The sequence below is a fragment of the Microbispora rosea genome, assembly GCF_900156315.1.
GTDB lineage: Bacteria > Actinomycetota > Actinomycetes > Streptosporangiales > Streptosporangiaceae > Microbispora > Microbispora rosea.
In genome coordinates this window covers 108,535-162,679 of the sequence record NZ_FTNI01000010.1, presented here as the reverse complement: position 1 = coordinate 162,679, position 54,145 = coordinate 108,535, and the positions used below count along the sequence as shown (strand labels likewise).

Annotated in this window: 54 protein-coding genes and 1 tRNA gene (1 of these 55 cut by a window edge); 23 read left to right on the top strand and 32 right to left on the bottom strand. The window is 70.1% G+C overall.

Annotated elements, in window-relative coordinates; genetic code table 11:
- Positions 1–1,355: tetratricopeptide repeat protein (locus BXA11_RS43160; RefSeq protein WP_159454793.1), on the bottom strand; the 1,355-nt coding region annotated here is incomplete at its 3' end.
- Between the two features lie 135 nt (positions 1,356–1,490).
- Here BXA11_RS43160 and cutA point away from each other — a divergent pair.
- Complete coding sequence (gene cutA / locus BXA11_RS16750; RefSeq protein ID WP_342202084.1) at positions 1,491–1,844, top strand: divalent-cation tolerance protein CutA; 354 nt, start codon at positions 1,491–1,493, stop codon at positions 1,842–1,844.
- Here the strand turns inward: cutA and BXA11_RS45935 are convergent.
- The gene (locus tag BXA11_RS45935) at positions 1,810–2,505 is read right to left on the bottom strand and encodes an NsdA family TPR-like regulatory protein (protein ID WP_483237918.1); all 696 of its coding nucleotides are present in this window, start codon (positions 2,503–2,505) and stop codon (positions 1,810–1,812) included. The genes cutA and BXA11_RS45935 overlap by 35 nt on opposite strands.
- Before the next feature lie 957 nt (positions 2,506–3,462).
- A tRNA-Tyr gene (locus tag BXA11_RS16740) sits at positions 3,463–3,547 on the bottom strand.
- A gap of 148 nt (positions 3,548–3,695) precedes the next feature.
- On the opposite strand from BXA11_RS16740, the gene BXA11_RS16735 reads away from it, so the two are divergent.
- The 8 genes from BXA11_RS16735 (at position 3,696) to BXA11_RS16700 (ending at position 11,368) form a co-directional block, all read left to right on the top strand.
- Positions 3,696–4,178 carry a GNAT family N-acetyltransferase gene (locus BXA11_RS16735; protein ID WP_076435502.1) on the top strand — a complete coding sequence of 161 codons (483 nt, stop codon included), beginning with the start codon at positions 3,696–3,698 and terminating at the stop codon, positions 4,176–4,178.
- A 54-nt stretch (positions 4,179–4,232) separates the two neighbouring features.
- Positions 4,233–4,724: a YajQ family cyclic di-GMP-binding protein gene (locus tag BXA11_RS16730; protein WP_030510067.1), complete on the top strand. Its 492-nt coding sequence runs from the start codon at positions 4,233–4,235 to the stop codon at positions 4,722–4,724.
- Between the two features lie 163 nt (positions 4,725–4,887).
- Entirely contained in the window at positions 4,888–7,455 is a 2,568-nt protein-coding gene (locus BXA11_RS16725; protein WP_204053507.1) for an MFS transporter, read from the top strand.
- Positions 7,452–8,273, top strand: a complete 822-nt coding sequence (locus tag BXA11_RS16720) for a YceI family protein (protein ID WP_239104841.1) — start codon at positions 7,452–7,454, stop codon at positions 8,271–8,273. Before BXA11_RS16725 ends, BXA11_RS16720 begins: the two co-directional genes overlap by 4 nt.
- Positions 8,274–8,308: 35 nt before the next feature.
- Complete coding sequence (locus BXA11_RS16715) at positions 8,309–8,791, top strand: MarR family winged helix-turn-helix transcriptional regulator (protein ID WP_076435500.1); 483 nt, start codon at positions 8,309–8,311, stop codon at positions 8,789–8,791.
- A gap of 110 nt (positions 8,792–8,901) precedes the next feature.
- Positions 8,902–9,795, top strand: a complete 894-nt coding sequence (locus tag BXA11_RS16710) for an ABC transporter substrate-binding protein (RefSeq protein ID WP_051762086.1) — start codon at positions 8,902–8,904, stop codon at positions 9,793–9,795.
- Positions 9,792–10,631 (top strand): amino acid ABC transporter permease, encoded by an 840-nt coding sequence (locus BXA11_RS16705; protein ID WP_030510072.1) that lies wholly within the window; start codon positions 9,792–9,794, stop codon positions 10,629–10,631. The genes BXA11_RS16710 and BXA11_RS16705 overlap by 4 nt, the downstream gene beginning before the upstream one ends.
- The gene (locus BXA11_RS16700) at positions 10,628–11,368 is read left to right on the top strand and encodes an amino acid ABC transporter ATP-binding protein (protein WP_076435498.1); all 741 of its coding nucleotides are present in this window, start codon (positions 10,628–10,630) and stop codon (positions 11,366–11,368) included. Before BXA11_RS16705 ends, BXA11_RS16700 begins: the two co-directional genes overlap by 4 nt.
- 88 nt (positions 11,369–11,456) lie before the next feature.
- Here the strand turns inward: BXA11_RS16700 and BXA11_RS16695 are convergent, their stop codons facing one another.
- From BXA11_RS16695 to BXA11_RS16665, 7 genes are all read right to left on the bottom strand, one after another.
- Positions 11,457–12,305, bottom strand: coding sequence for a M48 family metalloprotease (locus tag BXA11_RS16695; RefSeq protein ID WP_076435496.1), 849 nt, complete (start codon positions 12,303–12,305; stop codon positions 11,457–11,459).
- Between the two features lie 155 nt (positions 12,306–12,460).
- Positions 12,461–14,020, bottom strand: a complete 1,560-nt coding sequence (locus BXA11_RS16690; RefSeq protein WP_076435494.1) for an NADH-quinone oxidoreductase subunit N — start codon at positions 14,018–14,020, stop codon at positions 12,461–12,463.
- A complete protein-coding gene (locus BXA11_RS16685; protein WP_076435492.1) occupies positions 14,017–15,789 on the bottom strand; it encodes a complex I subunit 4 family protein in 1,773 nt (590 codons plus the stop codon). Before BXA11_RS16685 ends, BXA11_RS16690 begins: the two co-directional genes overlap by 4 nt.
- A 58-nt stretch (positions 15,790–15,847) precedes the next feature.
- A complete protein-coding gene (locus BXA11_RS16680; protein ID WP_076435490.1) occupies positions 15,848–17,749 on the bottom strand; it encodes an NADH-quinone oxidoreductase subunit 5 family protein in 1,902 nt (633 codons plus the stop codon).
- Positions 17,746–18,099, bottom strand: a complete 354-nt coding sequence (gene nuoK, locus BXA11_RS16675; RefSeq protein ID WP_030510078.1) for an NADH-quinone oxidoreductase subunit NuoK — start codon at positions 18,097–18,099, stop codon at positions 17,746–17,748. The genes BXA11_RS16680 and nuoK overlap by 4 nt, the downstream gene beginning before the upstream one ends.
- 70 nt (positions 18,100–18,169) lie before the next feature.
- Entirely contained in the window at positions 18,170–18,709 is a 540-nt protein-coding gene (locus BXA11_RS16670; protein WP_030510079.1) for an NADH-quinone oxidoreductase subunit J family protein, read from the bottom strand.
- A complete protein-coding gene (locus tag BXA11_RS16665; RefSeq protein WP_239104842.1) occupies positions 18,706–19,515 on the bottom strand; it encodes a NuoI/complex I 23 kDa subunit family protein in 810 nt (269 codons plus the stop codon). Before BXA11_RS16665 ends, BXA11_RS16670 begins: the two co-directional genes overlap by 4 nt.
- Positions 19,516–19,968: 453 nt before the next feature.
- On the opposite strand from BXA11_RS16665, the gene BXA11_RS16660 reads away from it, so the two are divergent.
- From BXA11_RS16660 to BXA11_RS16645, 4 genes are all read left to right on the top strand, one after another.
- The gene (locus BXA11_RS16660) at positions 19,969–20,646 is read left to right on the top strand and encodes a ComEA family DNA-binding protein (protein ID WP_204053508.1); all 678 of its coding nucleotides are present in this window, start codon (positions 19,969–19,971) and stop codon (positions 20,644–20,646) included.
- Between the two features lie 98 nt (positions 20,647–20,744).
- Positions 20,745–21,005: a hypothetical protein gene (locus BXA11_RS16655; protein ID WP_076435484.1), complete on the top strand. Its 261-nt coding sequence runs from the start codon at positions 20,745–20,747 to the stop codon at positions 21,003–21,005.
- A gap of 132 nt (positions 21,006–21,137) precedes the next feature.
- On the top strand, positions 21,138–23,012 hold the full coding sequence (locus tag BXA11_RS16650; protein WP_143734330.1) for a hypothetical protein: 1,875 nt from the start codon (positions 21,138–21,140) through the stop codon (positions 23,010–23,012).
- Complete coding sequence (locus BXA11_RS16645; RefSeq protein ID WP_076435480.1) at positions 23,009–23,341, top strand: hypothetical protein; 333 nt, start codon at positions 23,009–23,011, stop codon at positions 23,339–23,341. The genes BXA11_RS16650 and BXA11_RS16645 overlap by 4 nt, the downstream gene beginning before the upstream one ends.
- 6 nt (positions 23,342–23,347) lie before the next feature.
- Here the strand turns inward: BXA11_RS16645 and nuoH are convergent, their stop codons facing one another.
- The 4 genes from nuoH to BXA11_RS16625 are packed head-to-tail and all read right to left on the bottom strand — an operon-like array spanning position 23,348 to position 25,778.
- Positions 23,348–24,301, bottom strand: a complete 954-nt coding sequence (gene nuoH / locus BXA11_RS16640; protein ID WP_076435478.1) for an NADH-quinone oxidoreductase subunit NuoH — start codon at positions 24,299–24,301, stop codon at positions 23,348–23,350.
- Between the two features lie 10 nt (positions 24,302–24,311).
- Positions 24,312–24,845, bottom strand: a complete 534-nt coding sequence (locus BXA11_RS16635; protein ID WP_076435476.1) for an NADH-quinone oxidoreductase subunit C — start codon at positions 24,843–24,845, stop codon at positions 24,312–24,314.
- Positions 24,842–25,360: an NADH-quinone oxidoreductase subunit B gene (locus BXA11_RS16630; protein ID WP_030510086.1), complete on the bottom strand. Its 519-nt coding sequence runs from the start codon at positions 25,358–25,360 to the stop codon at positions 24,842–24,844. Before BXA11_RS16630 ends, BXA11_RS16635 begins: the two co-directional genes overlap by 4 nt.
- A 46-nt stretch (positions 25,361–25,406) precedes the next feature.
- A complete protein-coding gene (locus tag BXA11_RS16625) occupies positions 25,407–25,778 on the bottom strand; it encodes an NADH-quinone oxidoreductase subunit A (protein ID WP_030510087.1) in 372 nt (123 codons plus the stop codon).
- Between the two features lie 368 nt (positions 25,779–26,146).
- On the opposite strand from BXA11_RS16625, the gene BXA11_RS16620 reads away from it, so the two are divergent.
- The 5 genes from BXA11_RS16620 (at position 26,147) to BXA11_RS16600 (ending at position 31,797) form a co-directional block, all read left to right on the top strand.
- Positions 26,147–27,991: a 2-oxoacid:acceptor oxidoreductase subunit alpha gene (locus BXA11_RS16620; RefSeq protein ID WP_076435474.1), complete on the top strand. Its 1,845-nt coding sequence runs from the start codon at positions 26,147–26,149 to the stop codon at positions 27,989–27,991.
- Entirely contained in the window at positions 27,984–29,042 is a 1,059-nt protein-coding gene (locus BXA11_RS16615) for a 2-oxoacid:ferredoxin oxidoreductase subunit beta (protein WP_030510089.1), read from the top strand. The genes BXA11_RS16620 and BXA11_RS16615 overlap by 8 nt, the downstream gene beginning before the upstream one ends.
- 206 nt (positions 29,043–29,248) lie before the next feature.
- Positions 29,249–30,157, top strand: coding sequence for an NAD-dependent epimerase/dehydratase family protein (locus tag BXA11_RS16610; RefSeq protein ID WP_076435472.1), 909 nt, complete (start codon positions 29,249–29,251; stop codon positions 30,155–30,157).
- A gap of 31 nt (positions 30,158–30,188) precedes the next feature.
- Positions 30,189–31,070, top strand: coding sequence for a phytanoyl-CoA dioxygenase family protein (locus tag BXA11_RS16605; RefSeq protein ID WP_076435470.1), 882 nt, complete (start codon positions 30,189–30,191; stop codon positions 31,068–31,070).
- A gap of 67 nt (positions 31,071–31,137) precedes the next feature.
- Positions 31,138–31,797, top strand: coding sequence for a class I SAM-dependent methyltransferase (locus BXA11_RS16600; protein ID WP_076435468.1), 660 nt, complete (start codon positions 31,138–31,140; stop codon positions 31,795–31,797).
- Positions 31,798–31,846: 49 nt separating this feature from the next.
- Here BXA11_RS16600 and BXA11_RS16595 read toward each other — a convergent pair whose 3' ends face one another.
- The 4 genes from BXA11_RS16595 to BXA11_RS16580 all read right to left on the bottom strand — a co-directional run bounded on the left by BXA11_RS16595 (position 31,847) and on the right by BXA11_RS16580 (position 35,513).
- Positions 31,847–32,764, bottom strand: coding sequence for a right-handed parallel beta-helix repeat-containing protein (locus BXA11_RS16595; protein ID WP_076435466.1), 918 nt, complete (start codon positions 32,762–32,764; stop codon positions 31,847–31,849).
- Positions 32,765–32,783: 19 nt separating this feature from the next.
- The gene (locus BXA11_RS16590; protein ID WP_076435464.1) at positions 32,784–33,110 is read right to left on the bottom strand and encodes a hypothetical protein; all 327 of its coding nucleotides are present in this window, start codon (positions 33,108–33,110) and stop codon (positions 32,784–32,786) included.
- 463 nt (positions 33,111–33,573) lie between these two features.
- Positions 33,574–34,266, bottom strand: a complete 693-nt coding sequence (locus BXA11_RS16585) for a right-handed parallel beta-helix repeat-containing protein (protein WP_143734326.1) — start codon at positions 34,264–34,266, stop codon at positions 33,574–33,576.
- 437 nt (positions 34,267–34,703) lie between these two features.
- On the bottom strand, positions 34,704–35,513 hold the full coding sequence (locus BXA11_RS16580) for a 2OG-Fe(II) oxygenase (protein ID WP_030510096.1): 810 nt from the start codon (positions 35,511–35,513) through the stop codon (positions 34,704–34,706).
- Positions 35,514–35,805: 292 nt separating this feature from the next.
- Here BXA11_RS16580 and BXA11_RS16575 point away from each other — a divergent pair, with 292 nt between their 5' ends.
- On the top strand, positions 35,806–36,729 hold the full coding sequence (locus tag BXA11_RS16575) for a glycosyltransferase family 2 protein (RefSeq protein WP_076435462.1): 924 nt from the start codon (positions 35,806–35,808) through the stop codon (positions 36,727–36,729).
- Between the two features lie 69 nt (positions 36,730–36,798).
- Entirely contained in the window at positions 36,799–37,338 is a 540-nt protein-coding gene (locus BXA11_RS16570; RefSeq protein WP_231514045.1) for a dTDP-4-dehydrorhamnose 3,5-epimerase family protein, read from the top strand.
- On the opposite strand, the gene BXA11_RS16565 is transcribed toward BXA11_RS16570, so the two are convergent.
- Genes BXA11_RS16565 through BXA11_RS16555 form a run of 3 tightly spaced genes read right to left on the bottom strand, consistent with a single transcriptional unit; the run spans position 37,294 to position 40,352 of the window.
- Positions 37,294–38,688: an O-antigen ligase family protein gene (locus BXA11_RS16565; protein ID WP_143734325.1), complete on the bottom strand. Its 1,395-nt coding sequence runs from the start codon at positions 38,686–38,688 to the stop codon at positions 37,294–37,296. The genes BXA11_RS16570 and BXA11_RS16565 overlap by 45 nt on opposite strands.
- Positions 38,689–38,711: 23 nt before the next feature.
- Entirely contained in the window at positions 38,712–39,455 is a 744-nt protein-coding gene (locus tag BXA11_RS42145) for a GumC domain-containing protein (protein ID WP_143734323.1), read from the bottom strand.
- A 3-nt stretch (positions 39,456–39,458) separates the two neighbouring features.
- Entirely contained in the window at positions 39,459–40,352 is an 894-nt protein-coding gene (locus tag BXA11_RS16555) for a hypothetical protein (protein ID WP_076435458.1), read from the bottom strand.
- A 186-nt stretch (positions 40,353–40,538) separates the two neighbouring features.
- Here BXA11_RS16555 and BXA11_RS16550 point away from each other — a divergent pair, with 186 nt between their 5' ends.
- Positions 40,539–41,735, top strand: a complete 1,197-nt coding sequence (locus tag BXA11_RS16550; protein ID WP_076435456.1) for an acyltransferase family protein — start codon at positions 40,539–40,541, stop codon at positions 41,733–41,735.
- Between the two features lie 21 nt (positions 41,736–41,756).
- Here BXA11_RS16550 and BXA11_RS16545 read toward each other — a convergent pair whose 3' ends face one another.
- The 9 genes from BXA11_RS16545 to BXA11_RS16505 all read right to left on the bottom strand — a co-directional run bounded on the left by BXA11_RS16545 (position 41,757) and on the right by BXA11_RS16505 (position 51,069).
- Positions 41,757–42,611 carry a hypothetical protein gene (locus BXA11_RS16545; RefSeq protein ID WP_051762090.1) on the bottom strand — a complete coding sequence of 285 codons (855 nt, stop codon included), beginning with the start codon at positions 42,609–42,611 and terminating at the stop codon, positions 41,757–41,759.
- Positions 42,612–42,665: 54 nt separating this feature from the next.
- Positions 42,666–43,553: a glycosyltransferase family 2 protein gene (locus BXA11_RS16540; protein ID WP_076435455.1), complete on the bottom strand. Its 888-nt coding sequence runs from the start codon at positions 43,551–43,553 to the stop codon at positions 42,666–42,668.
- 1 nt (position 43,554) lies between these two features.
- The gene (locus BXA11_RS16535) at positions 43,555–45,135 is read right to left on the bottom strand and encodes an oligosaccharide flippase family protein (protein ID WP_076435453.1); all 1,581 of its coding nucleotides are present in this window, start codon (positions 45,133–45,135) and stop codon (positions 43,555–43,557) included.
- Positions 45,136–45,150: 15 nt separating this feature from the next.
- Positions 45,151–46,158, bottom strand: coding sequence for a hypothetical protein (locus BXA11_RS16530; protein ID WP_076435451.1), 1,008 nt, complete (start codon positions 46,156–46,158; stop codon positions 45,151–45,153).
- Between the two features lie 4 nt (positions 46,159–46,162).
- The gene (locus BXA11_RS16525; protein ID WP_076435450.1) at positions 46,163–47,419 is read right to left on the bottom strand and encodes a DUF4910 domain-containing protein; all 1,257 of its coding nucleotides are present in this window, start codon (positions 47,417–47,419) and stop codon (positions 46,163–46,165) included.
- Positions 47,416–48,435: an NAD-dependent epimerase/dehydratase family protein gene (locus BXA11_RS16520; protein WP_076435448.1), complete on the bottom strand. Its 1,020-nt coding sequence runs from the start codon at positions 48,433–48,435 to the stop codon at positions 47,416–47,418. The genes BXA11_RS16525 and BXA11_RS16520 overlap by 4 nt, the downstream gene beginning before the upstream one ends.
- On the bottom strand, positions 48,435–49,082 hold the full coding sequence (locus BXA11_RS16515; RefSeq protein WP_076435447.1) for a PIG-L deacetylase family protein: 648 nt from the start codon (positions 49,080–49,082) through the stop codon (positions 48,435–48,437). The genes BXA11_RS16520 and BXA11_RS16515 overlap by 1 nt, the downstream gene beginning before the upstream one ends.
- Positions 49,079–49,609, bottom strand: a complete 531-nt coding sequence (locus tag BXA11_RS16510; protein ID WP_239104843.1) for a glycosyltransferase family protein — start codon at positions 49,607–49,609, stop codon at positions 49,079–49,081. The genes BXA11_RS16515 and BXA11_RS16510 overlap by 4 nt, the downstream gene beginning before the upstream one ends.
- 245 nt (positions 49,610–49,854) lie before the next feature.
- Positions 49,855–51,069: a class I SAM-dependent methyltransferase gene (locus BXA11_RS16505; RefSeq protein ID WP_076435443.1), complete on the bottom strand. Its 1,215-nt coding sequence runs from the start codon at positions 51,067–51,069 to the stop codon at positions 49,855–49,857.
- Positions 51,070–51,246: 177 nt separating this feature from the next.
- On the opposite strand from BXA11_RS16505, the gene rfbC reads away from it, so the two are divergent.
- Together rfbC and BXA11_RS16495 are read left to right on the top strand one after the other, a co-directional pair.
- A complete protein-coding gene (gene rfbC / locus BXA11_RS16500) occupies positions 51,247–51,813 on the top strand; it encodes a dTDP-4-dehydrorhamnose 3,5-epimerase (protein WP_076435442.1) in 567 nt (188 codons plus the stop codon).
- 25 nt (positions 51,814–51,838) lie between these two features.
- The gene (locus tag BXA11_RS16495; RefSeq protein ID WP_076435440.1) at positions 51,839–52,684 is read left to right on the top strand and encodes a glycosyltransferase; all 846 of its coding nucleotides are present in this window, start codon (positions 51,839–51,841) and stop codon (positions 52,682–52,684) included.
- Here the strand turns inward: BXA11_RS16495 and BXA11_RS16490 are convergent.
- Both BXA11_RS16490 and BXA11_RS16485 read right to left on the bottom strand, forming a co-directional pair.
- Positions 52,679–53,848: a hypothetical protein gene (locus tag BXA11_RS16490; RefSeq protein WP_143734321.1), complete on the bottom strand. Its 1,170-nt coding sequence runs from the start codon at positions 53,846–53,848 to the stop codon at positions 52,679–52,681. The genes BXA11_RS16495 and BXA11_RS16490 overlap by 6 nt on opposite strands.
- A 4-nt stretch (positions 53,849–53,852) precedes the next feature.
- On the bottom strand, positions 53,853–54,145 hold the 3' end of the coding sequence (locus tag BXA11_RS16485) for a WecB/TagA/CpsF family glycosyltransferase (protein ID WP_076435438.1). Its footprint extends 496 nt past the window's final position; only the last 293 of its 789 coding nucleotides appear in the window; the start codon falls outside the window, past its right edge; it ends in the stop codon at positions 53,853–53,855.

Sequence of the window (54,145 nt, the reverse complement as noted above, 5' to 3'; positions counted from 1 at the left end):
TCGTCGGGGTGGTGTTGCAGCGCCTCGGTAGCGGCCTGGTGAGCCTCTTGATAGCGCCAGGCAAAACGCAGGAAATCGATACGGCTGCGTAAGGCTCCGGCGTGGCGGGGGTCGATGGCCAGGGCTTGTTGAGTAGAGGCGACCGCCTGGTCGTAGTTGCCTTGCGCACTGTGTAGCCAGGCGATGGCGACGTACAGGTCGGGGTCGTCGAGGTGGTGTTCCAGCGCTTCGCTAGCGGCCTGGTGAGCCTCTTGATAGCGCCGTGCCATGCGCAGGAGGAGAATTCGGCTGCTTAAGGCCCATGAGTGGCGGGGGTCGACGGTCAAGGCTTGTTGGGTAGAGGCGACCGCCTGGTCGTAGTTGCCTTGCGCACTGTGTAGCCATGCGATGGTGACGTACAGGTCGGGGTCGTCGGGGTGGTGTTGGAGCGCTTCGGTGGCGGCCTGGTGAGCCTCTTGATAGCGCCGTGCCCTGCGCAGGAAGACGATACGGCTGCGTAAGGCCCATGGGTAGCGGGGGTCGATGACCAGGGCGCGTTCGACTTCCTCGACTGCTTGGTCCTCGTGGTCTTGTGCACTATGTAGCCAGGCGGTCGCAACTAATATCCGAGCACTGTTGGAGCATTGCGCGGTCGCTGCAACTGCCGCCTCTGCGGCCGCAAGAAAATCGCGCGAGCGCCGCAACGCTTCTATCTTTTCGCTCCAAGCCTGCGAATTGGAGGGCTGAATCTGCAGAGCGTGATCGAGGCAATGTATGGCCCGCGCGTAGTGCCCGCTTTCTATCAGGACCTCACCAAGGGCTAGGTATGCTCGCGGTTGCGTGGGGTGACGTCTTATTAGTTCCCCAGCAATCCGTTCAGCTTCTTCGTATCGACACAACCGAGTGAGAGCGACGATGTGCCAGTATGCCCCGCGCCAATCGTGCCAAGTGCTATCCCTGGCTTCAACTATATACTGCAAGGCTTCTGTCGGTCGAGAAGAGTCCAGAAATGTTCGCCCTAGCGCTATCCACACAAGCCGCCATTCTGGGTGTTCTTTTATTGCATCGCAGCCGATTGCAATAGCCTCTTCGAATCGTCGCAGCCTACTTAACACAGCAATATGCAATGCCAGCAATTGATCGCTAACTTGCCGATCCTTCGCTTTTTGTGTGAGCAACTGGAGGCCCTCGGACTCCCGATGAGCAGCCATAAGGCAATGCAAAAGCTCAATGAATGCTTGTGCGCTTTTCGGCGCGTTTGAATACACATTCTGGGCCAAGAGTAGGGCATTTGCGATGTCACCGCACTGTCTAAGATCGCCGATCTTGGCGAAGATGTCGGCATCGGCCTCTCCAGCTGGCTCTATACCGCTCATACTCACCCTTCCACGGCGGCTTTTGAACGAGGATAAGCTTCCTTGATGACTCTTTCCAAGCTTCTTCCATCCCGGTCACGCCAATCGCATCGTAGTTGATGTGCGTTTGGGGTATTTGTGCAAGAAGACTCATGTATGACTGAATGGGGGATGGCGTTGAGTGATCATCTAGAGGTTCGAGTCACCGCGCCGAACCTGGTCCAAGCGAACCGCATTGCTGCGCAGGTTGTAGGGCGCCGACTCGCGGCTTTTCCGCAGGTCGTGGCGCCTATCTCCTCTACATATTGGTGGGCCGGTGAGGTCCAGCAGGCGGAGGAGTGGTTGTTGCTCATGAAGACGACCACTGACCGTTTCGATGACCTTGCGGCCTGCGTGCGTGAGCTGCAGTCATACGAGGTGCCTGAGATCGTGGCGGTGCCGATCGTGCAGGGGACGCCGGACTACCTGGAGTGGATCAGGCGGGAGACGGCCCCAGAGTACGGCGAGTAGCGCGGATGTCGCCGAGTAGTTCTCGGGCGGCATGGTCGGGCCGGGCGGCAAGGGCCTTCTCTACCTTGGCGAGGTGTTGCATGCCCCAGGTGGATTCGGTGCGCTGGGCTGCTTCGAGGGCGCGGCGGGCGTAGGCGACTCCCTCGGTCACGTCGCCGAGTTGGAGCTGTGCTTGTGCGATGTCGGCGTAGACGACGGATGCGCGCTTCTGGTCCTCGTCTTGGCCGAGAGCTGCAAGGGCGGCTTGGCCGGCCTCTGTCACGTGCTGCTCGTCGCCGAGCCGTACATAGGTCGAGAGCTGGAAGGCGGCCATGCGTCCGGCGTCGAGAAAGCGGGTCCACGCGCGCTCGCGGTGGGGCCGGGCTCGTGTGTGGGCTTCCTCGGCGCGCTGCAACAGCTCGACCGCCTGGCCATCGCCGAGTGCGGCCAGCTCTTCGGCTTCGCGGGCCAGCAACCATGCGCGGGTCGCGTCATCTCCCTCGGCCGGGAGGAACTGCTGGGCGCGTCGGATGTGCTCGACAGCCTCGGGGCCGCTGACAGCGTACGACCGGTAGGCGTACGTGCATGCCTGGATGACGCGGTGCCCGCTCTCCTCGGCGGCCAGGGCGGCGACGCGCTCGAATGAGGCCGACTGTGCGGGCTGCTTGAGGTCCCAGGCGATCCAGGACGCCAGCGTTGCGGCTTCGCCGGGCTGTTGCCGCCAGGCGACGCCGGTAGCGCTCGGGCGGGCCGCTTTGAAGCAGGGTGCTCAACTCGTTGATGTGCGTCGTTAGCCCCTGGTAGATGGCTCGGGCAGGCATGACGTATTCGAGCCGGTGAAATCCGATGGTGCGCGCTTCGAGTCGTTCAATGGTGTCGTCGTCGAGCATCTGCGGTCCCCTCAGCGCACGGGAAAGGCGTTCCCAGGGGTCCGCGATAGAGGCCGCGGTTTCGGCGGTCATTCCGGCCGCGAGGAGCAGCATCGTTCGTCGGTCCATCCGGGCGGGGAGCGGAGGGGTCGCACCTTGTTCAAGAAGTGACGACGCCGCGGTCGCGAGCCAGCATCCGACCGGGCTTCTCACCAGCCGGAGGATCGATGACGCCCTGGCTGCCTGACTCTCCGCATCCCTCCCCTTGGCAGAAGGCAGAGATACGATCCACCGCATGTCAGACACAACGGTTAGTGAGTACGCGTATACGCACGCATCACCTACCTCACGTCGCGCCGACGGTAGCGAGTGCGTGTGGTACCGCTCGCACGATGGCTCTTACGACCTGATCCGTCTGGGCAAAGACGGTAAGCGCCGGTATCACGTCTTCGATGCCCAGAGCGGGGAGCACCTAGAACAGTTCACGAGCTGGGAAGCCGGCCGTCAGTGGATCGCGGAGCACCTGCGATCAGCGTGATCACCGAAGTCCAGAGGGTCCCGGAAGCCAGCCGGGACCCTTTCGCCGTTTCGTAGGCTCGTCTCGTCGCCCTTACAAGGCCGAAAAGCGCGGTGCGACCTGCGGAAACGCGCCCAAGATCATTGCATGCATATTGGTGGACCGGCGACAGACGGGGGCTAGCAGTGGCCTACGGCTGCACAGGGCCGGAAAGCAGAAGAGGCCCCGGAGGGCCTCTGAGCTGCTGTTCTGCTGGTGGCAGGTCCAGGGTTCGAACCTGGGTAGGCTGAGCCGACGGTTTTACAGACCGCTCCCTTTGGCCACTCGGGCAACCTGCCTTGTCTTCCGCTCGCCGCGGCGACAGGTAGAAGAATAGCGGACTTCCCGGGTGGACGTGACATGGGTTCCGGCTCACCCCTCGCGTGGCGGGCGGGGGTCCCGGAAACCCGGAAGCGGGCGCGGCGGTCCACCGGTCATAGTGGAACGGTGATCAGACAGGCCGAGCCGGCGGATCTCGCGGCGCTGGCGGAGATCGAGAGAGCGGCGGACGGGATGTTCGTGCCGCTCGGCATCGTCTTCCCGCCGGGCACCACGGTCGTCGAAGAGTGCGTCGATCCCAGGCGTGTCATCGTGGCCGGTCGGCCGCCGGTGGGGTTCGCCCTGCTCGGGGTGGTCGACGGCCTGACCCACCTCGACCAGATCGCCGTACATCCCGATCATGGCAACCAGGGGATCGGAACGCGGCTCCTCGATGCCGTCTGCGCGGCGGCCGGAACGTTCGCGGATACCGCCGCGGTGACGCTGACGACCTTCCGTGACGTGCCGTGGAACGCCCCCTGGTACGCCCGGCGCGGCTTCCGCGTCGTACAACCTCACGAGTGGGGGCCGGAGCTCACCGCGCTGATCGAGCATGAGCGGGCCCTCGGCATAGAGGTGTCGCCCCGCGTCGTCATGAGGAAAGACCTCTGATCACATCGGGGCCCACTAATCTCGAAGGGCAACGGAGAGAGGACACGGACACCGATGGCCGACAGCAGTTTCGACGTGGTGAGCAAGATCGACCACCAGGAGGTCGACAACGCCCTGAACCAGACGGTCAAGGAGGTCGGGCACCGCTTCGACTTCAAGGGCACGGGCGCGAGCATCTCCTGGTCGGGGCAGAAGGACATCGAGATCAAGGCGAACAGCGAGGAGCGGGCCAACGCGGTTCTCGACGTCTTCAAGGAGAAGATCGTCAAGCGCAACCTGTCCCTCAAGATCCTTGACGCGGGCGAGCCGAAGCTGTCCGGCAAGGAGTATCGCCTGATGGTGTCCCTAAAGGAGGGCATCGACCAGGAGAACGCCAAGAAGATCTCCAAGCTCATCCGGGACGAGGGCCCCAAGGGCGTGAAGGCGCAGATCCAGGGCGAGGAGCTCCGGGTCAGCTCCAAGAAGAAGGACGACCTCCAGCAGGTCATCTCCCTACTCAAGGGCAAGGACCTCGACATCGCCCTCCAGTTCGTCAACTACCGGTGAGACGCGTCACAGCACGACACTGACGGAAAGGCCCTGACCTGCGGGTTCGGGGCCTTCGTCGTTTCCGGACACCTCCGCGCCACGACTATTTGGTTGCCCGAAGCAACGATCAATATATGATTGCTTAGGGAAACTAAGTTTGATCACACGCGGAAGGACTTCGATGGCGACTGCGATGACCAGGGAGACGCCGCCGGGCACGGCGGCCCCCGCGATGACGCACCGGGAGATCCTGGAGGCGCTCTCGGGGCTGATGTTGGGGTTGTTCGTCGCGATCCTGTCGTCGACCGTCGTGTCGAACGCGCTCCCCACGATCACGGCGGACCTGCACGCGAACGAGACCACCTACACGTGGGTGATCACCGCGACCCTGCTCGCCACGACGGTGTCCACCCCGATCTGGGGCAAGCTCGCCGACCTGATGAGCAAGAAGATCCTCATCCAGCTCGGACTGACCGTCTACGTCATCGGCTCGGCGATCGCCGGTCTGTCGCAGAACCCCAGCATGCTGATCGCGGCACGAGTGATCCAGGGCCTCGGCGCCGGCGGCCTCACCGCGCTCACCCAGGTCATCATGGCGGCGATGATCTCGCCGCGGGAGCGCGGCCGCTACTCCGGCTACCTGGGCGCGGTCTTCGCCGTCGCCACGATCGGCGGCCCGCTCGTCGGCGGCCTCATCGTCGACACCTCGTGGCTCGGCTGGCGCTGGTGCTTCTACGTCGGCGTGCCGTTCGCGGTCCTCTCGCTGATCGTGCTGCAGAAGACCCTGCACCTGCCGGTCCTCAAGCGCGACGTGCGCATCGACTGGGGCGGCGCGACGCTGATCACCGCCGCGGTCTCGCTGCTGCTGATCTGGGTCTCCTTCGCCGGCAACAAGTACGACTGGCTGTCGTGGCAGACCGGCGCGATGGTCGGCGGCGCGGTCGTGCTCGCGCTGCTCTTCCTCGTGGTCGAGTCGAAGGTGAGCGAGCCGATCGTCCCGCTGCGCCTGTTCCGGGTCCGGACGGTCAGCCTCAGCGTGGTCGCCAGCGTGCTGGTCGGCGTCGCGATGTTCGGCGGCACGACCTTCCTCAGCCAGTACTTCCAGCTCGCCCGGGGCGAAACGCCCACGGTGGCCGGTCTGATGACGCTGCCGATGATCCTCGGTCTGGCGATCTCCTCCACGGTCTCCGGGCAGATCATCACTCGCACCGGGCACTGGAAGGTCTTCCTGGTCTCCGGCACCTTCTTCCTCACTGCCGGGTTCGCCCTGATGGGCACGCTCCGGTACGACACCGACTACTGGCTCGTCGCGATTTTCATGTTCTGCGTCGGCATCGGCATCGGCATGAGCCAGCAGAACCTCGTTCTCGCCGTGCAGAACCAGGTGCGCGCGGAGGACCTCGGCGCGGGCAGCTCGGTGGTCTCGTTCTTCCGCTCCCTCGGCGGCGCGATCGGCGTCTCCGCCCTCGGCGCCCTGATGGGCGACCGCGTCAAGCACTACCTGGAGGACGCCCTGGCCGCGCTGGGCGTGCACGGCGGCACCGGCCAGGAGAGCGGCGCGATCCCCAAGCTCTCCGCGCTGCCCGCCCCGATCCGCACGGCGGTGGAGAGCGCGTACGGCCACGGCATCGGCGACCTGTTCCTCTACGCGGCCCCGCTCAGCCTCCTGGCGTTGATCGCCGTGCTGTTCATCAAGGAGGTCCCGCTGCGCACCAGCGCGATCACCGTCCGCGCCGACGCGACGGAGACCGACGAGACCCTCGACCCCGAGATCGCCCCCCAGCGGAACGGCGCCGTGACCGGACGCCACGCCCAGCGCGACAGGCAGCAGCACGACCTGCAGCGGCCGATCACGGCCGAGCCCGAGTTCGCCTCGCCGAACGGCCACGCCGCCACGCAGCCCCTGAACGCACAGCCCCTGAACGCACAGGTCCTCACCGCCAAGCAGGCCCAGCCGTACGCCGCGCTCGCGATGGAGACGCACGAGCCGGGCGGCGTGGGCATCGGCGGGTTCGTCAAGGGCCAGGACGGCATGCCCGTGGGCCGCGCCACCCTCACGCTGATCGACGTGCGCGGCCACCAGCTCGGCCGTACGGTCACCCGGGACGACGGGGGCTACGCGCTCCAGGCGCCGGGCAGCGGGACGTACGTGCTGATCGCGTCGGCGGGCGACCGGGAGCCGCAGGTCGCGACGCTGGTCGTGGGCGACCAGCCGGTCGACTTCGACATGGTGCTCGCCGCCTCGGGCCGGCTCGTCGGCACCGTACGCGGGGCGGACGGGGCGCCGGTCGCCGACGCGGTGGTCGTCGTGACCGACGTCCGCGGGGAGGTCGTGGCCAGCGGTTCGACCGACCCCCAGGGCGGCTTCTCCTTCTCCGGCATCGTGGCCGGCACTTACACGCTCACGGTCAGCGGCGCGGCCTACCGTCCTGCCGCCGTCCCGATCGAGGTGCTGGGCACCGGCCAGACCCGGCACGACGTCGTGCTGCTGCCGGGCGCGCGGGTGCGGGGCACGGTCCGCGTCAAGGACGGCGTGCCGCTGGCCGACGCCAGGGTCACGCTGCTCGACGCCGCCGGCAACGTGGTCGGCGTGGCGACCACCGGCGAGGACGGCGAGTACGCCTTCACCGATCTGACCGGCGGGCAGTACACGATCGTCGCGAGCGGCTACCCGCCCGTGGCGAGCACGCTGAACCTGGGCGGCCAGGGCGACGAGCCGTACGACGTGTGGCTGGGACACGAGCGATGAGCGTCTCCGAGACGATGCCCAGGGGACTGCACGCCCTGGTCAGGAGCAAGGACGGCTGGGCCGTGCAGCACGCGGTCGTCACGGTGACGGACACGGTCGGCCACCAGGTGGCGCGGGCGGAGGCGGACGCCGACGGGCAGGTCGTCACTGCCCCGCTGCCGCCGGGGGTCTACACGGTGGTCGCGACCGCGATCGGGTACGCGCCCGCCGCGTCCACCGCGATCGCGACCGCCTCGGGCGCCGCCGAGGCCGGCACGCTGGTGCTGGCCCGGCAGGGCGGCACCGAGCTTCCGCCGCCCGGCGTGTGGACGATCGACCCCGAACACTCGAAGATCTCGGCCACGGCCCGGCACCTCGGTCTCAGCAGCGTGCAAGGGCGGTTCACCGAGTTCTCCGGCCGGATCGAGATGGGCGCCACGCCGCAGGAGTCGTCCGTGGTCGCCGAGATCGTCGGTGAATCCATCGACACGGGCAGCCGGATGCGCGATGATCACCTGCGTTCCGCGGACTTCCTCGACGTCCCGGTGCACCCGGTGATCACCTATCGGAGCACCGGGCTGTCGGCGGCGGGCCCGGACCGCTGGACGGTGCACGGCGTGCTGACGCTGAGCGGCGTCAGCCGCCCGGTGGATCTCGACATGACCTACCTGGGCACGGGACCGGACCTGTGGGGCGGGCTGCGCGCGGCGTTCCGCGCGGTCACGGAGCTGCGCCGCGAGGATTTCGCGATGACCTACAACCAGGTCGTCCAGGCGGGGATCTCGCTGATCGGGGCGACACTGAAAGTAGAGCTGGACATCCAGGCGGTGCGCGGGTAAACCCCCTGCCACACGCAGTCAGGAGGAGGCAGGCCATGACGGAGGCGGAGATCGCTCCCCGACCGCCCACGGCCGGCGAACACGAGGCGTACTGCGCGGTGGAGCGGCAGCTCGCCATCCTGCTCCGGCGCGCCAAGGCGTTCTCCGTCGGGATGGGGCGCAAGGTGCACCCCGAGCTGGACCCCGGCGCGTACGGCCTGCTGGTCCGCATCGACCAGAGCTCGCCGATGCGGTCCAGCGACCTGGCCGCCTACCTGCGGGTCGGCCGGGCGACGATCAGCCGTCAGCTCAAGGTGCTGGAGGAGCTGGGGCTGATCAGCCGCAGTCCCGACCCCGAGGACGGCCGGGCCCACCTGCTGGCCCTCACTCCCGAGGGCAGCAGGCGGCTCGACGACGCGCGATCCGCGCGCGAGGGCCAGTTGCGCACGCTGCTGGCCGCCTGGCCGGAGGAGGACGTACGGCTGCTCGCGCGGATGCTCGAACGGTTCAACATACTCACGGAAGGCCTGAATCCCTGACATCAGGTTTCACGCACGTTACGGGCTACAACCCATGCAGTGGCCAATCCGTCATAAGGGACGCTTAAACTGCGCCTCAGACGTTTTCGCACCATAGCAAGGAGGCCGGCGTGGCTCCCTGGTCCACTTATCGGAAAGCGGCGAGCATCGGGGCGGTGGCTCTGGCGGCGACGCTGACCGTCACCGCGTGCGGGAGCGACTCCGCCGACTCGGGCACGGCGACGGCCTCGGCCGCCCCCGGCGGTGTCGCCCTCGTGAACGCCGGAAAGATCACGACCTGCACGAACATCCCGTACGAGCCGTTCCAGTTCAACCAGGGCGACAAGGTCGTCGGGTTCGACGTGGACATCGTCGACCTGGTCGCGAAGAAGCTGGGCGTGACCCAGGACATCGTGGACATCGACTTCGCGGCGATCAAGAGCGGCGCCGCACTGAACGCCCGCAAGTGCGACGTGGCCGCCGCCGGCATGACGATCACGCCGGAGCGGCAGCAGAACCTGCTGTTCTCCGAGCCGTACTTCGACGCCACCCAGGCGCTGATGGCCAAGAAGGGCAGCGGGATCACCTCGCTGGACGACGTCAAGGCCAAGAACCTCAAGCTGGGCGCTCAGGCGTCCACGACCGGCCTCGACTACGTCAAGAAGCAGGGCTTCGAGCCGATCGAGTTCGCCGACTCGCCCAAGGAGCTGCTCGGCCTGCAGACCGGCCAGGCGGACGTGATCGTGCAGGACCTCCCGGTCGTGCTGACCTGGCTGAAGAAGTCCGACGTCGGCGCCAAGTTCGAGCAGGTCGCCAGCCTCGACACCGGTGAGCAGTACGGCATCGGCATGAAGAAGGACAACACGGCGCTCAAGAAGGTCGTCGACGAGGTCCTCGCGGCCGCCAAGTCCGACGGCACCTACAACGAGATCTACAAGAAGTGGTTCGGCACCGAGCCCGGCGGCGCGTCCGGCGGTGGTTCGGGTGCCGAGACCGGAACCGAGTCGCCCGCCGCCGGATCATGAGTGCTGTGAGCGAGCAGCAGGCGCCCTCCCCAGCTGAGCCCCGCAAGGGGCTCAGCCCGCGCAAGAAGCAGCGCATCAGCCGGGCCGTCCAGTACGCCGTGCTGGTGGTGATCCTCGTCGTCCTGGCCGCGCTGGCCGACTGGAAGGCGATCGGCGAGTCGTTCCTCAACCTCGACGTCGCCGGCAAGGGCCTGCCCGACCTGTTCACGGTGGCGCTGCGCAACACCGTGATCTACACGCTGTCGGGCTTCGCCCTCGGCTTCGTCCTGGGCCTGGTGCTGGCCCTGATGCGGCTGTCCTCGGTCGCGCCCTACCGGTGGCTGTCGGTGACCTACATCGAGATCTTCCGTGGCCTGCCGATCCTGCTCATCTTCCTGATGATCGGCAGCCTCCCGCTGGCGTTCCCCGGCTTCGAACTCCCCGGCGGCGTGTACGGCAGCGCCGCGCTGGGGCTCGGCGTCGTCTCGGCGGCGTACATGGCGGAGAACTTCCGGGCGGGCATCCAGGCGGTGCCGAAGGGGCAGATGGAGGCGGCGCGGTCGCTCGGCATGCCGCACATGCGGGCGATGATCTCGATCATCATCCCGCAGGCGATCCGGATCGTGCTGCCGCCGCTCACCAACCAGCTCGTCATGCTGCTGAAGGACTCCTCGCTGGTGCTGATCCTCGGCGTCACGGCCGCCCAGGTGGAGCTGGCGAAGTTCGGCAACGACCAGTCCTCCACGTACGCCAACCCCACACCGATCCTCGCGACCGGTCTGACGTACCTGCTGATCACGATTCCCCTCGGGTATGTCGCGAGGCGGATGGAAGCGCGTCAGGGAGCGGGCCGATGAGCACCGTCGAGATCAAGAACCTGCACAAGTCGTTCGGCACGCTCGAAGTGCTGCGCGGCATCGACTTCACGGTCGAGAGCGGCCAGGTCGTCTGCGTGATCGGGCCGTCCGGCTCGGGCAAGTCCACGCTGCTGCGCTGCGTGAACCTGCTGGAGCAGCCGACTTCCGGCACGGTGGTCGTGGACGGCGTCGACCTGACCGACCCCGACGTCGACATCGACGCCGCCCGGCGGCACGTCGGCATGGTGTTCCAGCAGTTCAACCTGTTCCCCCACCTGACCGTGCGGCGCAACGTCACGATCGCCCAGGAGCGGGTGCTCAAGCGGCGCAAGGACGAGTGCGACCGCGTCGCCCGGGAGAACCTGGAGAAGGTCGGCCTGCTGGAGAAGATCGACGCCTACCCGCCCCAGCTGTCCGGCGGCCAGCAGCAGCGTGTGGCGATCGCCCGCGCGCTCGCCATGAACCCCTCGCTGATGCTGTTCGACGAGCCGACCTCCGCCCTCGACCCCGAGCTGGTCGGCGACGTGCTGTCGGTCATGCGGAAGCTCGCGGAGGACGGCATGACCATGCTCGTCGTCACCCACGAGATGGGATTCGCCCGCGAGGTCGCCGACCGTGTGGTGTTCATGGACGGCGGTGTCATCGTCGAGGACGGGCCGCCCCAGCAGGTCATCGCCGACCCGCGGCACGAGCGGACCCGCGAGTTCCTGAGCCGGGTGCTGCACCCCGGCGTCTGACGCCCGGAGCGCCCCCTTCGCCGAACAACGTCGGTACGTCGACGGCGTATGTCGGCAAAGGGGGCCGGGCCGGATGGGCGCGCTCGCGTCACCGGCGGTAGCCGGCCATCCGCTCCAGACGTGCGATCCGCGCGGCGACCGGCGGGTGGGTGGCGAACAGCCGGCCGATCCGGGTGCCCCGGAACGGATTGACGATCATCATGTGGCCGGCGGAGGCGAGCCTGCCGTTCTCCGGGAGCGGCAGCCTGCGGACCTCCATCTCGATCTTGCGCAGCGCGGAGGCGAGGGCCAGCGGGTCGCCGGTCAGCCGTGCGCCCGCGTCGTCGGCCGCGAACTCCCGCGAGCGCGCGATCGCCATCTGGATCATCGTGGCCGCGACCGGGCCGAGGATCATCACGAGGATGGCGCCGAGGAACCCCGGGCCCTCGTCGTCGTCCGAGCCGAAGAACAGGCCGGCGTATCCGAAATACGTGATCATCGTCGCGAGCGCGCCCGCGACCGAGGAGATCAGGATGTCGCGATTGTGGATGTGCGACAGCTCGTGGCCGAGCACGCCCTTGAGCTCACGCTCGTCCAGCAGCCCGAGGAGGCCGTGCGTGACGCACACCACCCCCTTGCGCGGGTTGCGCCCGGTCGCGAACGCGTTGGGCTGCATCGTCGGGGACACGTACAGGCGGGGCATCGGCGCGCGGGCCTCGGTGCACAGCTCGCGGACGACGCGGTAGAGGACGGGCTGTTCCACCTCCGCCACGGGCCGGGCCCGCATGGCCGACAGCGCGATCCTGTCGGCGCAGAAGTAGGCGACGCCGCTGACCGCGAGGGCGGCCACGACCGCGATCCGGGCGCCCATGCCGCCTCCCAGCCAGGCCCCGGCGACCAGGAGCGACGCGGACAGCGCTCCCAGCAGGACCGCGGTGCGCAGGCGGTTGTGCTGCACGCCTCCTCCTCCCGGTTCGGTGCGTCGAGCTCGGCGTCTCGGCTGGGTGTCTCAACCCGGTGTTTCAACCCGGTGTTTCAGCCCGCTGTGTCCGACTCGATGCGTCCAGCCCTACCAACGCGCACGGCCTGGACGAACGTTCCCCGTCACGCGCCTCACCCTGAGACGGACAGCACCACCTGCGGGGCGACGGAGAAGACCACGGTGACGGCGACCGTGACGGCGACGGCGGCCCCCGCCGCCGCCCTCGTCGGGACCGTACGGCTCTCGCCCGCCGCGGGCGGCGCGAACAGCCGGGCGGTCCAGGCGATGTAGTAGTAGAGCCCGGCCACCGTGTTGGCCGCCATGACCAGTGCCAGCCAGCCGAGCCCGCCGTCCACGACGGCCCGGAAAACGACGATCTTCGCGAACAGACCGGCGAGCCCGGGCGGCAGCCCGGCCAGGCAGACGAGGGCGAAGGCGAGGGACAGCCCGGCGGCCGGGCTCCGCAGCGCCAGCCCCCGATACGCCTCCAGGTCCTGGCCTCCGGGCAGCCGCGCCACCAGCAGGACCACCGCGAAGGCGATCAGGTTCATCGCGGCGTAGAAGACGAGATAGGCGACCGACGCGCCGACGGCCGCGCGGGGGGCGACGGCGTACACGGCCAGCGGCGCGAGGATGTAGCCCGACTGCGCCACCGACGACCAGGCCAGCAGCCGGACGGCCCCGCGCTGCCGCATCGCGAGGACGTTGCCCGCCGTCATCGTCAGTGCGGCGACGACCGCCACTCCCGGCGTCCACAGCGCCGCCTTCCCCGGCAGCGCGTACGTCAGCAGCAGGATCAGCCCGGCGAAGCCCGACGCCTTGGACACCACCGACAGCAGCGCCGCGACCGGGACCGGGGCGCCCCGGTAGACGTCTCCCGCCCAGAAGTGGAACGGCACCGCGGCGATCTTGAACGCGAAGCCCGCCGCCACCAGCACGATCGCCACCACCGTGACCCGGGCCATGTCCCCGGTGCCCCCGGTCATGTCTCCCGCCGTCCGCAGCGCGGCGTCGATCCGGTCGAGGTGGACCGAGCCGGTCACCCCGTAGAGCAGCGAGACGCCGAACAGCGTGACCGCGGTGGAGACCACCGAGACCAGGAAGAGCTTGAGGGCCGCCTCGGCGGCGCGGCCGTCATGGCGTCGGAGCGCGGTCAGCGCGAAGACCGGCAGCGAGACCAGCTCCAGCGACACGACCAGCATGATGAGATCGCGGGAGGCCGGCAGCAGCACCGCCCCGGTCAGCGTGGCCAGCAGCAGGAAATACCACTCCCCCGCCGGGATCCTGCCGCGCTCCGCGGGCCCGCCGTCGCGTCCCGTGGCGATCTCCGTCATCGACAGCAGTACGACGACCACCCCGGCGGCCAGCACGACCGCCGCGATCACCAGGGAGAAGCGGTCCGCGACGAACGAGCACGACGCCGGGGCGGCCCTGATCGTGGCGGACGCCCCGCCGAGCGAGGCGGGGACGCAGAACGTGCGCCGGGTGCCGCCGCCCGCGGCCTGGACGGCCACGACCGCCAGGGCGGCGACCATGCCGCCGAGTGTGACGAGACCGAGCACCCGCGCCCCGCCGGGGCGGGCGGGCAGGAACGCGTCGAGCAGCAGCACGAGCCCGGCCACCAGCGCGAGGACCAGCGGCGCCGCCACGGCGGCGTAGTCGATCGACTGGATCACGCCACCGCCCGTCATGGCGCCATCCCCGATCCGAGGAGCGACTGCACGGCGGGCGTGGTGACGGCAAACAAGGCCTTCGGCCACAGGCCGAACAGCACGATCAGCGCCACCAGCGGGAGCCACGCCGCCAGCTCGTAGACCGTGGCGTCCCGGAAGGGCCGCCGCCTCTGGGCCGCCTCCGCCGCGTCGGTGGAACCCACCCCGAGCGCCCGGGCGGCGCCCCTCGCACCGGCCTCTCCAGCGTCCGCCACAGCCTCGGCCCCCAGAGCGGCCACCGCGGCTTCGGTCGCGACCGGCTCGACCGGCTCCGCGCCCTCCCCCAGCTCGCTCAGCACCTCGCGTACGCCTTCGGCGGTGGCGAGCGGCGGTCCCGGCGGCTCATCCGGCTGCGCCGGCGCGAGAGGCGCAGCGGGTTCGAGAGGCGCAGCGGGCGCGACGGTCTCGACCGCCCGGCCGTGCGTCACCCGCGAGAGCATGACCAGGAAGTAGGCCGCGGTGAGCACCATGCCGAGCCCTCCGACGGCCATGAACACGAGGAACAGCGGCCGGGAGAGCCCCGCGGCCGGGCGGAACGCGCCGAGCAGCGTGAGCATCTCCCCCCAGAACCCGGCGAGGCCGGGCAGGCCCAGCGAGGCGACGCAGGCGAAGGTCAGCAGCGACCCGACGTACGGCAGGCGGCGCAGCATCCCACCGCCCAGCCGGACCATGTCGGCCGTGCCGTACCGCTCCTTGACGGCTCCGGCGAGGAAGAAGAGCAGGCCGGTGATCAGCCCGTGGGCGACATTGGCGAACAGGGCGCCGTTCAGGCCCACCGGCGTGAGCGAGGCGAACCCGAGCAGCACGAAGCCCATGTGGCCGACCGAAGAGTAGGCGATCATCCGTTTGAGATCGCGCTGGGCGAGGCAGGCGAGCGAGCCGTACGCGATGCCGGCCACGGCGAACGCGCCGAGCCAGGGGGCCAGGGCCGCCGCGCCCTCGGGGAGCACCGGGATCGCGATCCTGGCGAAGCCGTAGGAGCCCATCTTGAGCAGCACGCCCGCGAGCAGGACCGAGCCGACGGTCGGCGCCTCGGTGTGCGCGTCGGGCAGCCAGGTGTGCAGCGGCCACATGGGCGTCTTCACCGCCAGCCCGAGACCGATGGCGAGGAACGCGAGGATCTGGGCCGACCGGGCGATGCCCGCGCCGTGGTGCCCGGCCAGCGCGACCATGTCGAGCGTGCCGGCCTGGGTCCAGACCACGAGCAGGCCGATGAGCAGGACCGCGGAGCCGAGCAGCGTGTAGAGGATGAACTTCACGGCCGCCGATCGCCTGCCCGCACCGCCCCACAGGGCGATCACGAAATACATCGGGACCAGCACGACCTCGAAGAACACGAAGAACAGCAGCAGGTCGAGGGCGAGGAACGTGCCGAGCATGCCGACTTCGAGCACGAGCAGCGTGACGACCAGCCCACTCACCCGGCCGCCCGCGGGCGGGTGCCCCGCGAGGTGGACGAAGCACAGGAACACGAGCAGCGCGGTCAGCACGACGAGCGGCAGCGAGACGCCGTCCACACCCAGGTGGAACCGCAGGCCGAGGCCGGGGATCCACGGCCAGTCGGTCTGCAACTGCATCTCGGCGGGGCGGGCGTAATCGAAGACCGCGGCGAGCGCGACCGCGAGGACCAGCACCGCCGCCGAGACGGCGATCCCCCAGGCCACCGCACTGTCCCGTACGGCCGGGACGAAGGCGGCGACGGCTCCCAGCAGCGGGACGGCCACGAGTGCGATCGGCAACCAGCTCACGTCGTCACCACCGCGACCACCGCGAGAGGCCGCGCGCCACCGTTCCGAACCCGCCGCGTCATGTCAGCACCACCGCCGCTACCGCGATCAGCACGAGCCCGGCCAGCAGGCCGGTGACGTAGAGCTGCGCGTTGCCGTTCTGGGCGAGCCGCACCAGGCCGGAAAGGCCGAGCGTCGCCCGGCCGGACCCGCGGACCGCGCCGTCCACCACCCGCGCGTCCGTGCGGGCCACCCCCCTGGCCAGGCGCAGGATGGGCCGGGCGATCAGCGCCGCGTACGCGGCGTCCACGTAGAAGGCCCGCTCGCACGGCACCCGGAACGGCCCGAGCAGCCGGGCGGGATCCTGCTCGGGCGCGGCCCGCCACAGGGCGTACACGATCCCGGCGCCGAGCAGCGCGACGGCGAGGCTGACGGCCGCCGGCCCCCACTCGACCTCCACGCCGGCCGCCGATCCCGCGAGGCCGAGCAGCAGGGCGGGCACGGCCAGCACACCGGCCGGCCACAGCATCGACGAGGGCGCCTCCCGGCCGTCGAAGACGTGGGCGACGCCGGGCGGCGGCTCCGCGAGCGGCTCGATCCGGGCGGGACCGAAGAACGTGCGCAGCCAGGCCCGGGCGGCGTACGCCCCGGTCACCCCCACCGTCAGCAGCGCCGACGCGTACACGAACGGCTGGGCCGGTCCCGTCCCGTGCTCGACGGCCGAGATCACCGCGTCCTTGCTGAAGAACCCGCTCGCGGGCGGCAGCCCGGCGAGCGCGGCGAAACCGATGGTCATCGTCCAGAACGTCACGGGAAGAGCCCGGCGCAGCCCGCCCATGTGGCTGATCAGGTTCGACCCGACGTGGTGGATCACCAGGCCCGCGCAGAGGAACAGCAGGGCCTTGAACGCGCCGTGCGACACCAGGTGGAACATCGCCGCCCGGTCGGACCCGGCGGCCAGCGCCGCGGCCATGTAGGCGAGCTGGCTGATCGTCGAGTAGGCCAGCACGCGCTTGAGGTCGTCCTGCGCGAGCGCGGCGAGGGCCGCGCCCAGCATGCCGACGGCGGCGACCACGCCCAGCACGTCGAGCGTGGGCGGCGCCGCGAGGAAGGCGGGATAGAGCCGGGCGACGACGAAGATCCCGGCCGCCACCATCGTGGCCGCGTGGATGAGCGCGCTGATCGGGGTGGGGCCGGCCATCGCGTCGGGCAGCCAGGTCTGCAGCGGCACCTGCGCGCTCTTGCCCGCGACCCCGGCGAGCAGCAGCAGCGTCGCGACGACCAGAGTGCCCCGGGGGATGTCGGCGCGCAGCACGTCGTCGATCCGGAAGCCGCCCGCCGCCGAGCCGAGGACGAAGATCCCGAACAGGAAGCCGACGTCGCCGAGCCGGGTGACCAGGAACGCCTTCACCGCCGCCCGGGAGTTGGCCCGGTCCTCCCACCAGTGCCCGATGAGCAGGTAGGAGCACAGGCCCATGATCTCCCAGCCGACGTAGAGGACGATCAGGTCCCCCGCGTAGACCACCAGCAGCATGGCGCTGGTGAACAGGCTGACGAACGCGCTGTAGGACGGGTAGCGGGGTTCGTCCCGCATGTACCCGACCGAGTAGACCTGCACCGCCAGCGCGACCACGACGACCAGGATGCCCGCGAGCACTGACAATCCGTCGGCCCGCAGAGTCAGGGAGATCGGCACAGAACCGGTCTCGACCACCGTCAGCGTGCCCTCGACCCGGCCGGGGAGCAGCTCCGACCAGAAGCGCCCTTCCGACGCACCCGCTCCACCTGCGAGGGCGGCGGCGAGCCACACCGTGAGCGCCGCCGACACCGCGGCCGGGACGATCGCGAACCACGCCGCCCGCCGGTACGCCGTCGGTTCGCTGCGAGCGCCCAGGTTCCGGGTGCCGAGGCGGGTCGCGAGCAGCCCGGCCGCCGCGGCGGCGAACGGCAGCAGGACGATCAGAGCCACCACGACGATCACGAGGCGTCCTCCCCATCCGGACGCCCCGAGCCGGGCGCGCGCACGACTTCGGCGAGCGCCCGCAACCGGTCGACGTCGACGGTCCGGCGCGTGCGGAAGACGGCCAGCACGATCGCCAGCCCCAGACCCACCTCGGCCGCGGCGATCACGATGACGAACAGCGTCAGCACCTGGCCGCCGTGCAGGCGGTCCCCGAGCCAGACGTCGAAGGCCACCAGGTTGAGGTTGACCGCGTTGAGCATCAGCTCGACCGACATCAGCACGAGGATCGCGTTGCGCCGGGCCAGCACGCCGTACACACCGATGGAGAACAGCAGGGCGGAGACCACCACCGGGTAGACGACGTGCACCTCGCTCACCGCCTCCGAGCCGTCGGCCTGGTCGATAAGGCCGGCGCGATCGACCAGGCCGATAACCGGGTCATTCCCGCCCCCTGATGTCCGTACGGGACAGGACGATCGCGCCGATCAGCGCGGCGAGCAGGAGCACCGACAGCGCCTCGAACGGCAGCACCCAGGTGCGGAAGACGCTCGCTCCCAAGGGTTCGGCCGCCCCCTGCCCGGGACGGAGCGGCGCGTACGCCGAGCGGAAGCCGGTGACCACCACGGTGACGAGCACGGCGGCGGTCGCGACGGCGACCAGCGCGGCGGCCCACCGGTTGCCGGAGTCGAGGCCGGCCGAGGGCCCGATGGGCGCACGGGTCAGCATGATCCCGAACAGCAGCAGCACCACGACCGCGCCCACGTAGATGAGCACCTGCACCCAGGCGACGAACTCGGCGGTCAGCACCAGGTAGCCGCCCGCGAGCGCGCCGAAGCAGACGACCAGCCACAGCGCGGCGTGGACGAGTTGCCTGGTCGTGACGACCAGCAGGGCGGAGCCGACGGCGACGGCGCCGAGCAGCAGGAAGACGACCTCAGGCCCCGAGGGCGGCCACAACCCCGGCGCCTGGGAGGTCATCGCTCCCCCTCGGGCCCGTCCTTCTTCTGCTGCGACGACCCGGCGTTCTTGGGCAGCGAGCCCGGCGGCCGGATGGAGCGGATGTCGCGCATCGCTCTCGGCGGCTCACGGCGCGGGCGGCTCTCCGCGCCCTTCGCGGGTTCCGCCGCCGGTCCGGCCGGTCCCCGCGCCGTGTCCTGTGTCGCCTTGCCCACGGCCTCCTGCACGGTGTCTTGTGCGGCGGTGTCCTGTGCGCTCTCCTGCGCCGCCGGCGCGCCCGCGGCCGGTCCCTTCACCGGTGCGGGCGGCGCCGTACGCCGGGCCGGCGCCGGGCGGGACCCGGCCGACAGTTCCTTCGGCGGCTCGGCGCCCACCTCATGGGCCGGTGGCGGCGGCACCGTGGCCGCCCACTCGCCCAGCCTGTCCTTCTCGTGCAGGAGATCGCGGATGTCGTATTCGGCGTACTCGAACTCGGGCGACCAGAACAGCGCGTCGAAGGGGCACACCTCGATGCAGATGCCGCAGTACATGCACAGCGAGAAGTCGATCGCGAAGCGGTCCAGCACGTTGCGGGCGCGCGGACGGCCGCCCTCGGGCGCCGGCAGGGTCTCCTTGTGGGAGTCGATGTAGATGCACCAGTCCGGGCACTCGCGGGCGCAGAGCATGCAGACGGTGCAGTTCTCCTCGACCAGGGCGATGACGCCCCGGCTTCGGGCGGGCAGGTCGGGATGGACCTCCGGGTACTGCTGCGTCTCCGACTTGTGCAGCATGTGCCGCATCGTCACGGCCAGGCCCTTGGCCAGCCCTTCTCCTGGAATGCGCGCCACAGGCTCATCATCGCGCACTATCGGCGGCGAGTGAACGTGTGACTCCATCCCTGCTGTTTTCCACATCGTCCACACCGTAATCCCCAGAGTTGTCCACAGGATGTGCGGAGAAGGGGGCAGCGCAAAGACCGACAAATACGTATCGTCTGGACCATGAACGGCTATGGGGGGCCGGGAGGTTACCCGCCCGGACCGCAAGGACCGCAGGGCCAGCAGAGACCACAGGGGCCGCAACCGCCGGGGCCGCACGGACAGGGACCACAGGGGCAGGGACCACAGAATCCGTACCGGCATCGGGGGCCGGGACCGTACGGGGAGCAGTGGCCGGGTCCTTACGGCGCCCACCCCGCGCCGCCCGCACAGCCGCACGCACCGCCGCCCATGCCGCCACCCATGCCTCCGCACGTACAGTCGCCCGTGCCGCCGCCCCCTCCACCGCCGATGCCACCGCCGATGCCGCCGTTCCCACCGCCGCCCGTGCAGGGGCCTTCCAACGCCCCCAGCTACCTGTGGGCGCTCGCTCCGCTGTACACGTGCGGCTTCGGCACTCCCTTCAGCATGCTGTACGCCGCCATCCGCAGGCGCAGCTGGGGGTACGGGGCCGCCGCCGCCGGATACGCCACGGCCACCGGCGCCTGGATCTACCTGGTCGAGCTGTACGAGGACACACAGGAGCCGGCTCTGGTGTCCCTCGTCATGATCTTCTGCATGCTCGCTCCCTGGCTGATCGGCACCGTGCACTCGCTCGCGGTCAGAAGGCAGGTCTTCGGCGACACCCCGCCGTACGAGACCGGGAACGAGCAGGCGATCGCGCTCGCGCAGCACCGCCGCGCCCTGCGACAGCAGGCCAGGGAACTGGCGGAGCACGATCCGGTGATGGCGCGCGAGCTGCGGATCGGACGGCCCGACCTGCCCCGCCAGTACGACGACGGCGGCCTGGTCGACGTCAACCACGCCCCTGCCCCGGTGATCGCGAACCTCCCCGGCCTGACGCCCGCGCTCGCCGAGCAGATCGTGCGCGCACGCGACCAGGTCGGCGGCTTCGTCTCGGCCGAGGACGTCTCGGCCGCCGCCTCCCTGCCCCCGAACCTCACCTCCGATCTCGCCGAATACGGCATTTTCCTCCCATAGTCATGCGGTAATTCCGGTTGTCGTCGCATATCCCTGGCCGAGCGATCGGTGTTTCCTTAGGCTTTACGGTGCGTCAGCCGCGAGAACCGGGAGGGTCTGTGACGTCACCCGAGATCGCCGAATGCAGGGCGGACATGGCCGCGGCCGCGACCGCCGTGCGGGAGATCCTCCAGGCGCTCACCGCCGTTCCCGCTTTGTTCGGCGACCAGACCTGGCAGGGCCCCCCGGCCGATCGCTGGGCAGCCGGCTGGAACGCCCGAAAGACGCAGCTCACCAGGCTGTTCGACGCCGTGCTGACCGAGCAGCCACGTCTGATCGCCCGTGTGGAGGAGGCGGAGCGCCGCAAAGCCGCCTCGTAGGCCGCCGCACCGGGAAGGATCGCCGTGGGGGACTTCGTCGGAGTCGATCCCGATAATCTCAAGGAGCTGACCAAAAGGCTGGAACAGCTGCACGAACTATTGGCCCGGCATAGTCCCCTCATACAGCAGAAAATGCAGAAATGGGGGAGCGAAGTCGCCGTCACCTCATTGCCCGGCCTCATCGCCGCCGCGCTCGACGACGTCCGCGACATGGACGCCCGTACGGCCAGGGCGTACGAGCTGGCGAGGGAGCAGGGCTGGAGCGCGCTGAGCAGCGCGCCCGGCGTCCTCGGCCCCGCCTTGACCCGGCCGCCCGGCGTACGGCTCGACTGGGAGGCCACGGGGCAGAGCGGAAACCAGGGCAAGCGCGATGCGGAGACGCTGGCCGCCGCCCTCGCGGCCAAGGACCCCGAGGACGCTCGCATCGCCCTCTGGGAGCTGCCGGAGAGTCTGCGGCGGCACCTGGCCGACAAGGACTACCAGGCGGCCTTCTGGGCGGGGGCCGGCCCGCTCGCGCTGCGCGCGGCCCGCGCGCTGTACGAACGAACGGGAAGCGCCCTCTTCAGCGCGGAGAGCGTGAGCGTGCTCCGGGCGCTCGGGGCGTCCCTCGCCGCCGCCAGTCAGATGCGCGTCGGCACGGGCGAGGACCGTCGCCCGTTGCTGCCCGCCGCGATCCGCGCCGGCCTCACCGGGAACTCCGACCCCTGGTCGGTCGGAATGCTGGTGAAGTACGGCCCCGAGGGCAGGTCGTGGGACTCCCGCCTGCTCGCCGACCTTACCCGCGCCATGCTCGACGCCCGCGCCGCGGGCAAGACGATCTGGCCGCCCGCCCGCGGCAAGCTGGAGACCGACGTCGACGCCTCACGTCATCAGCGGCTCATGGCGGAGTACGACGCCGTCGGGGCCGTCCTCCAGCGGGCCGCGGAGAACGGCATGGCCGCCCGGCACGTGCTGGGCGACCCGGCCACCGGCCTCAAGTACGCCCGCATGCTCGTCAACGACGACTGGCATACCCCCGGCTACGACCCGGGGCCCTTCCTGAGCTCATACGTGCACCCGGGCGGCGCGCTTCCGCTCACCGGCCAGGTGGACCTCTCCGCGCCCACCGCGGCCTTCCTCAAGGCCGCCGTCTCCGCGGAACGCGGCACCTCCACCGACGCCAAGGAATCCGCCTGGTCCGTCGTCCACATCGTCCAAGCCACCGCCGAGTTCTCCAAACTCCACTCGGGCACCCTTCTGCCCGAGAAGATCCGTGGTTCCCTCATGCACGTGGCGGGCCGGCATCTTCCCGACTTCGCGCAGTCGGTGAATCACAATTTCGCCTCCGGTGCGCTGCAGCAGGGCAACAAGAGCTCCAACCCCTGGGTGGCCATCAACAAGGTCGACGAGCTTGAAGGCCTTTTCACACAGGCTCTGCAGAAGCCCTCGGAGTTCGGCGCGTTCAAGGGCCTGATGGCTTCTCGCGTGAGCGTAGCCGTCGCAGCTACCATCCAGGACCCTTCCGACCGGAACTACCTCAGGGAGATGGGCGGACTCTTCGGTTTGATCCAGCGGGTGGAGAACAGTCATCACTTCGAGGGTCAGCTACACGCGGATGAGGAGGCCGCCAAGAACCAAATGCTGCTCGCGACGGCGAGCGGAGGGTTCGGCGCCCTCAGCTTCTCCAATCCTTTCGGTCCTGGAACGATGGCGCAGATCTTCACCGCCCTCGGCACACCCGCCCTCAACGAGACATTCGACACAGGACATGCGCTGAAAGCCCTCAAAACCAATCTCGACGCATCCCGGCAACAGGTATTCCAGGTGGAGGTTCCTGTGGTGCAAGGACTAGTCGACGCCGGAGCAGTGCATCCGCCGTCGAATGCGAGTTGGGTGAGAGCCGGGCGCGTGATCCCCAATGCAGCCCTGGTCGACTGGATCAGTCTGCACGCCGACACTCGGTACGCGGGAAGGACGCTCACCGACTGGATAACGGATGCGCAGACCGCCATGAGGATGCAGCAATGAAAGCGAAGAAGCTCGTGGCACTCACCATGTGCCTCCCTCTCCTGCTCGCCGGATGCACCGAAGAAAGACGGCTTCCTTCCACCGATGACGAGGTGACGAAACGCGACGCCGCGCTCGTGGCGGTGGTGCAATGTCTTGTCGATCACGGCGAAGTCCCGTCAGCGCACCTCGAACACCAGCCGTGGTTGAGGGACAAGAAGGTGCAACCCGGCGCCGAGCTCGTGACTTGGAGGAGCGATCACGAGGAGACCGTCTATGCGGGCAAGACGCTGCAGGTGTGGGAGGACGAGGCGACGGCGGGGTGGCCGGGGTGGAGGTGCCCGTTGTGAGGCCGCTCAGGCGGTGAGGACCCTGACGACTCCGGTGAGGGCGAGCTGGAGGAGGGCGAGGGGCACCAGGACGGTCCAGGCGAACTTCTGCAGCTGGTCCTCGCGCATCCGGGGATAGCTGACCCGGACCCAGATGACGACGAAGGCCAGGGCGAAGACCTTGAGGAGCGTCCAGACCGGGCCGGGCAGGAGGGGCCCCTGCCAGCCGCCGAGGAACAGCACGGTCGTCAGGGCGGACAGCACCACGATCCCGGCGTACTCGGCCAGCATGAACAGGGCGAAGCGGAACCCGGCGTACTCGGTCATCGGGCCCATGATGATCTCGGATTCGGCGATCGGCATGTCGAACGGCGGCCGGCGCAGCTCGGCCAGGCCGGCGACGAAGAACACGAAGGCGCCGATCGCCTGCCAGGGCAGCCACCACCAGCGCCACTGCTCGGCGATGCCCTGCAGGGACAGCGTGCCCGCGGCCATCGCCACGCTGGCGGCGGCGAGCACCAGCGGCAGCTCGTACGACATGAGCTGGGCGGCGGCCCGGATGCCGCCGAGCACGCTGTATTTGTTGGCCGAGGCCCACCCGGCCATGATCGCGCCGAGCACGCCGACGCCCATCACCGCAAGCACGAAGAACAGCCCGGCGTCGAGGTCCACGGCCGCCAGCCCGGGGCCGACCGGGATCACGACCATCACGACGAGGTACGGCACGAGCGCCACCGCCGGGGCGATCGCGAAGATCCACCGGTCGGCGGCCGCCGGGATGACGTCCTCCTTCTGGACGAACTTGACGCCGTCCGCGAGGAGCTGCGCCCACCCGTGGAAACCGCCGGCGTACATCGGCCCGAGACGGGCCTGCATGTGGGCCATGGCCTTGTGCTCCATCTGCCCGACGATCAGTGGCAGCAGCAGGAACGCCGCCACCACGACGACCAGCCGGACCGCTATGTCGAGCACCTCGGCCATGGGACCCCTCTCACCCGGAGGCCCAGTCGGGTGGCACCCCCGGCGGCAGCATCCTGCGGCGGCTCGGCGAGCCGTGGTCGGACTCCCCCGGTTCCTTGGCCCCGGGCCAGGCCTTGGCGACGCGCGCGGCCAGCACGAAGTCCTTGCGCAGCGGGTGGCCCTCGAAGCCGTCGGGCAGCAGCAGCGGGCGCAGGTCCGGATGGCCGTCGAAGACGACGCCGAACATCTCGTACGTCTCCCGTTCGTGCCAGTTCGCCCCGCGGAAGACGCCGGTGGCGGTCGGCAGGCGAGGGTCCGCGCGCGGCACCCGGGTGCGCACGAGCAGGTGCGCGAACGCGACCGGGTCGAACACGTGGGCCACGACGGCGAAGTCCTCGGGCGGCTCGTCCACGCCGGTCAGCCAGTCGAAGAACTCGAAGCCGGCCGAGCGCGCGAACGCCAGCGCGTCGACCCACTCTGCGGAGTCCACGTCGAGCACGTCCTGGCCGAAGGAGTCGGTGAGGCGTGAGCCGTACCGCTCGCGCACGGCCTCGATGGCGCTCATGCGTCCGCCTCCGGCAGGTAGCGGTCCTCGAGCGTCTCGCCCGCGATCTTCTCCTGGAGCTTCATGATCCCGTGCAGCAGCGCCTCGGGGCGGGGCGGGCACCCGGGGACGTACACGTCCACCGGGATGATCTGGTCGACGCCCTTGGTGACGCAGTACGAGTCCCAGTAGGGCCCGCCGGAGTTGGAGCAGGCGCCGAACGAGATGACGTACTTGGGGTCGGGCATCTGCTCGTACAGCCGGCGTACGGCGGGGGCCATCTTGTCGGTCACCGTGCCCGAAACGATCATCAGGTCGGCCTGCCTGGGGCCGTTGGCGAACGGGATCACCCCGAAGCGGATGAAGTCGTGCCTGCTCATCGACGTGGCGATGAACTCGATGGCGCAGCAGGCCAGCCCGAAGTTGAAGACCCACAACGAGTAGCGCCGGCCCCAGTTCAACACGAACTTCATGGGCTTGGGCGCGAGCCGGGACACCGGCCCCACCGTGGGCATCGGGAGATCGTTCACGGGCATGCGGTCACCGCCATGCCGTCCATTGTCCTCCCCGGAGCCGGTCGGGTCACGTCCAGCCCAGCACCCTCTTGCGCCAGGCGTACAGGATGCCGAGCGCGATGAACGCGAGGAAGACGAACATCTCCACCAGAGTCGTCATGCCGTACCCGGGGGCGGCGAAGACGGTGGCCCAGGGGAAGAGGAACACGGCGTCGACGGCGAAGACCACGTAGAGGTACGTGAAGACGTAGTAGCGGATCTGCGACTGCGCCCAGCCCTCGCCGACGGGATCGACCCCGCACTCGTACGTCGTGAGCTTCTCGGGGGTCGGCCGGCTGGGACGTAACATCCGGTTCACGAACAATCCGCCCGCGAAGATCGCCACGCCGACGAGGAAGAGGACGACGACCACGGCATATGAGCCGAAGTATCCACTCATACCGCCTCCCAGTCTCGAGGATAACCCCGGCACGATCTCAAGGGCTGAACACCTGACGGTCACACGCGAGTCCCCCGCATATAGTTGAGGATCGTGACCCGAATCAAGCTCGTCGCCCGTCTGCACCTGGACCTGTGCCGGCTCGCGTCGGGCCTGTGTCGCCCGGACGGTTCGCGAAGCTGACGGTGCGCCGCCCCCCGGCGGCCGAGGCACCAGCGGGAACGCGCCACAGGTGCGGAAAGTCCCGGCAGAGCGCACCCCAAGTGCGTATTTGCGAAAAACCAGCGTGACCCCGATGGATCTAGCATGGACATGACAACGTGCCACCAGCAGGCAGGCCTGGGCGCGTCAAGGAGGACTGAGGAGCTGTGACCAAGCAGGTTCAGCAACTCGACCGCGTGATCATCCGGTTCGCGGGTGACTCCGGCGACGGAATGCAGCTCACCGGTGATCGGTTCACGGCGGAGACGGCCCAGTTCGGCAACGACCTGTCGACGCTCCCCAACTTCCCGGCGGAGATCCGCGCTCCCGCCGGCACCCTCCCCGGGGTGTCGAGCTTCCAGTTGCACTTCGCCGACCACGACATCCTGACCCCCGGTGACGCGCCCAACGTGCTCGTCGCCATGAATCCCGCCGCGTTGAAGGCGAACCTCGGGGACCTCCCCAAGGGCGCCGACATCATCGCGAACACCGACGAGTTCACCAAGCGCAACCTGTCGAAGGTGGGCTACGACGGCAACCCGCTCGAGGACGACTCGCTGAGCGAGTGGCGCCTGCACGCGGTGCCGCTGACCTCGCTGACGGTCAAGGCTCTCGAGGGCTACGACATCTCCAAGAAGGACGCCGAGCGGGCCAAGAACATGTTCGCGCTCGGGCTGCTGTCGTGGCTGTACCACCGGCCGACTGAGGGGACGATCCAGTTCCTCGAGGCCAAGTTCGCCAAGAAGCCCGAGATCGCCAAGGCGAACATCGCGGCCTTCCAGGCGGGCTGGAACTACGGCGAGACGACCGAGTCGTTCTCGGTCTCCTACGAGATCAAGCCGGCCACGCTCCGCCCGGGCACCTACCGGAACATCTCCGGCAACCAGGCCCTGGCGTACGGGCTGATCGCGGCGTCGGTGCAGTCGAAGCTGCCGCTGTTCCTCGGGTCCTACCCGATCACCCCGGCCTCCGACATCCTGCACGAGCTGTCCAAGCACAAGCGGTTCGGGATCAGGACGTTCCAGGCCGAGGACGAGATCGCCGGCGTGGGCGCCGCGCTGGGCGCCGCCTTCGGCGGGTCGCTCGGCGTGACAACGACCTCCGGCCCGGGCGTCGCGCTCAAGGCCGAGACCGTGGGCCTCGCGGTGACCACGGAGCTTCCGCTGATCGTCGTGGACGTCCAGCGGGCCGGGCCCTCGACCGGCATGCCGACCAAGACCGAGCAGACCGACCTGCTGATGGCGTTGTACGGCCGCAACGGCGAGTCGCCGGTGCCGGTGCTGGCGGCGGCCACTCCGTCGGACTGCTTCACGATGGCGATCGAGGCGGCGCGGATCGCACTGAAGTACCGCACGCCGGTCATGCTGCTGTCGGACGGCTACCTGGCCAACGGTTCGGAGCCGTGGCGCATCCCGGAGATCGACGAGCTGCCGGACATCTCGGTGCTGTTCACCACCGAGCCCAACGGCGACGACGGCGCTTACCTACCGTTCAAGCGTGACTCGGAGACGCTGGCCCGCCCGTGGGCGGTGCCCGGCACGGCGGGGCTGGAGCACCGGATCGGCGGCATCGAGAAGGCCGACGGCACCGGCAACATCTCCTACGACCCGGACAACCACGACAAGATGGTGCGGCTGCGTCAGGCCAAGATCGACGGCATCGACGTGCCCGACCTGACGGTCGACGACCCCGACGGCGACGCCCGGGTGCTCGTGCTCGGCTGGGGCTCGACGTACGGGCCGATCGCGGCGGCCGCACGCCGGGTGCGCGCGGCCGGGCACAAGGTGGCCCAGGCGCACCTGCGGCACCTCAACCCGCTGCCCGCCAACACCGGCGAGGTGCTGCGCTCCTACGACAAGGTGCTGCTGCCGGAGATCAACCTCGGTCAGCTCGCCATGTTGCTGCGGGCCCGTTATCTGGTCGACGTGATCAGCTACAACCGGGTGCGCGGGCTCCCGTTCAAGGCCGCCGAACTCGCCGCCGTCATTCAGGACGTGATCGAAAGTGACTGACACCCTCAATGGCAAGGGCCTGGCCCTCATCCCTCGTACGGACGCCAAGCAGACGCTGAAGGACTTCAAGTCCGACCAGGAGGTGCGCTGGTGCCCGGGCTGCGGTGACTACGCGATCCTGGCGGCGGTGCAGAGCTTCCTGCCCGAGCTGGGGCTCAGGCGCGAGAACATCGTGTTCGTCTCCGGCATCGGCTGCTCCTCGCGGTTCCCGTACTACCTGAACACCTACGGCTTCCACTCGATCCACGGGCGGGCGCCGGCCATCGCGACGGGTCTCGCCGCCTCCCGGCCCGACCTGTCGGTGTGGGTGATCACCGGTGACGGCGACGCGCTGTCGATCGGCGGCAACCACCTGATCCACGCGCTGCGCCGCAACGTCAACCTGAACATCCTGCTGTTCAACAACAGGATCTACGGCCTGACCAAGGGGCAGTACTCCCCGACCTCCGAGATCGGCAAGATCACCAAGTCGACGCCGATGGGCTCGCTGGACAAGCCGTTCAACCCGATCTCGCTGGCGCTCGGCGCGGAGGCCGGGTTCGTCGCCCGGACCATCGACAGCGACCGCAAGCACCTGCAGAGCGTGCTGCGCCAGGCCGCCGAGCACCGGGGCGCCTCGCTGGTGGAGATCTACCAGAACTGCAACATCTTCAACGACGGCGCCTTCGACACGCTGAAGGACCCCGGCACCCGCGACGAGATCACCGTCCGGCTCGAACACGGGCAGCCGATCGTCTTCGGCACCGGCGACAACGAGCGTGCCGTACGGCTGTCGCCCACGGGCGGCGTCGAGGTCGTGCGCCGCGCCGAGGTCGCCGACAGTGAGATCCTCGTGCACGACGCCCACAACCCCGACCCGTCGCTCGCGTTCGCGCTGTCGCGGCTGGACGAGCCGGCGTTCGAGCACGTGCCGATCGGCGTCTTCCGCTCGGTCGACCGGCCGTCGTACGACCACCTGCTGAACGAGCAGGTCCAGACTGCCACCGCCGAGAAGGGCACCGGCAGCCTCGCCGACCTCCTGCACGGCGGGGACACCTGGACCATCGGCTGAGCGAACCACCAGAAAAGGGACCCGTCTTCGGACGGGTCCCTTTTCGCATTAGCGGCCCCGAACATTGTTCTCGCCGTCAACCGGGGTCTCAACAGGACCGTCTCCCTTGCCGAGATGCAGCATGATCGAGCACCCAGGGAGAGCGCATGGCCCGGTCCCCTTCCTCCGGACCGCCGTCACCCGCACGGCCGGAAGAACCACCTTGGGTGGGAAGGAAGGTCCTGGTCACAGGAGCGTCGGGATTCATCGGCGGGCGTCTCGCCCTTCGGCTCGACGGCATGGGCGCCGAGGTGCACGCCGTCAGCAGAAACCCTGTTCACCGGCAAGAACCGGGCCTGTCCGAACGGGCGATCCGGCACGCGGCCGACCTTCGCGACCGGGAGACGGCCGGGACGCTGCTCCGGAAGATCCGCCCGGACGTCGTCTTCCATCTGGCCGGCGAGGTCGACGGAGCGAGGGACCTCGACCTCGTGCTGCCCACGCTGGAGAGCAACCTCCTGGGCACGGTGAACCTGCTGACTCACGCCTCGGCCCTCTCCGGAGTCCGGGTGATCCTCTGTGGCTCCAGTGAGGAACCCCGGCCCGCGAACGAGCAGTCCCCGCCCCCGTCGCCGTACGCGATGACCAAGTGGGCGGCCACCGGCTACGCACAGCTGTTCCACCGGTTGTGGGGCGTCCCGGTCACCGTGCTGCGGCCGACGATGGTCTACGGCCCCGGCCAGCGGGACGCCCGGAAGCTGGTGCCGTACCTGGCACTGTCCCTGCTGCGCGGCGAGGAGCCGGGTCTCACCAGCGGGAGCAAGCGGGCCGACTGGGTGTACGTGGACGACGTGGTCGACGCGTTCGTCCTGGCCGCTGAGACCGACCGGGCCGCCGGGCAGGTGCTGGACATCGGCACCGGTGTTCTCACCTCCGTCAGGGAGACCGTGGAGTTGCTCTTCCGCATCTCCGGCACCTCGCTCCGGCCGCGGTTCGGCGCGGTCGCCGACCGCCCCCTCGACGTGGCCCAGACCGCCGACACCGGGCCGGCTGCGGAAATCCTCGGCTGGAAGGCCGTCGTCGGCCTGGAAGAAGGGCTGCGACGGACGCTGGCCTGGTATGCCGAGCACAGGTAACAGAAGACTCCAGAAAGGCGATAGCCGTACCGTGACCGTTATCTTCTCAGGTCCCTCTCTGACGGACGAAGAGCGCCGCACACGCCTCTACGAGGGGCAGGTCTTCCTGTATCCGGCCCGTCCCGAGTCCCTGGCGCTGATCGAGTTCGCGCGGGAGCTGATCGGCGACGCGTTCGGCGGGTTGGACCCGGAAACGGCCCAGTACGAACTGCCCGTGGAGAAGTTCGCCGCGATCCTCGCCGAGCTCAAGCCGAAGTTCATCCACCACCCGCGCTCGAAGGAACTGCTGCGGGCGCTGCTGCTCTCCTTCGGCTGCGACGCCGACCGGACGTATTTCGACGTGCCGAGGATGCGGTCGTCCACCTCCGACGACTACCTCACCACAGGGATCGCCTACGCGTTCCACCCCCACCGGGACACCTGGTATTCGGCGCCTCTGAGCCAGGTCAACTGGTGGATCCCGATCTACGAGGTCGTGCCCGAGAACGTGATGACGTTCCATCCGCGGTATTGGAGCGCTCCGGTCAAGAACGGCTCCGCCGGCTACGACTATTACGAGTGGAACCGGACCAGCCGCTTCAACGCCGCACAGCACATCGGCACCGACACCCGGGAGCAGCCCAAGCCCGAGGAGCCGATCGAGCTGGAACCCAGGGTGACCGTCGTGCCCGAGCCGGGCGGTGTCATGATTTTCTCCGGCAACCAGCTGCACTCCTCGGTGCCGAACACGTCGGGCAAGACCCGCTTCAGCATCGACTTCCGTACGGTCAACGTGGACGACGTCATCGCGCGGCGCGAGGCGCCCAACGTCGACTGCGCGTGCACCGGCACCACGCTCCGCGACTTCCTGCGCGTCTCCGACCTGGAGCGGCTGCCGGAGGATGTCGCGCTCGCCTACGAGGGCAAGGGCTGATGACCGTTCCGGCATCGGACGGTTTCCGCACGCCCCGAGGAGCCCCCGCATCAGAGAGGCCCCGCCCATGAGTCGCCTGAACGCCCTGCGCAACCGCTTCGTCGACGCTCCCGACTCACTGGGCGCGAAGGCCCGGGCACGGCGGTGGAGCTGGTTCGCCGAGTGCTTTCCCGACCTCGACCGGATGAACGTGATCGACCTCGGAGGGACGGCCGGGGCCTGGCTGCGTGCCCCGGTCAAACCGGCCCACGTGCACATCGTCAACCTGGAGAAGCCGCCGTCGGACCTGCCGTCCTGGCTGCGCGCCGACGTCGCGGACGCCTGCGACCTGCCGGCCTCGATCAGGAGCGGCACCTACGATCTGGTCTTCTCCAACGCGGTGATCGAGCACGTGGGCGGTCACCAGCGCCGGCAGATATTCGCCGACACCGTGAACGCCCTGGCCGACCGGCACTGGGTGCAGACGCCCTACCGCTACTTCCCGGTCGAGCCGCATTTTCTGTTCCCCGGCTTCCAGTTCCTCCCGTTGACGGCCCGGACGGAGATCCTCCGCCGCTGGCCGCTCATCCACACGCCGACCTCCGACCGGGAGGCCGCGCGGCGCATCGTGATGGACGTCGAGCTGCTCAGCGTGACGGAGATGCGGCACTACTTCCCCGGCTCGCGGATCCGGTTCGAACGGCTGGCCGGCCTGGTGAAGTCGGTGATCGCCTACAAGCGCGCGTAACGCCGGACGAGCGGCCGGGCCCCGCCGGGGGCCCGGCCGCTCGTCGTCGTCACGACTTGCCGGGGTCCACGACCCCGCCGTCCTCCCAGATGTTGCCCTGCCAGACGTTGCCGGAGCCCTCGTGGTCCCAATAGGCCACAGGACCGGCGTGCCCGCCCTTGGGCCAGACCTGGCGGCTGAAGACGTTGTCGATGACCTTGACGTTCGACGAGGTGCCCTTGGTGCCCGCCCCCGCATACAACGCCCAGCCGCCACCCGCCAGCAGGTTGCCCTCCACCGTCACGTCGCGGATTACCCCGAAGTCCTGGAACAACGCGATGGCGCCGGTCTGGTCGAGCGTGTTGATGACCGTGTTGTTCCGGATGACCAGCTGCGTGCCCTTGGCCGGCGCGCTGGTACTCATGATCATGTCCGTGTGGTCGCCCGAGTAGTACTTGGGGTCGTGGAGGTAGGAGTCCTCCACCACGCCCTGTTCGGTGCAGATGCCGTTCGAGATCGTGTGGATGTCCACGCGCCGGATCGTGATCATCTTGCCCTGGTTGAGGATGCCGAACTGGGTGCGCACCTTGCCGTTGCCGAAGACCTCGACGTCCTCGACCGTCAGCCCCGAGTGGCCCTCACGCTGGAGGATCCCCCAGTAGTCCTGCTGCCCGCGCACCCGAGTGTTGCGGATGGTCACGTTGTCCGCGTCCACCGTGATGTCGCCGTAGACGTCCAGACCGTCGATGACGGTGCCGTCCTTCGTGATGACGAGCGAGTCGGACCTCTTGAGCGCGACACCCGCCGGGACGCCCGTGTTGCCCGGGCCCGGCCAGTCGCCCGTACGCGGCGGCGTCGTCGCGTTCGAAGGCGTCGGGGAAGGACGGGCGGACGCGGACCTCGACGGCGTCGGCGAGGGCCGGTCCGGGGAGGGGGTGCGCGACGGACTGTACGACGGGCTGTGTGTCGCGCTGTGCGAGGGCGTCACGTCGGGCGAGGGGATCGCGCTACGCGACGGGATCGCACTGCGCGAAGGGGTCGCACTGCGGGAGGGGATGGCGCTGCGGGAGGGGGTCGCACTCCGCGAAGGGACGGGGCCGGGAGATGGACTGCGCGTGGGACGGACTGTCGGCCGGTGAGTCGGCCAGAAGGTCGGGCGTGTCGTCGGGCGCGCCGTCGGGCGTGTTGTCGGGAGGAGAGTCGGCGACGCGTCCGGCGGGGGGCCGGCCGAGATGCCCGGACGCGGGGAGGCCGACGGTCTCGCCGTCCAGGACGCCCTCGGAGTGGGCCGCACGGTGGGCCGGTGTCCCCTGCGCGGCGGCAGGGTGGTCCACCAGGTGACCTCCGGATTCGGGTTCCGCCGTCCCGTGGGAGCCGGCGTCGCCCCTTTACGCCCCCGGCGGGAGGAGGGCGAGGCCCTGACCGCCTCGGCGCCTGCCGCCCGCGCCCGCGCGTCCTGCTCCCCGCCGTCCCGCGTGCCGGCGCCCGTCAGCGCGACCGTCCCGTCGGACGCGTCCTGGCCTCCGACGCCGCATCCACCGCCGGCGAGGACGACGAGGGCGGACAGACCCGCCACGACCAGCAGCCCGCTTTTCCGGGCGTCCTTATATATCCGCACAGTCGACTCCTTCCGGTCCACGGTTATGCCGACTGTCCGCCTCTATAGGGGGAGGCTCCTTCGGGAGGGTAGCCACACGTGACACACAAGGTGGGCTGTTTTCGCAAAAGGAACCATTTTCAGCGCAATCTACATGCGTCCCAATCCGCGTATAAATCGCATTCAGGCGACAATGGGTGTTATTCGGGCGTGACCTTCCCGCCGCCCTCCCAGACGTTGTCCCGCCAGACGTTCCCGCGGCCATGGGCGTCCCAATACGCCACCGGACCCGCGAATCCACCCTTGGGCCACACCCTGCGGCTGAAGACGTTTCCGATGACCTTGATGTTCGACGAGATTCCCTTGACGCCCGCCCCTGCGTACAACGCCCAGCCGCCACCCGCCAGCAGGTTGCCCTCCACCGTCACGTCCCGGACCACGCCGAAATCCTGGAACAGCGCGATGGCGCTGGTCTGGTCGAGCGTATTGACCGCCGTATTGTGGCGAATGATCAATTCGGTTCCCCGGGCGGGCGGCCCGGACGACATGATCATATCGACGTGATCGTCTTTGTAGAGTTTCGGATCATGGACGTAGTTGTCCTCGATGAGGCCCTGCTCCGTGCTGATCCCGTTGGAAATCGTGTGGATATTCGCCCGCCGCACGGTGATCATCACACCCTGGTTGAGAACGCCGAACTGCGTGCGTTCCCTGCCGTTGCCGAAGATCTCGACGTCTTCGACCGTCAGCCCGGAGTGCCCCTGCCGCTGGAGGATCCCCCACCAGCCCGGCGTACCGCGGACCCTGGTGTTGCGAATGGTGACATCGTCGGCCTCGACCGTGATCGCGCCGTTCACCTCCAGGCCGTCGATGACCGTGCCGTCCTCGGTCACGGTGATCGAGCCGGACGGGCGCAGCCTCGTCCCCTTCGGCACTCCGGTGTTGTCCGGTCCCGGCCAGGCCGCCGGCCGCGACGGTGAGGGCGAGGGGCTCGGCGTGGTGCGCGCCGACGGCGTCGCCGGGGGGGTGGGGCGCCCCGGGCCGCCGTCCGTGGTCGCCTGGCACGCGGTCTGCGAGGTCACCAGTACGGCTCCCGCGAGCAGGACCGCCGTACGCCTCGTCACCGCGCGGCGCACGCCTGGCCGATTCCGCGGGCGATGCGGACGCACCGGCACGACGTTATGCGACTCACCGCGCTCTCCCCCCTGCGCCCGTCGTACGGGCATGTCGGCGCCGGGAGTCCGGGCGGATCTCCGGCCGCCATCACCGTACCGGGCTGGTCCGCCGCACGCCGGGAATACCGGCGGCGAGCCTCCCTCGCCCCGTCCGGCTACGGCTTGCCGTCGCGGTTGAGCAGGTCCACCAGCGCCGGGGGCGTCCAGCGCTTCACCGTCTGACGGACGTTGCTCTTCCACTGCTCGCCGGGCCGCTGCTTGAAGAGGGTCGTGTGGTCCGCGCCCGCCTCCTCCTCCGGCCGGCCGTTCGTGTAGTAGTACAGCGCCATCGAACGGCGGGCGCGGTCGTCCGGGCACGTCAGCGGGTCGGGATGTCCGTGGTTCGCGTCGTCGGTGGTGGCGAAGACGACGAAGCGGTTGAAGACCGGCAGGATCTTGTGCTCGCACCGGGTCATGTCCTTGTCCCAGAGCTGCAGGTGACCGCCGTAGTCCTCTTTCCAGTCCTTGTTGAGGTAGAGCAGCCCGTTGAGCCGGCGGTCGAGGTTGAGCCTGCGGTGCCGGTTGAAGTCGGCGTGCACCTTCAGGAAGCCGCCGGGCTTGATCTGGTGCAGGCCGCCACCCTCGAAGTGCGGATCGGAGACGAGCTGCGTGATCCCCGTCAGCCGCTCCAGGAACTCGACGAACACCTGACCGTTGAACTCGGCGAGCAGGTGGCGGGTGGCGGGGCCCATCCGCTCGGTGTCCGACAGGGCGAGCTTGATCTCGCGCGAGCTGTCGAACTGCTGCCAGCTCGCGTCGCGCGGCTCCGGAAACTCCTCCAGGATCGGCTCGAGCACGCCGGGCGGCAGGAAGTCGTCGATCACCACGTGCCGGAACGGCGCGGCGTCGAGGAAGTCCTGGCGCCGGCGATCGGCCAGCGGGAACAGGTCCTCCCGACGGAAGGTGAACGCCTGGGTCTCCTGCATCGATTTCTCCCTCGCCGCCGGCTGAAAGGTGTCTCGCTCGATCCGTCGCCCCCGTGCTCGCCACCGCGCGATCCGCCGGACGCTCTCCCTGGCGGCTCGGAACGGCGAGGCTCCCGACTTGAATATCGTGCGGCGAATCCGCCCGCGTTACAGCGCCGCGTCCGGCCGGAGCCCCGGCCTGGTCGCGTTCCACGCGCGACACCAGGGCGAAGATCGCGGAATGCATTGCCTGCCGGATGCACCGCCTCTAGCATGCGCCTGGCGGGCAGTTCCCGACCCCCCGGAGGGCCGCATGTCCGAGACCCCGCGGATCGCGGTCGTCGTCGTGACCTACAACAGCGCGCGTGTGCTGGCAGACTGCCTGGATTCGCTCACCGCGGGCGCGCGGGGCGCCGACCTCGTGCAGGTGGTCGTCGCCGACAACGCGTCACGGGACGAGTCCGTGCCGCTCGCCGAGCGGGCCGGGGCGACGGTGGTGCCGCTGGGCCGCAACGCCGGCTACGCGGCGGCCATCAACGCGGGTATCGCCGCCCTCGACCGCGAGGGACACCTCGGCCGCGTCGACGCGGTCGCCATCCTCAACCCCGACTGCCGCACCCACGAAGGGGCGCTCACCCGTCTCGCGGCCGCGCTGCGCGCCCCCGGCCGCGGCATCGCCGTGCCCCGGCTGGTCAGCCCGGAGGGCCACACGCATCCCTCCCTGCGCCGCGCCCCCACCGTACGCGGCGCGCTGGCCGAGGCGGTGATCGGCGGACGGCTCGCGGACCGCGTCGGACGGCTCGGCGAGGTGATCACCGATCCCCGCCGGTACCGGACGCCGGGCGCCGCCGTGTGGGCCACCGGGGCCGCCCTGCTCGTCTCCGTGGCGGCCGTACGCGACCTCGGGCCGTGGGACGAGTCCTTCCTGCTCTACAGCGAGGAGACCGAGTTCGCAATGCGGGCGGCCGACCGGGGCTGGACGCTCTGGTACGAACCCGAGGCCGTGGTCGAGCACATCGGCGGCGAGGCGAACGTGAACCCCGTGCTGGCCGCGTTGCTCACGACGAACCGGGTGCGGCTGTTCCGGCGGCGGCGCGGGCCCGTCTCCTCCTTTGCCTTCTATCTGGCCGTGGTTCTCGGGGAGGCGCTGCGCGCGCTCGCCGGCCGGCGTACGGCACGGGCCTCGCTGGTGGCCCTGCTGCGGCCCTCCAGGCGCATGCGGGTGCTGCCGCAGTGAGCGGACGGCGCGGCCCGGCGGAGGCGGCGTAACGGCCGGCCCGTCCGCCGCGACTACAGACATGTGAAAGTGACGCGACTCGCCCTGGAGGGCGTGCTGCTGTTCGTCCCCACGCCCCACCACGACGAGCGCGGCTTCTTCACCCGGACCTTCGACGCGGCCGTCGCCGCCGAGCACGGGCTCGACCCCGCCGCCTTCATCCAGGACAGCCAGTCACGCTCCCGCAAGGGAACCGTCCGCGGCATGCACGGCCGTTCGGGGCGTGGTGAGGCCAAGCTCGTCCGCTGCGCCCGAGGCGCCGTCCTGGACGTGCTGGTGGACGCCAGGCCCGGCTCGCCGACCTTCGGCCACCACCTGCCGGTGCTGCTCGACGACGAGACGTTCGCCCATCTGTACGTGCCCCCGGGGCTCCTGCACGGTTACCAGGCGCTGACCGAGGCCGACGTGTGCTATCGCATCGACCGGGAGCACGACCCGTCGGAGGATCTCGCCGTGCGGTACGACGACCCGGATCTCGCGCTTCCGTGGCCGCTGCCGGTCGGCGCGATCAGCGGCCGGGACCTGTCAGCCGGGTCCTGGGCCGAGCTGCGCGACCGCCTCGGGGCGTAGCCCGGCACGCGCCGGCTCAGCCGCCGGGGTCGGGGCGGGGGCCGGGGCGGCGTTCTCGGCCTTCAGCGCGCGCAGCAGCGCGCCCGCGGCCCCGATCAACAGGAACATCAGGCTGGTGACGCCGGGATAGGACAGCAGGTCGAACGTGGCCGCGCCGACGAGCGGAACCAGCAGGCAGGCGGCGATGGTCAGGGCCAGGTTGCGGACGTGCGGATCGCCGCTGAGCCGCCGGGCGCGCAACGCGACGACCACCCCGCAGACGATGACGCCGACGAAGGCCACCACGCCGACCACACCGGTCTCCACCAGCGAGAGCAGGTACTGGTTGTCGAACACCTGGTGCTTGTAGGGATACCAGGTCCCGATGCCCCGGCCGAAGACCGGATGCTTGGAGACCTCGGTCAGCGCGAACGGATAGTCGTGCGTGCGGTAGAGGATGCTGTCGTCGGAGCCGGCGTTCGCGAACAGGTTGTAGAAGGTGCCGAGCAGTCCGGGGGCCGCCACCTTCATCACGCCGAGGAACACGGCGAGCGCCCCCAGGCTCACCAGGCAGCGCTTGAGCGGCCAGCCGGTGAACAGCACCGCGCCGACCACGACCATCCCGAGCACGGCCGACCTGGAGACCGAGAACATCAGCCCGGCCGCGATCAGGGCCGCGCACAGCCACCAGCGCCGCCACGGCTCGCCCCGGTCGCGCGCCTGCAGCGCGAAGTGCGCCGCGAACGGCAGGACCATCGAGCAGAAGACGCCGAACTCGATCGGGTGGCCCAGCGTCGCGGCGACCCTGCGCAGGTCAGCCCGCGACATCACGGTCTCGGTGCCCTCGACCGAGGTGTGCCGGAACCCGGGAAGGGACATGTAGGTCGTGGGGTCGAACTCCAGCAGGTACTGACACGTGGCGACGACCGACACGATCGCGCCGGCCACCACGACCGTCTTGAGCACGAAGTCGAGCCGATCCCGTCCCCTGACGCCGTCGCACATCATGAGCACGAGCCCGACGTACCCGGCGAACAGCACCAGGGAGTGGTCCGCCAGGTTGAGCTCGTCCGAGGGCAGGTATCCGAGGCTGGCGAAGCCGTAGCAGGTCAGGAACGCCATTCCGTACGCGAAGATCGCGGTGCGGGCGGGGGTGGCGCCCTTGGCCGCACCGAGGGTGGTCGTGAACTGTGCCAGGAGCCAAACGAGGAGGAGCAGGAGGGCGATGACGTCGGCGAGCGTCAGCGACATCGGCAGCCCGCGCAGGACCAGCCGGGCCGGGATGAGCAGCAGGGAGAGCACGAACAGGCAGACGAGCGTCGCGCCGTCGGCACGCCGGCGCGATCCGGGCAGCGAGCTGTCGATCCTCACGAGACTCCCGATGGTCACGGCTGTCAGCGCCGGAGCAGCGGCGCCGACTCCGTCCGCGCGCCGGCTGGATAGGCGGATCCGTTGAGGGACGGCTGGGGCTTCGCGGCGCCGGAGCGGCGGGCGCGGCGCGACCGCGCCCAGCTTTCGACGGCGAAGGCGGCGGCCATGCTCAGGAACAGGCCCATCGCCAGCGCGACGCACGCCGCCCGCAGCCTGCTCCCCGTCTTCTCCTCGGGGGTGGTCGGCGGCACGACCTCGAACGCCCTGAGATAGGTGGCCCGTGGCGCGCCCAGCGCCCGCTGCTGCTCGACCAGCTTGTCCTGGGCGATCCGGCCGAGCCGCGCCACCACGTCATGGGCCTCCTGCGCCGTCGGGGCCTCCGCGGAGATGACGACGAACGGCAAGGTGATCATCAGTTCGGGGTTGGTCGTGCCGTTGCTGACCTTGAACGTGGTCCGTCCGCCGGGCGTCACCCCCACCTTCTGCGCGACCTCGGCCGAGCTGAGGCCCTGGATGAGGATCGAGGCGGAAAGGCCCAGCCCGCTGTCGACGTTGACCAGCGGATTCGTCACGGGGTTGGGGAACTTGGGGTCCGCGGGCAGGCTTCCCCCGTCGCGGGGGACGGTCAGCACAAGACTCGAGGAGCACACGAAGGTCTTCGGGAACATGACGTAGACGCCGGCCGCCCCCGCGAGCACGAGCACGAAGACGGGGAAGGTGACGTACCACCGCCGGAACAGGACGAGGACCGTCGCCCAGAAGTCCATGCGTCAGTCCTTGTCGTCGTCCGTGCGCGCGTCTCTGGTCACACTCGCGAAGCGACGGTCGTCGTCGGCGCGCAGCGCCTCGGCCGCGTCCTGCCCCTTCACCGGCTCCGTCACGACGACGATCTCCTGGGTGTCCCACAGGACCACGTCCTCGTCCTCGTACGCCGAGACGGCGGGAGCGACGGGAACCGCCGGGCGCGCGGCGGCGGACGGCGCGGGCTCGCGCGGGGGTGGCGGGGCGTTGCGGAGCAGCGGGAGCTCGCCTCTGCGCGTCAGAGCGTAGGCCAGGCCGAGACCCGCGCAGGCGACCAGAAGGCCGACGCCGGCCGCGAGCTGCCACCGCGTGGACATCATGGCCTCCGGCTTGGAGGCCGGCACGATGTTGGCGACCGTGAGATAGGTCGAGGGCGGGGCGCCGAGCGTCTGCTGCCACCCGGTCAGCTCGTCGCGGACCCGCCGCTGCGCCTTCGTCAGAACGCTGGAGGCGACCGCCGGGGACGGCGCCACGACGTGGATGTAGATGTACGGCCCGCTGATGTCCAGAACCCGGGGGTTGCTTCGCCCGTCGTCGATCGTGATCGTCGTGGGCCCGTCCTTGGGCGCGCCGAGCTGCGTCCACACGTCCTGCGTGTTCATGGACTGGATGACGATGCTCGCGGCCGTCTTCAGCGCATCGTTGAACTGCAGGAGCGGGTTGCCCCGGGGCAGGGGGCGGTTCGGGTCCCGGGAGTAGACGCCGCCGTTGACGGGCGTCGCCAGCACCAGCGAGGTGTCCGCCTCGTAACGCGTCGGGGCGATGACGAAGGTGACCGTGCCGGCCAGGATGGAGATCGCCAGCAGAGGGAGCCCGATCGACCATTTCCGTAGGAGACCGGCGGTCGTCGTCCAGAACTCCACGTATCCCCCCGGCCTGTCCAGTGCCGTCGGCCTGCCAGCAGGCGTCCGGACCCTGCTTGGATACATCGTCACGCGCGGCTGTCACGTTACAACGTTCCGACGTCCCGCACCGGGTGGTTACATTCGGCGGGATCCCCCCGATATACGTTGCGGCGACCGGTGCGGGCGACGACGGGAGTGCGGCGGATGGAGTCCACTGCGGGTCAGGCGACGGCCCCGTCCACCCGGGCGGCACGCGCGCCCGCGCGCCTGCCGGGCCTCGACGGGATCCGCGGGATCGCGGCCCTGTTCGTGGTACTGCACCACTGCTGGCTGCTGTCCTTCCCGGGGTTCCCCGCCGACACGGGCCCCGCGTGGGCCGGTTGGCTCGTCTACGGACACCTCGCGGTGGTGATGTTCATCGTCCTGTCGGGGTTCTCGCTGGCGGTCTCGCCGGCGAGGTCGGGCTGGCGGCTGAACGGCCTGCGCCGGTTCGCCTACCGGCGGGCCTGGCGCATCCTCCCGCCCTACTGGGCGGCCCTGCTGTTCAGCCTCGTGGTCGCGTGGACGCTGATCCCCCAGCCCGGGCAGGGCAGTCCGACCGTGAAGTCCGTCGTCGTCTACGGCCTGCTGGTCCAGGACCTGTTCGGCTCGCCGAGTCCCAACGGCGCCTTCTGGTCCATCGCGGTGGAGGCGCAGCTCTACGTCGTGTTCCCGCTGATGCTCCTCGTGCTGCGCCGAGCCGGCGCGGCCGTCCTGCTCGCCGTGCTGACCGTCGTCGTGGCCCTCATCGGGCTGCTCGCGCCGAGCGTCCCCGCGGTGGACCTGTTCATGCGGCTGACCCCGCAGTTCGCGGTGCTCTTCGCGATCGGCGCGGTCGCCGCGGGAGTGGCCGCGGGAGTGGCGGCCGGCACGACGCCGGGCATCACGGCGCCCGGGACCGCGCACCGGGAGGCGTCGCCGTGGCCGTCGCGTCTCCCCTGGCTGGCGCTGGGCGCCGCGGCACCCGTCGTCCTGCTGATCGTCGCGCGTGGTCCGGAGTGGACGGTCGACCACTACTTCTGGGTCGATCTGGCCGTCGGCCCGGCGGCCGGGCTGCTGCTCGCCTCCGTGGCGGCCGGTCGGCCCCGGCCCCTCGTGCGCCTGCTCGACACACGGGCGCTGCGCCGGCTCGGCTCGTTCTCCTACAGCCTCTACCTCATCCACGCGCCGATCGTGGTGGTGGTGAACCGCATGGTCCTCGCCCCCCGGCTCACCCCGGGCGTGACGATGTTCCTGGCCACCCTCGTGCTGACCGTGCCGCTCGCGCTGCTCGCGGCGTGGCTGTTCGCGTCGGTCTTCGAGCTGCCGTTCCAGCGCCACCGCGGCTGGGGCGCGCTGCGGGCGGCGGTCCTCCGGCGGTAGCCGCCGCCCGATTCCTCCGGTCTAGAGGGGCAGCTCGGTCTGGCTGTCGGGGCGGCCGACGTACCGGCCGTAGTCGGGGTGGTCGAAGCGGTGCAGCGCGACGATGTTGTCGTTCCACGGCGCGGGCACGGCCCGCTTGTGGCGCAGGCCGTTGATCGGGGCGATCTTCAGAGTCTCGTTGGCCTCGTTGAACTCCCTGATGGCCCGCAGCTCGCCGACGTAGTCGTTGTGCAGGATCTGGTCGTCGTCGCCGACGGTGTCGTCCAGATAGCAGAAGACGCGGGGCAGGAAATACTTGTGGTCGCCGGCGAAGATCCGCAGCGCGGCGGCCGTGGACGAGTAGAAGTCCACGTCGACGGAGACGAAACCGATCGGCGCGGGCCGCCTGTCGTCCAGGAATTCCGCCACGGTGTCCGTGATGTTCCCGAGGACCAGGTGGGCCTCGGGCAGGCGCGCGTGCAGGGCCTCGACGTCCATGCTGAAGTCGCCCTCGCGCCAGATGTAGGGCAGGTCGCGGTAGTCGGTCGGCTTCGGCAGGCCCTCTCCCGTGTCGAAGCCGTACACGTCGATCCGCACGCCGGTGGCGGCGGTGGCCAGCCGTGCCTGGCGGCACATCTCGACCAGGCCCGCGCCGCCCGCGACGCCGAACTCGACCACGCTGATGCGGTCGACGCCGAGCCTCCTGGCCAGTTCGGCCGCCTGCTGGACCCCGTAGGCGTAGTGCGGCCGGGGGAACAGGTCGAGAGCGCAGCGCAGCTCGTACGAGCCGAAGGGCAGGCGGCGCATGACGGCGACGACCGCCCGTCCGGGCTGCATCAGCACCCGGACGAGGCGTATCGCGGTGCGGTCGAACCCGCTTCGCGGCGAGGACGTCATAGTGGGTCGGCCTTTCTTCTGGTGTGGTTGGATTGCGGCCGCCGTGCCCGCGGGTCAGCCTCCCAGGAGGCGAACGGCGAGACCGGTGAGCTTGCGGCCGCGGTGGGCCAGCACCTGGCGCTGGCGGCGCCCGTAGATGCGGGCCAGCACGGCCCGGCCCCGGCGGCGCTGCTCGGGGGTGAGGTCCACGGCGCGCAGCGCCCGGTACATCGCGCGGAACTGGAGCGTGTTGGCGAAGTGCGCGGTCCACACCGGCACGCCGAGGGCCCGGGCGATGTGCGGCAGCCGCTTCCAGCGCAGGTTGCGGTGGGCCAGCACCTCGGGGACGTGGCCCCACGGCCCGGTCAGGGCGAGCATGGTGGCGTACACCTCGTCCTCGCGGATCATCACCGGCCTGCGGATGCCCGTCACCGCCTCGCGCCGCATCACGCCGTACAACGGGTCGAGGAGCATGTGCTCGGTGGTGACCGCGTCCCACAGTTCCGCCAGCCGCTCGACGGGGTCGCCGGAGAGCATCCCCGTGCCCTGGTAGGACGGCCGGTGCACCGAGCCGTCCGGGCTGGTGTACGCCGTGTCCGAGGTCACCAGGATGAGCCGCTCGTCGGTCAGCAACGGCTCGAGCGAGCGGGACACACAGTGGGGCTCGAGATGGTCGTCGTCGCCCATCCAGCGGAAGAACTCGCCCCGCGCCAGCCGCAGCACCTCGGTGAAGTTGCCGACGATGCCGATGTTGCGGGGCTGGCGGTGGTAGACGACCCGGGAATCCTCCCGGGCGAGCCGCCGGCACAGCTCCTCCGTGCCGTCCGTGGACGCGTTGTCCGAGATGACGACCTCAAGCCGTTCGTGGTCCTGGGCGAGGACGGACCGCACGGCCTCCTCCAGCCGGTCGGCGCCGTTGCGGACCGGTATGCCGATGGAGACGAGTCTCCGTGAATCCGCCACCTCAGCGCTCCTTCGCCGTCGCCTCGACCGGCACCGGATGCCGGTGACCGGCGGGCAGCCGCTCCATCATGTGGCCGCCCACCGTTCTCATCTGGTGCAGCGGCACCACGATCAGCACGTAGACCAGCAGCCCTCCGGCGCCTCCGACGACGAGCTGGAGGAACTGGCTGCCTCCGGTAAGCGTGGCAAGGCCCACGGTGACCGCGAACGACACCGCGGCTCCGGCGAACGGCCGTACCAGCTGGGGCAGGATCGGGCGCAGCCGCACCCCGGTGCGCTGCACGGCGAGCATCGCGAGCGGAAGGGCCACCAGCAACGCGGCCGCCGCCTGGCCGACGGCCGCGCCCCGGATGCCGTCGAGGTGCGTGCCCACGATCACCGCGGGGATCAGGGCCACGCCGTACCCCAGGTTCATCCAGACGGTCGAGCGCGTGGCGCCCTGCCCGTTGAGGATGTCCAGGGCGAAGGAGGTCAGCATGCGCACCACCATCAGCACCGCGAGGAACCGCAGGACGCCGGCCGCCTGTCCCCACTTCTCGCCGTACAGGAAGTAGATGAGCGGATGAGCGAGCACCGCCATGGCCACGGCCAGTGGCAGGATCGCGGTGATCAGCATCGGCACCGACTTCTGCACGCCGAGCGACAGCGACTGCTCGTCACGCTCGGCGAGACGCGAGAAGCCGGCGATGGACACCGAACGGATCGCGGTGCCGATCAGTCCGGGCACCCAGCTCGACACGTTGAAGGCCATCAGGTAGAAGCCCAGCCAGTCGGGCCCCATGATGGCGCCGACGATGATGTAGCCGACGTTGAGCAGCACGATTTCCAGGGCGATGCCCGCCGCGGAGGGGATGCCGAACCACAGCAGCTTCTTGGCGACGCCCCGGTCGAATCCCAGACGCCAGGGCAGCCGGGCGTAGGCGAGCATGAACACGCCGGTGACCACGGCGCCGGCCACCTGTCCCCAGGCGAAGCTGTACGGCCCGGCGCCCTCGGCGGCGAGCGCGATCGCCACCGGGGCATTCACCAGGAACCCCGCCAGGATCGCCTTGGCGCTCTTGCCCACGTGGAACCTGCGCAGCAGTGTGGCGCTGCGCACCGCGGTGACGGCCTCGATGAGGATGACCGCGGTGAGGAGCCGGACGACCGGGGTGGCCTCCTCGCTCCCCGCGAGGCTGGAGAAGTACGGCGCGCCCACGTAGAACGCGCCGTACAGGGTGAGGGCGGAGATCATCGAGAGGGTGGTGGCGGTCGGCGCGACGTCCTCCAGCCTGCCCCGCCACTGCACGACCGCCGCCATGACGCCGATGTCTTTGACGACCATGACGAACTGGGTCGCGGCCAGCGCGACCGCGTAGATGCCGAAGTCCTCAGGGGACAGCAGACGGGCCAGGACGAGGCCCATGAGAAACGATCCCGCCCGGGTCGCCAAGGTGCCCAGCAGGCTCCAGCCGAGCCCGCGTCCGGCCTTGCGGCCGATCTCCCGGAGGTGGCCGGCCTCGCCGTCCGGCGGCCCGGCCGGCTCCTCCGGCTCCTCTGGCTCCTCTAACTCCTCTGGCTCCGCGTCCTGGCTTTCTCGCATCGGCTCTCCCGATCCCTAGTTCTCCTCGGTGACCCGCTCCAGCCAGATCTCCCGCCAGAACGGCACGAACGCCCGTGGGCAGTTGGCCTTGTACACACCCGCGCAGACGACGCCGTCGAGGATGATGCAGGGGTTCTTCATCTGCAGCATCCGCCCGGTCCTCTCGTCGATGCATCGTTCCACGCGCGCGGCGACCCGGCCCACGTGTCCGCAATACCGCGCCATCTCCTCCTCGAACCCCATGCCGCGGTTGAGCCGCTTCGTGTCGAGCGTGGCGACGATCGCCTCCCGCGACTTGACCCGCACGAGCTCGCCCGGTTGCAGGTCGCTCAGCTCGGTCGGGGTCGTGGTGTTCCGGCCTGGCGCCACGAAGCCCCATGCCATGCCGTCCCTGAACCGCAGCCGGCGGGGCAGCCTGCGGCTCGCCCTCTGTAATCGGTTGAACAGCCCGAAGAAGATCGTGCGGAGGGTGGCCAGGACGCCGGCGTTGCCCACCCGGACGTCCGTGACGTACTGGCCGAGGTCCCTGAAGGGCAGGCGCTCGGGCGCGGCGCGCAGCAACTCGGTCGCCTGGCAGCGGTATCGGACCTCGCCGTCCACCGCCGGTTCCCTGCGCGAGTTGATCTCAAGCAGGGGAAGCCTGCGCGCGGGCGCGGGCGCGGCGTCGGGCACGGGCGGGCCCGGGTCCACCCGTTTGAGCCAGGCCTCCTTCCAGTACAGCGAGCACGCGGTCTGGCAGCCGCCGTGGGCCGAGCCGTCGCAGCGCGCCCCGGTCAGGTGCACGGCGTCCCGCATCCGCCGCATGCCCGTACCGGTCAGCGTGTCGCACAGCTTGTGCGCCACCTTGTGCACCGTCATCCGCCGCCCGCAGAACGACAGCATCTCCGGCATGAAAGGCAGGCCCTCGAGCTCGCCCTTCTCGTCGAGTGTGGCAATGATCTCCTCGACGCTGCGGACCTCCACCACCTCGCCGACCGTGAGGCCGAGGGCCTTCGGTCGTGCGGAGGCCTCGAACTGCGTCATCCGGTCACTCCTTCACGAGTCCCGCGACCAGCAGAGCCTGAGCCGCGTCCGCCACCACGTCGAACGGCAGTCCAGAACGTTCCGAGATGTCGAGCAGGCTGTGGGCGCCGTCGGACTGGTTCAGCACCCACAACATCGCCATCTGCGCCTGTTTCGTGTCGCTGCGCCCGCCGAGCGACTCGTACAGGCCGCGCCTGCCCAGCTGGGGCTCGCCGTACGGGCTGAGGTTCACGTAGGTGCGGTTGCGCTCCAGCACCTCGAAGGCCCGCACACAGGTGTCCAGCGTGTCCAGCATCGCCTCCTCTGTGACGAAGTCCGGGTCGTCCGCCGAAGTGTGGTACTCCGGATAGCCGGCGTACGGGGTCCTGGTCAGGCAGCCGACCGGCAGGTCGAACCCGGGCGAGCAGTACTGCCGCTCGTCGTAGCCGTAGGGGGAGAAGTCCACCAGCGTGTGCGGGCGGTCCCGCAGGACGTGGGCGAGGACCCGGTCGATCTCGGCGTCCCCCCGCCGGCTGCGCTTGTAGGTGATCGGTCCCCGGTCTCCCGCGCAGGCGAGCACGATCCCGTGCCTGATCCGGCCGGCCCGGTCCCGGTTGCGCGCCAGCCAGGCGATGGAGCCGATGGTTCCGGGCGCGAACAGGAAGCGGTAGGTGTAGTGCCGCTCCTCCCGCGCCAGCAGCCGCGCCAGCCGGGTCGCCACGGCGACGCCTGCCAGGTTGTCGTTGGCGAGCGAGGGATGGCAGACATGACACGAGACCAGGACCTCTTCCGCGCTGCGGCCCGGGATCACATGCTCGCCGTACGTCAGGTGCCCGTCGGCGAGCGTCGAGTCGATCCGCACCTCGTACGGCCCCGGTCCCATCCCCGCCAGCGTCTCCTCGCTGAGGCAGAACCCCCACGTCTCGGCGTAGTAACTGGTGCGGTACGGCACCAGGCCGGGCCGGCCGGGAAGCGTGTGCAGGTGGGGGCGGAGCTCCTCCAGGGTCATGGTCGCCGACACCGGCACGCTGTAGCCGACCACGTGCAGGTTGGACGCCGCGAAGTCGACGATCCGGGTCCCGGAGGAGTCCTTGATGTAGGCGTCGCGGATGTTCCATTCCTTGGGAATGGTCCAGTCGAGGACCTGGGTGCCCGTGGGCACCTCGCTGATCTCCAGCGGGATCGACTCGCCGATGATCTCCAGGGTGCGCCGCAGGCCGGATCCGGTGATGCTGCGGCACAGCGGGTAGAGCCGCCTGACCAGCGCGTGCATCTCGCTCATGGGCGCAGCGAGGAGTCGACGGCCCCGGCCTCCCGCCGGTCGGACAGGCGGGCGAGCCGGGTGAAGCGGCGCTCGAAGTCCTCCTTGGTCAGCCCGTACTCGCGGTAGGCGTCGACCAGTTCCACCGCGCCGTCCTTGACCGACCAGCGGGCCTCGTACCCGGGGAGGGCGGCCCTGATACGGGAGAAGTCCACGCGGTAGGAGCGCGGGTCGGCGCCCGCCTCGCCGGTGATCACGAGCGTGGCGCCGGGCACGGCCTCGACGACCTCGGCCGCGATCTCCGCGACGGTCAGGTTGTTGCGCTCGGTGCCCACGTTGAACGCCTTCGCGTGCACCGCCTCCCTGGGCGCGGCCAGCGCGGCGGCGAACGCCTCCGCGATGTCGCGGGCGTGGACCAGCGGGCGCCAGGGCGTGCCGTCCGACAGCACGCGCACCTCCCCCGACAGGCACGCGTGGCCGACCAGGTTGTTGAGCACGATGTCGGCCCGCAGCCTCGGCGAGAAGCCGAAGGCCGTCGCGTTGCGCATGAAGACGGGGGTGAAGTCGTCGTCCGCCAGAGCGGTCAGGTCGTCCTCCACCCGGACCTTCGACTCCGCGTACGGGGTCACCGGCCGGAGCGGCGCGTCCTCGTCCAGCAGGTCGTCGCCGCCCGACGCGCCGTACACCGAGCAGGTCGACGCGTACAGGAACCGGCGCACGCCGGCGTCCCTGGCGAGCCGGGCCAGGCGCGAGGAGGCGTGGTGGTTGATGTCGTAGGTCAGCTCGGGGGCCAGCGAGCCGAGCGGGTCGTTGGACAGCGCGGCGAGGTGGACGACGGCGTCGAACCCCGCCACGTGCTCGGGCCGGACGTCCCGCAGGTCCACCGCGTACGTCTCGGGGTCGGCGGGCGGGGGGCCGAGCACGCAGTCGGCGAACAGCCCCGAGTCGAGACCGACCACCTCGTGGCCGGCCTCGGCGAGCACCGGGGCCATGACCGTGCCGAGATAGCCCTGGTGTCCGGTCAGCAGTAGCCGCATCAGTTCTCCAGGTCGAGGGTGAGCTTGTCCACGTGAAAGGCCTCGGCGTACCGCGCGTGGCACTCGATGCCGCGGATGCGGGCGAGGCCGAGGAAGGCCTCCGGGTCGTACCAGGGGCGGTGCCGCTGTGAGGGGTAGTGGCTCTGCAGCAGGGCGACCTTCTCCTCCGCCGCTGCGGGGGTGAGCGGCTGGTAGACCGCCGGCCGGCCGAGGTCGCCGTCCCACTTGACGATCTCGTAGCCCAGGACCAGGTGGTCGCGGAACGCGGTCGGCACCAGTTCGGCGAGGCCCCGGTGATCCTGGTGCAGGTCGCCCCGGTGGGGGGCGACGACCAGGTCGGGGTCGCCCGCCGCGCGCAGCTCCTCGACGGCGTTCTTGGCCTCGTCCCAGTGGGCGGGCAGCCGCCCGTCGGGCAGCTTCAGCACGGTCAGCCGCAGGTCGGCGCCGGGGCAGAAGGCGGCGAGCGCGGCCCGTTCCTCGTCCTCCCTCTCGGTGCCGCCGCCGGACAGCACCAGGGCGTCCACGCGGACGCCGGGGTGCGCGGCGCAGACGGTCAGCAGCGTGCCGCCCGCCCCGATCGCGATGTCGTCGCAGTGCGCCGCGAGTGCCGCGATCCTGCGCACGCGGCCGGGCCGCAGCCCGATCACACGTACTCCCACAGCGCCCACGGCCGGTCGCCGCGCGCCCACGCCTGGTCCAGCTCCAGCCGCTGGTTGACGGTGTCGCTCGGCCGCCAGTAGCCGCGGTGGGGGTAGGCGAGCAGCCGGCCCCGCTTGGCCAGCTCGGCGCAGCCGTCGGCCACGAGGTCGCCGTTCACGGGGATGTGGTCGAAGACCTCCTGGCGGAGCACGAAGAAGCCGCCGTTGACCCACAGCGGCATCTCGCTGACCGCCGTGATCGAGCCGACCCTGCCGTCCTCGCCCACATCCACGCAGTGGAAGGTGTTGGACGGCGGGACCACCATCATCGACGCCCCGGCGTCCGCGGCGCGGAACCGCTCGACGATGTCGGACAGCGGCGCGTCGGTGAGCACGTCCGCGTAGTTCGCCAGAAAGATCTCATCGCCCTCAAGATAGGGGCGTACCCGGCGAAGCCGCTCCCCGATGGGCGAATCGACCCCGGTGTCCACGAGGGAGATCGACCAGTCGGAGATGTCGGTGGACAACAGGTCCACGCGGCCGTTACGCAGGACGAAATCGTTGGACGCCGTTTCCTGATAGTTCAGGAAAAAACTCTTGATATGTTGCGCGCCATATCCGAGACAAAGGATGAAATCCCGATGTCCGAAGTGCGCGTAATACCGCATCACATGCCAGAGCAGCGGACGAGGGCCGACGAGCTGCATGGGTTTGGGGATGTCCCCGCCGGGAAGGTCGCTGCGCATCCTGGTGCCCCGGCCTCCGCAGAAGAGGACGACTTTCACACGATCTCCAGACTGGGGATCGGGAAGACCAGCCGGCCTCCCCACTCGCGTACGTACGAGAGCTGGGCGGTCAACTCCTCCCTCAGGTTCCAGGGGAGCACCAGCACGTAGTCGGGGCGATCGGCGGCGATCTGCTCCGGTGGGAGGACGGGGATCCGCGCGCCGGGAGTGAACCGTCCGTGCTTGTAGGGGTTCCGGTCCACCGTGTAACGCAGCAGGTCGGGACGGATGCCGCAGTGGTTGAGCAGGGTGTTTCCCTTGCCGGGGGCGCCGTAGCCCACGACCGTTCTGCCCTGCGCGGCCGCGTCGAGGAGGAAGGTCAGCAGCTCCCGCCGGACCCGCGCCACCCGCTCGGCGAACTGCGCGTAGCCGGACAGCTCGTGCAGCCCGGCGGCCTTCTCCGCCGCCAGCACCTCGGCCACGCGCGGGCCCGGCTCCGCGCCGAGCTCCGCCGGGCGGGCCCACAGCCGGATCGATCCGCCGTGGGTCGGCAGCAGCTCGACGTCCACCAGGGCGAGCCCGCCGCTCGCCAGCGCCCGCTCGGCCGAGGCGACCGTGTAGTACTGGAAGTGCTCGTGGTAGATCGTGTCGTACTGGTTGAGCTCCATGAGCGTGAGCAGGTGCTGCACCTCGATGGAGACCCAGCCCCGGTCGTCCAGGAGCGCGCGCAGCCCCTTGGTGAAGCCGATGACGTCGGGGATGTGCGCGTACACGTTGTTGGCCACGACGAGGTCGGCGGGCCCGTGCTCGGCCCGTACGGCGGCGCCCGTCTCCGGTCCGAGGAACGCCGTGAGCGTCGGGACCCCGTTGTCCCTGGCCGCCTGGCCGACGTTCACCGACGGTTCGATGCCGAGGCACCGAATGTCGCGTTCCACGACGTGCCGCAGCAGGTAGCCGTCGTTGCTCGCCACCTCGACCACGAACCGGGGGCGCAGCCGCTCGGCCGCGTCCGCCACGAACCGCCGCGCGTGCTCCACCCACGAGGTGGAGTACGACGAGTAGTAGGCGTACTCGGTGAAGGTGTCCTGCGGCGTGATGAGCGCGGGGATCTGGGCCAGCCAGCAGTCGGTGCACACCCGCAGATGCAGCGGATAGGTCGTCTCCGGCTCGTCGAGCTGCTCCGCGCCGAGGAACCGCTCGCACGGCGGCGTCGCGCCGAGGTCGACCACGCCGACGAGGCTCGCGGACCCGCACAGCCGGCACGTCGTCATCAGAACCTCCTCCGACCGTGCGGAGAACTTCGCATCGGCCGTTCTCCGGATGAATTCCGGGCAGGCGTAACCGACAGAAACTGAGCTGGCATTTCCCTCCCAGCACCGGAGTCCGACAGTCATAAGTCGGGCGATGGACCGTGAGCGTTACAAGACGCCTGTGTCATGATTCCGGCCATGGAGCGGATGAGTATCGAGGGGGCGTGGAGCTTCACCCCACGAATCCACAGCGACATCCGGGGCGACTTCCTCGAATGTTTCAGGGCGGGGGAGTTACGCGAGGCGATCGGGCACGGCATGGAGCTGGCCCAGGCCAACTGCTCGGTTTCCCGGCGCGGCGTGCTGCGCGGCGTCCATTTCGCGGACGTACCGCCCGGCCAGGCCAAATACGTGACCTGCGTCTCCGGGGCGGTGCTCGACGTCGTGGTGGACCTGCGGGTGGGCTCGCCCACCTTCGGCACGTGGGAGGGGCTCGTCCTCGACGACGTGTCCCGGCGCGCGGTGTACGTGTCGGAGGGCCTCGGCCACGCGTTCGCCGTCCTCAGCGAGCAGGCCACGGTACTCTACCTGTGCTCCCAGCCGTACGCGCCGGGGCGCGAGCACGGCGTGCACCCGCTCGACCCGGAGATCGGCGTCGACTGGCGGCTCGACGGTGAGCCGGTCCTGTCGGGCAAGGACGCCGCGGCGCCCACGCTGAGCGAGGCGCTGGATTCCGGGATCCTCCCGAGATATCGGGCCTCCTGACGCGGAGGAGGCCCATACTGCTCGTGTGACCAGCGTCGTGATCCCCGCGCACAACGAGGCTCCGGTCCTCGGTCGTCTGCTCTCCGGGCTGCTGGGCGACGCCCGGCCGGGCGAGTTCGACGTCGTGGTCGTCGCCAACGGGTGCACCGACGAGACCGAGTCGGTCGCGCGGGCGCACGGAGTGCGCGTGCTCAGCACGCCGGTGCCCTCCAAACGCGAGGCGCTGCGTCTCGGCGACCGGGAGGCCCGCGGCTTTCCCCGGCTCTACGTGGACGCCGACGTCACCGTGAGCACCGCGGGCGTACGCGCGCTCGTGGCCCGTCTCGGCGGGCCGGGCACGCTGCTCGCGGCGGCGCCCGAGCGCGATCTGGCGCTTGCCGGACGGCCCTGGGCCGTCCGCGCGTACTACGCGATCTGGACCCGTTTGCCGCACGTGCGCACGGGGCTGTTCGGCCGCGGGGTCATCGCGGTCACCGAGGCGGGCAACGACCGGATCCGCGCGCTCCCGCCGGTCATGGCCGACGACCTGGCCGCCTCCCTGGCGTTCGGCGAGGACGAGCGGACGGTCGTGGCGGAGGCGCGGGCCGGGATCCAGACCCCCCGCACGTTCGCCGACCTGCTGCGCCGCCGCGTCCGTGCGGCGACCAGCGTGAGCGAGCTGGAGCGCGAGACCGGTCCGGGCGGGCCGTCCGCGCGCACGAGCCTGGGCGACCTGGTCCGCATCGCCGCACGGGAGCCGTGGCTGCTCCCGGCGGCGGCCGTCTTCGCCTCCGTCACCGTGCTGGCGCGGCGCAGGGCGCGCCGCGCCGTACGGGCGGGCGACTACACGACCTGGCTGCGCGACGAGAGCAGCCGGGCGCCGGGATCATGACGGACGCGGCAGCTCGAACAGCCATGCGTACAGGAGCCAGCCCAGCTCGTAGGGCCGGCATTCGCGGTCGACGGCGACCGGCGGGTAGAACCGGTCGAGGGTGGCGAGCCGGGCCGCCGGACGGGTGCGGGTGGCCACCGCGCGCAGACCGCGCACCAGCTTCTTCGGGTCCGCCCTGGCCGCCTTCCGCCAGGTGAGGCTCAGCCGCTCGTCGATGAGCGACTCGCCGGACTCGGGCCGCTCGCTCATCCAGCGCACGCCCTCGCCGATCTCGTCCAGGTAGGCCGTGCCCCCGGCGTCGGCGAGGTCGAGCAGGGCCATCGGGGCCATCGCGAGCTGGTGGACGCTGTAGACGGGATATCCCTCGACCACGGCGCCGGTGCGGGCGTCGTAATGCCACCACCACTGGCCCTCGGCGCCCTGGGCGGCGCAGATCCCCGCGGCCACCTGTTCCGCGGCGGCCAGGGCGTCGGCGTCCCCGACGGCGGCGTGCAGCCGCGCCAGCGCCTGCAGCGGGTACACCTGGTCGGCGAAGCAGCCGACGTGCGCCCGGTACCACGGCACGAGCGGCCCGGACGACGGACCGAGCACGTGCCGGTAGAGGCGGCCGGACGCCAGGCCGCCGAGCAGCCCGGCCCGGGCGCGTTCCAGCCTGCCGTCCAGCTCGGAGCTCGCTCCCAGCCTCGTCCTGGCGGCCACGAGCGCGGCGAGCTCCCACGCGGCCTCGACCGTGTACACCTGACCCGAGGAGGCGAGCCGGTCGATCCCGGCCAGGTGCCGCAGCGCCTCGTCCAGCCCCGGATGTCCCGTCTCCGCCGCCGCCCAGCAGATCAGGGCCGCGTCGCCGAGCCCGCGTACGCCAGGGAGCCGTCCGACGAGTCGCCCGGCCAGGTCGGCCGCGGTGTCACCGGCGAGCGCGGCTCGCTGCCGCTCCTCCGGGAGCGTGGCCACGCCGAGCGCGACGATCGCCGAATAACGCACGCTGCGGCCCTCCGCGACGGCGTCCCACGTGCCGTCGGGCCGCCGCACGCCCCTGCGGGTGAACACGAACTCCCCGTCTACGTAGCCGGGCGGCAGTCCGCGCACCGCCAGGTCCACCATGGCCGGCAGCAGGCCGGCCGGCGCGCCCGGGCCCAGCAGGGCGATTCTGCGGTGCTGCGTCACGTTGTCACTCCAGAGAATCGGCGGAACTCGCGAGACGGCCGCGGTCACGGATCAATCCCGCGGCCACGAGGAGGAGGAACCTCCCGTTGGTCTTCAGATATCGGGGGCCGAGGCGCGCCGGCTCCTGCAGCAGGCGGTACAACCACTCGAACCCGAGGCGCTGCCAGGCGCGCGGCGCCCGGCGGGTGCGTCCGGACAGCACGTCGAAGGCGCCGCCCACCCCGTGCACGACCTTGGCCCCGGTGGCCTCACCCCAGTCGCGGACGAAGATCTCCTTCTTCGGCGAGGTCATGCCGA

What these genes read in the sequence shown, in the direction of transcription:
- cutA (WP_342202084.1), top strand. Translation starts at nt 1,491, where the DNA reads ATGACTGAATGGGGGATGGCGTTGAGTGATCATCTAGAGGTTCGAGTC.
- BXA11_RS16730 (WP_030510067.1), top strand. Translation starts at nt 4,233, where the DNA reads ATGGCCGACAGCAGTTTCGACGTGGTGAGCAAGATCGACCACCAGGAG.
- BXA11_RS16725 (WP_204053507.1), top strand. Translation starts at nt 4,888, where the DNA reads ATGGCGACTGCGATGACCAGGGAGACGCCGCCGGGCACGGCGGCCCCC.
- BXA11_RS16720 (WP_239104841.1), top strand. Translation starts at nt 7,452, where the DNA reads ATGAGCGTCTCCGAGACGATGCCCAGGGGACTGCACGCCCTGGTCAGG.
- BXA11_RS16715 (WP_076435500.1), top strand. Translation starts at nt 8,309, where the DNA reads ATGACGGAGGCGGAGATCGCTCCCCGACCGCCCACGGCCGGCGAACAC.
- BXA11_RS16705 (WP_030510072.1), top strand. Translation starts at nt 9,792, where the DNA reads ATGAGTGCTGTGAGCGAGCAGCAGGCGCCCTCCCCAGCTGAGCCCCGC.
- BXA11_RS16700 (WP_076435498.1), top strand. Translation starts at nt 10,628, where the DNA reads ATGAGCACCGTCGAGATCAAGAACCTGCACAAGTCGTTCGGCACGCTC.
- BXA11_RS16690 (WP_076435494.1), bottom strand. Translation starts at nt 14,020, where the DNA reads ATGACGGGCGGTGGCGTGATCCAGTCGATCGACTACGCCGCCGTGGCG.
- BXA11_RS16670 (WP_030510079.1), bottom strand. Translation starts at nt 18,709, where the DNA reads ATGACCTCCCAGGCGCCGGGGTTGTGGCCGCCCTCGGGGCCTGAGGTC.
- BXA11_RS16660 (WP_204053508.1), top strand. Translation starts at nt 19,969, where the DNA reads ATGCCGCCGTTCCCACCGCCGCCCGTGCAGGGGCCTTCCAACGCCCCC.
- BXA11_RS16650 (WP_143734330.1), top strand. Translation starts at nt 21,138, where the DNA reads ATGCAGAAATGGGGGAGCGAAGTCGCCGTCACCTCATTGCCCGGCCTC.
- BXA11_RS16645 (WP_076435480.1), top strand. Translation starts at nt 23,009, where the DNA reads ATGAAAGCGAAGAAGCTCGTGGCACTCACCATGTGCCTCCCTCTCCTG.
- nuoH (WP_076435478.1), bottom strand. Translation starts at nt 24,301, where the DNA reads ATGGCCGAGGTGCTCGACATAGCGGTCCGGCTGGTCGTCGTGGTGGCG.
- BXA11_RS16635 (WP_076435476.1), bottom strand. Translation starts at nt 24,845, where the DNA reads ATGAGCGCCATCGAGGCCGTGCGCGAGCGGTACGGCTCACGCCTCACC.
- BXA11_RS16630 (WP_030510086.1), bottom strand. Translation starts at nt 25,360, where the DNA reads ATGCCCGTGAACGATCTCCCGATGCCCACGGTGGGGCCGGTGTCCCGG.
- BXA11_RS16625 (WP_030510087.1), bottom strand. Translation starts at nt 25,778, where the DNA reads ATGAGTGGATACTTCGGCTCATATGCCGTGGTCGTCGTCCTCTTCCTC.
- BXA11_RS16600 (WP_076435468.1), top strand. Translation starts at nt 31,138, where the DNA reads ATGAGTCGCCTGAACGCCCTGCGCAACCGCTTCGTCGACGCTCCCGAC.
- BXA11_RS16580 (WP_030510096.1), bottom strand. Translation starts at nt 35,513, where the DNA reads ATGCAGGAGACCCAGGCGTTCACCTTCCGTCGGGAGGACCTGTTCCCG.
- BXA11_RS16575 (WP_076435462.1), top strand. Translation starts at nt 35,806, where the DNA reads ATGTCCGAGACCCCGCGGATCGCGGTCGTCGTCGTGACCTACAACAGC.
- BXA11_RS42145 (WP_143734323.1), bottom strand. Translation starts at nt 39,455, where the DNA reads ATGGACTTCTGGGCGACGGTCCTCGTCCTGTTCCGGCGGTGGTACGTC.
- BXA11_RS16550 (WP_076435456.1), top strand. Translation starts at nt 40,539, where the DNA reads ATGGAGTCCACTGCGGGTCAGGCGACGGCCCCGTCCACCCGGGCGGCA.
- BXA11_RS16545 (WP_051762090.1), bottom strand. Translation starts at nt 42,611, where the DNA reads ATGACGTCCTCGCCGCGAAGCGGGTTCGACCGCACCGCGATACGCCTC.
- BXA11_RS16535 (WP_076435453.1), bottom strand. Translation starts at nt 45,135, where the DNA reads ATGCGAGAAAGCCAGGACGCGGAGCCAGAGGAGTTAGAGGAGCCAGAG.
- BXA11_RS16530 (WP_076435451.1), bottom strand. Translation starts at nt 46,158, where the DNA reads ATGACGCAGTTCGAGGCCTCCGCACGACCGAAGGCCCTCGGCCTCACG.
- BXA11_RS16525 (WP_076435450.1), bottom strand. Translation starts at nt 47,419, where the DNA reads ATGAGCGAGATGCACGCGCTGGTCAGGCGGCTCTACCCGCTGTGCCGC.
- BXA11_RS16520 (WP_076435448.1), bottom strand. Translation starts at nt 48,435, where the DNA reads ATGCGGCTACTGCTGACCGGACACCAGGGCTATCTCGGCACGGTCATG.
- BXA11_RS16505 (WP_076435443.1), bottom strand. Translation starts at nt 51,069, where the DNA reads ATGACGACGTGCCGGCTGTGCGGGTCCGCGAGCCTCGTCGGCGTGGTC.
- rfbC (WP_076435442.1), top strand. Translation starts at nt 51,247, where the DNA reads ATGGAGCGGATGAGTATCGAGGGGGCGTGGAGCTTCACCCCACGAATC.